Source organism: Variovorax ginsengisoli (assembly GCF_030811835.1).
Lineage (GTDB): Bacteria > Pseudomonadota > Gammaproteobacteria > Burkholderiales > Burkholderiaceae_C > Variovorax > Variovorax ginsengisoli_C.
Genome location: NZ_JAUSRO010000012.1, coordinates 169432 through 216555, shown reverse-complemented (window position 1 = coordinate 216555; position 47124 = coordinate 169432). Strand labels below are relative to the sequence as shown.

At 66.3% G+C, this 47124-nt stretch carries 45 protein-coding genes (1 of these 45 only partly in view); 31 read left to right on the top strand and 14 right to left on the bottom strand.

Annotated features, from left to right (window positions below; translation table 11 throughout):
* The 12 genes from J2W36_RS19035 to J2W36_RS18980 form a co-directional block, all read left to right on the top strand.
* Positions 1–282, top strand: a 282-nt coding sequence (locus J2W36_RS19035) for an outer membrane protein assembly factor BamB family protein (protein WP_307691325.1), incomplete at its 5' end; no start/stop codon positions are given.
* A gap of 64 nt (positions 283–346) precedes the next feature.
* Positions 347–1693 carry a ribosome biogenesis GTPase Der gene (gene der, locus J2W36_RS19030; protein WP_307691324.1) on the top strand — a complete coding sequence of 449 codons (1347 nt, stop codon included), beginning with the start codon at positions 347–349 and terminating at the stop codon, positions 1691–1693.
* A gap of 192 nt (positions 1694–1885) precedes the next feature.
* Complete coding sequence (hfq, locus tag J2W36_RS19025) at positions 1886–2131, top strand: RNA chaperone Hfq (protein WP_307691323.1); 246 nt, start codon at positions 1886–1888, stop codon at positions 2129–2131.
* 54 nt (positions 2132–2185) lie between these two features.
* Positions 2186–3355: a GTPase HflX gene (gene hflX / locus J2W36_RS19020; protein ID WP_307691322.1), complete on the top strand. Its 1170-nt coding sequence runs from the start codon at positions 2186–2188 to the stop codon at positions 3353–3355.
* Between the two features lie 76 nt (positions 3356–3431).
* A complete protein-coding gene (gene hflK, locus J2W36_RS19015; protein WP_307691335.1) occupies positions 3432–4793 on the top strand; it encodes an FtsH protease activity modulator HflK in 1362 nt (453 codons plus the stop codon).
* A 13-nt stretch (positions 4794–4806) separates the two neighbouring features.
* On the top strand, positions 4807–5712 hold the full coding sequence (gene hflC / locus J2W36_RS19010; protein ID WP_307691321.1) for a protease modulator HflC: 906 nt from the start codon (positions 4807–4809) through the stop codon (positions 5710–5712).
* Between the two features lie 4 nt (positions 5713–5716).
* Entirely contained in the window at positions 5717–5905 is a 189-nt protein-coding gene (locus J2W36_RS19005) for a DUF2065 domain-containing protein (RefSeq protein WP_307691320.1), read from the top strand.
* A 116-nt stretch (positions 5906–6021) separates the two neighbouring features.
* Positions 6022–7179, top strand: coding sequence for an ATP phosphoribosyltransferase regulatory subunit (locus J2W36_RS19000; RefSeq protein ID WP_307691319.1), 1158 nt, complete (start codon positions 6022–6024; stop codon positions 7177–7179).
* A 20-nt stretch (positions 7180–7199) separates the two neighbouring features.
* On the top strand, positions 7200–8531 hold the full coding sequence (locus J2W36_RS18995) for an adenylosuccinate synthase (protein WP_307691318.1): 1332 nt from the start codon (positions 7200–7202) through the stop codon (positions 8529–8531).
* 14 nt (positions 8532–8545) lie between these two features.
* On the top strand, positions 8546–9070 hold the full coding sequence (locus J2W36_RS18990) for a phosphoribosyltransferase (RefSeq protein WP_307691317.1): 525 nt from the start codon (positions 8546–8548) through the stop codon (positions 9068–9070).
* Between the two features lie 58 nt (positions 9071–9128).
* Positions 9129–10358: a PLP-dependent transferase gene (locus J2W36_RS18985; protein WP_307691316.1), complete on the top strand. Its 1230-nt coding sequence runs from the start codon at positions 9129–9131 to the stop codon at positions 10356–10358.
* A gap of 70 nt (positions 10359–10428) precedes the next feature.
* On the top strand, positions 10429–10632 hold the full coding sequence (locus J2W36_RS18980; RefSeq protein WP_307691315.1) for a hypothetical protein: 204 nt from the start codon (positions 10429–10431) through the stop codon (positions 10630–10632).
* 74 nt (positions 10633–10706) lie between these two features.
* Here the strand turns inward: J2W36_RS18980 and J2W36_RS18975 are convergent, their stop codons facing one another.
* Positions 10707–11354, bottom strand: a complete 648-nt coding sequence (locus tag J2W36_RS18975) for an arylesterase (protein WP_307691314.1) — start codon at positions 11352–11354, stop codon at positions 10707–10709.
* Between the two features lie 16 nt (positions 11355–11370).
* Between J2W36_RS18975 and J2W36_RS18970 the strand changes: the two genes are divergently transcribed.
* Both J2W36_RS18970 and rlmB read left to right on the top strand, forming a co-directional pair.
* The gene (locus tag J2W36_RS18970; RefSeq protein WP_307691312.1) at positions 11371–12072 is read left to right on the top strand and encodes an ABC transporter ATP-binding protein; all 702 of its coding nucleotides are present in this window, start codon (positions 11371–11373) and stop codon (positions 12070–12072) included.
* A 43-nt stretch (positions 12073–12115) separates the two neighbouring features.
* Complete coding sequence (rlmB, locus tag J2W36_RS18965; protein WP_307691311.1) at positions 12116–12859, top strand: 23S rRNA (guanosine(2251)-2'-O)-methyltransferase RlmB; 744 nt, start codon at positions 12116–12118, stop codon at positions 12857–12859.
* Between the two features lie 39 nt (positions 12860–12898).
* Here the strand turns inward: rlmB and J2W36_RS18960 are convergent, their stop codons facing one another.
* From J2W36_RS18960 to J2W36_RS18925, 8 genes are all read right to left on the bottom strand, one after another.
* Positions 12899–13675: an MBL fold metallo-hydrolase gene (locus tag J2W36_RS18960; protein WP_307691310.1), complete on the bottom strand. Its 777-nt coding sequence runs from the start codon at positions 13673–13675 to the stop codon at positions 12899–12901.
* A 10-nt stretch (positions 13676–13685) separates the two neighbouring features.
* Positions 13686–14771 carry an NlpB/DapX family lipoprotein gene (bamC, locus tag J2W36_RS18955; RefSeq protein ID WP_307691309.1) on the bottom strand — a complete coding sequence of 362 codons (1086 nt, stop codon included), beginning with the start codon at positions 14769–14771 and terminating at the stop codon, positions 13686–13688.
* Positions 14772–14881: 110 nt separating this feature from the next.
* Positions 14882–15808, bottom strand: a complete 927-nt coding sequence (gene dapA / locus J2W36_RS18950) for a 4-hydroxy-tetrahydrodipicolinate synthase (protein WP_370869353.1) — start codon at positions 15806–15808, stop codon at positions 14882–14884.
* Position 15809: 1 nt separating this feature from the next.
* A complete protein-coding gene (locus J2W36_RS18945) occupies positions 15810–16394 on the bottom strand; it encodes a class I SAM-dependent methyltransferase (RefSeq protein WP_307691307.1) in 585 nt (194 codons plus the stop codon).
* Positions 16385–16537, bottom strand: coding sequence for a hypothetical protein (locus J2W36_RS18940; protein WP_307691336.1), 153 nt, complete (start codon positions 16535–16537; stop codon positions 16385–16387). The genes J2W36_RS18945 and J2W36_RS18940 overlap by 10 nt, the downstream gene beginning before the upstream one ends.
* Entirely contained in the window at positions 16534–17748 is a 1215-nt protein-coding gene (locus tag J2W36_RS18935; RefSeq protein WP_307691306.1) for an MFS transporter, read from the bottom strand. Before J2W36_RS18935 ends, J2W36_RS18940 begins: the two co-directional genes overlap by 4 nt.
* Before the next feature lie 53 nt (positions 17749–17801).
* Positions 17802–19019, bottom strand: coding sequence for an MFS transporter (locus J2W36_RS18930; RefSeq protein WP_307691305.1), 1218 nt, complete (start codon positions 19017–19019; stop codon positions 17802–17804).
* Positions 19016–20218, bottom strand: a complete 1203-nt coding sequence (locus J2W36_RS18925; protein WP_307691304.1) for a serine hydrolase domain-containing protein — start codon at positions 20216–20218, stop codon at positions 19016–19018. Before J2W36_RS18925 ends, J2W36_RS18930 begins: the two co-directional genes overlap by 4 nt.
* Before the next feature lie 146 nt (positions 20219–20364).
* Between J2W36_RS18925 and J2W36_RS18920 the strand changes: the two genes are divergently transcribed.
* The 7 genes from J2W36_RS18920 (at position 20365) to J2W36_RS18890 (ending at position 28087) form a co-directional block, all read left to right on the top strand.
* The gene (locus tag J2W36_RS18920) at positions 20365–21276 is read left to right on the top strand and encodes a LysR family transcriptional regulator (protein WP_307691303.1); all 912 of its coding nucleotides are present in this window, start codon (positions 20365–20367) and stop codon (positions 21274–21276) included.
* A 76-nt stretch (positions 21277–21352) separates the two neighbouring features.
* Positions 21353–23362, top strand: a complete 2010-nt coding sequence (locus tag J2W36_RS18915) for a DNA topoisomerase IV subunit B (RefSeq protein ID WP_307691302.1) — start codon at positions 21353–21355, stop codon at positions 23360–23362.
* A 40-nt stretch (positions 23363–23402) separates the two neighbouring features.
* Entirely contained in the window at positions 23403–24221 is an 819-nt protein-coding gene (locus J2W36_RS18910) for a lytic transglycosylase domain-containing protein (RefSeq protein ID WP_307691301.1), read from the top strand.
* A gap of 34 nt (positions 24222–24255) precedes the next feature.
* On the top strand, positions 24256–26637 hold the full coding sequence (gene parC, locus J2W36_RS18905; RefSeq protein WP_307691300.1) for a DNA topoisomerase IV subunit A: 2382 nt from the start codon (positions 24256–24258) through the stop codon (positions 26635–26637).
* A 2-nt stretch (positions 26638–26639) separates the two neighbouring features.
* Positions 26640–26828, top strand: coding sequence for a hypothetical protein (locus tag J2W36_RS18900; protein WP_307691299.1), 189 nt, complete (start codon positions 26640–26642; stop codon positions 26826–26828).
* Positions 26829–26945: 117 nt separating this feature from the next.
* Complete coding sequence (locus tag J2W36_RS18895) at positions 26946–27263, top strand: hypothetical protein (protein ID WP_307691298.1); 318 nt, start codon at positions 26946–26948, stop codon at positions 27261–27263.
* A 110-nt stretch (positions 27264–27373) separates the two neighbouring features.
* Positions 27374–28087, top strand: coding sequence for a YebC/PmpR family DNA-binding transcriptional regulator (locus J2W36_RS18890; RefSeq protein WP_307691297.1), 714 nt, complete (start codon positions 27374–27376; stop codon positions 28085–28087).
* A 24-nt stretch (positions 28088–28111) separates the two neighbouring features.
* Here J2W36_RS18890 and J2W36_RS18885 read toward each other — a convergent pair whose 3' ends face one another.
* Positions 28112–28594 carry a ribonuclease HI family protein gene (locus J2W36_RS18885; protein ID WP_307691296.1) on the bottom strand — a complete coding sequence of 161 codons (483 nt, stop codon included), beginning with the start codon at positions 28592–28594 and terminating at the stop codon, positions 28112–28114.
* 181 nt (positions 28595–28775) lie between these two features.
* On the opposite strand from J2W36_RS18885, the gene J2W36_RS18880 reads away from it, so the two are divergent.
* From J2W36_RS18880 to J2W36_RS18845, 8 genes are all read left to right on the top strand, one after another.
* A complete protein-coding gene (locus J2W36_RS18880) occupies positions 28776–29447 on the top strand; it encodes an amino acid ABC transporter permease (RefSeq protein WP_307691295.1) in 672 nt (223 codons plus the stop codon).
* 151 nt (positions 29448–29598) lie between these two features.
* Complete coding sequence (locus J2W36_RS18875) at positions 29599–30252, top strand: amino acid ABC transporter permease (protein WP_307691294.1); 654 nt, start codon at positions 29599–29601, stop codon at positions 30250–30252.
* 71 nt (positions 30253–30323) lie between these two features.
* On the top strand, positions 30324–31130 hold the full coding sequence (locus J2W36_RS18870; RefSeq protein WP_307691293.1) for a transporter substrate-binding domain-containing protein: 807 nt from the start codon (positions 30324–30326) through the stop codon (positions 31128–31130).
* A 138-nt stretch (positions 31131–31268) separates the two neighbouring features.
* Entirely contained in the window at positions 31269–32039 is a 771-nt protein-coding gene (locus J2W36_RS18865) for an amino acid ABC transporter ATP-binding protein (RefSeq protein WP_370869352.1), read from the top strand.
* 64 nt (positions 32040–32103) lie between these two features.
* The gene (locus J2W36_RS18860) at positions 32104–32844 is read left to right on the top strand and encodes a sugar phosphate isomerase/epimerase family protein (RefSeq protein WP_307691292.1); all 741 of its coding nucleotides are present in this window, start codon (positions 32104–32106) and stop codon (positions 32842–32844) included.
* The gene (locus J2W36_RS18855; protein ID WP_307691291.1) at positions 32844–33809 is read left to right on the top strand and encodes a sugar kinase; all 966 of its coding nucleotides are present in this window, start codon (positions 32844–32846) and stop codon (positions 33807–33809) included. The genes J2W36_RS18860 and J2W36_RS18855 overlap by 1 nt, the downstream gene beginning before the upstream one ends.
* Positions 33806–34795 (top strand): 2-hydroxyacid dehydrogenase, encoded by a 990-nt coding sequence (locus J2W36_RS18850; protein WP_307691289.1) that lies wholly within the window; start codon positions 33806–33808, stop codon positions 34793–34795. Before J2W36_RS18855 ends, J2W36_RS18850 begins: the two co-directional genes overlap by 4 nt.
* Positions 34792–35841, top strand: a complete 1050-nt coding sequence (locus J2W36_RS18845; RefSeq protein WP_307691288.1) for a LacI family DNA-binding transcriptional regulator — start codon at positions 34792–34794, stop codon at positions 35839–35841. Before J2W36_RS18850 ends, J2W36_RS18845 begins: the two co-directional genes overlap by 4 nt.
* 70 nt (positions 35842–35911) lie before the next feature.
* Here J2W36_RS18845 and J2W36_RS18840 read toward each other — a convergent pair whose 3' ends face one another.
* From J2W36_RS18840 to J2W36_RS18825, 4 genes are all read right to left on the bottom strand, one after another.
* On the bottom strand, positions 35912–36370 hold the full coding sequence (locus J2W36_RS18840; protein WP_307691287.1) for a RidA family protein: 459 nt from the start codon (positions 36368–36370) through the stop codon (positions 35912–35914).
* Positions 36371–36407: 37 nt separating this feature from the next.
* A complete protein-coding gene (locus J2W36_RS18835; RefSeq protein ID WP_307691286.1) occupies positions 36408–37439 on the bottom strand; it encodes a transglutaminase family protein in 1032 nt (343 codons plus the stop codon).
* A 2-nt stretch (positions 37440–37441) separates the two neighbouring features.
* Entirely contained in the window at positions 37442–40207 is a 2766-nt protein-coding gene (locus J2W36_RS18830) for a circularly permuted type 2 ATP-grasp protein (RefSeq protein WP_370869351.1), read from the bottom strand.
* Between the two features lie 94 nt (positions 40208–40301).
* Entirely contained in the window at positions 40302–43859 is a 3558-nt protein-coding gene (locus tag J2W36_RS18825; RefSeq protein ID WP_307691285.1) for a transglutaminase family protein, read from the bottom strand.
* A gap of 160 nt (positions 43860–44019) precedes the next feature.
* Here J2W36_RS18825 and J2W36_RS18820 point away from each other — a divergent pair, with 160 nt between their 5' ends.
* Together J2W36_RS18820 and J2W36_RS18815 are read left to right on the top strand one after the other, a co-directional pair.
* Positions 44020–46455 carry a DNA internalization-related competence protein ComEC/Rec2 gene (locus tag J2W36_RS18820; RefSeq protein ID WP_307691332.1) on the top strand — a complete coding sequence of 812 codons (2436 nt, stop codon included), beginning with the start codon at positions 44020–44022 and terminating at the stop codon, positions 46453–46455.
* A 73-nt stretch (positions 46456–46528) separates the two neighbouring features.
* Positions 46529–47124: the 5' portion of a circularly permuted type 2 ATP-grasp protein gene (locus J2W36_RS18815; protein ID WP_307691284.1), read on the top strand. Its footprint extends 919 nt past the window's final position; only the first 596 of its 1515 coding nucleotides appear in the window; its start codon is at positions 46529–46531; its stop codon lies off the right edge, out of view.

The following is a 47124-nucleotide window of genomic DNA, read 5'->3' as shown; positions in this document are numbered from 1 at the left end:
GCCAACGGCGACGTGGTGGCCTGGCGTCGCGAGGACGGCGAGCGTGCGTGGCTGTCGGAGCGGCTGAAGAACCGCACGCTGACCGCGCCGCTGGCCGTGGGCCGCACGCTGGTCATCGGCGAAGGCAACGGCACGCTGCACTTCGTCTCGCGCGAAGACGGCGCGCTGCTCAACCGGATCACCCCGGACGGCTCGGCCATTGCCGCGGCCCCGGTGCTGGTGGGCAACACGGTGGTGGTGGTGACCCGCAATGGCGGCGTCTTCGGCTACCGCCCCGAGTAATTGCAAACGACAACACAAGCGAAAGAAGCCCGACCATGACATCCGTGACCCTGAAAGGCCTGCTGTGAAGCCGGTCATCGCCCTGGTCGGGCGGCCCAACGTCGGCAAGTCGACGCTGTTCAACCGGCTCACCCAGACCCGTGACGCCATCGTCGCCGACTTTGCGGGCCTGACGCGCGATCGCCACTATGGCAACGGCCGGCAGGGCAAGCACGAGTTCATCGTGATCGACACCGGCGGCTTCGAGCCGGACGCGGGCAGCGGCATTTTCAAGGAAATGGCCAAGCAGACACGCCAGGCCGTGGCCGAGGCCGACGTCGTGGTGTTTGTGGTCGATGCCCGCGAAGGCCTGTCGGCCCAGGATCACGAGATCGCCAAGGAACTGCGCCGGCTGGGCAAACCGACCGTGCTCGTCGCCAACAAAGCCGAAGGCATGAAGGATGGCACCCGGCTGGTCGACTTCTACGAACTGGGGCTGGGCGATGTGCACGGCGTGTCGGCCGCGCACGGGCAGGGCATCCGCGACCTGGTGGAGCTCGCGCTCGAACCGCTGAACTTGCCCGACCCGGACGATGAGCTCGAAGACGACGACGTCAACAAGCCGATCAAGCTGGCCGTGGCCGGCCGACCCAACGTCGGCAAATCGACGCTGATCAACACCTGGCTGGGTGAAGAGCGCCTGGTGGCCTTCGACATGCCGGGCACGACGCGCGATGCGATCACCGTGCCTTTCGAGCGCAACGGCCAGCACTTCGAACTGATCGACACGGCCGGGTTGCGCCGCAAAGGCAAGGTGTTTGAGGCGATCGAGAAATTTTCGGTGGTCAAGACCCTGCAGGCCATCGAGTCGGCGAACGTGGTGCTGCTGCTGCTCGACGCCACCCAGGGCGTCACCGACCAGGATGCGCACATTGCCGGCTACATTCTCGAATCGGGTCGCGCCGTGGTGATCGCTGTCAACAAGTGGGATGCGGTCGACAGCTATCAGCGCGAACAGGTGCAGCGCCAGATCGAAACGCGGCTGCCGTTTCTCAAGTTCGCGGCGATGCATTTCATCTCTGCCATCAAGCGCCAGGGCCTGGGCCCGGTGTGGCAGGCCATCGCGCAGGCCCACAAGTCCGCCACCCGCAAGATGTCCACGCCGGTGCTCACGCGTCTGCTGCTGGAGGCGGTGCAATTCCAGTCGCCGCAACGGGCAGGTATGTTCCGCCCGAAGATGCGTTATGCCCACCAGGGCGGCATGAATCCACCGGTGATCGTGATTCACGGCAATTCCCTTGAGCACGTGACCGACTCTTACAAGCGTTTTCTCGAAGGCCGATTTCGCAAGGAATTCGATCTGGTAGGGACACCGATGCGCATCGAATTCAAGACGTCGACCAATCCTTACGCCGACAAGGACAAGCATTGAGGCGTGGCGCGCCAAGTGCAAACGCGGGCTTCTGGCGGCAAGTTGCAGGTGGCTCCGAGCCGCGTCAGCGAACAAAGTTCCGTCATTGAAACGCCGTTATTTTCGGGAGGACTTTCTCATTGTTGCTGCAGCGCGGAAACGGTGTGTTAAGGTTCCCGGTCCAACAACTCTTCCTTGAACACGGAGAATATCGTGAGCAACAAAGGGCAACTTTTGCAAGACCCGTTCCTGAACACTTTGCGTCGGGAGCATGTGCCGGTTTCCATTTATTTGGTCAACGGCATCAAGCTTCAGGGTCAGATCGAATCCTTCGATCAATATGTCGTGCTGCTGCGTAACACTGTCACGCAGATGGTCTACAAGCATGCCATTTCCACCATCGTGCCTGGTCGCGCGGTCAACTTCTCGGCCTCCGAGAACGAAGACGCGTCGGCCTGACCTGCACGCGGCGCGACGGGGCGACCCGTCGCGCTTTTTTATTTCTTACCCCGTTTGTCCGAATCGATTCCCCGCCAGGAGGGCGCCGCTGTTCTTGTCGGCGTTGACTTCGGGTTACCCCATTTTGACAGCGAGCTCGAAGAGCTCGGTCTGCTCGCCCAAACCGCAGGTCTGACACCGGTTGCCCGCATCGTCTGCAAACGCAAGGCGCCCGACGCAGCCATGTTCGTGGGTACCGGCAAGGCCGACGAGATCCGTGAACTTGCCGAACTGCACCGCGCGAGCGAGGTCATCTTCGATCAGTCGATCAGCCCCGCGCAGCAACGCAACCTGGAGCGCCAGCTCGGTATTGCGGCCTACGATCGCACCTTTCTGATCCTTGAGATCTTTGCGCAGCGTGCCCGCTCTCACGAGGGCAAGCTGCAGGTCGAGCTCGCGCGTCTGCAATACCTCAGCACGCGTCTTGTGCGCCGATGGTCCCATCTGGAACGCCAGACGGGTGGTGCCGGTGTACGTGGTGGTCCCGGTGAGAAGCAGATCGAACTCGACCGCCGGATGATTGGCGAATCGATCAAGCGCACGCGCGAGCGATTGGCCAAGGTGCAGAAGCAGCGCGGCACGCAGCGCCGCCAGCGCGAGCGACGCGAGACGTTCAATATTTCGCTGGTCGGCTACACCAACGCCGGCAAGTCGTCGATCTTCAACGCCATGGTCAAGGCGCGCGCCTATGCCGCCGACCAGTTGTTCGCCACCCTGGACACCACGACCCGGCATCTGTATCTGGGCGATGCGCGTCGGCAGGTGTCGATTTCAGATACCGTCGGGTTCATCCGCGACTTGCCGCACGGGCTTGTCGATGCCTTCAAGGCGACGCTGCAGGAAGCAGTCGATGCGGACCTGCTTTTGCATGTGGTGGACGCCTCCAACCCGAATTTCCCTGAGCAGATGGCGGAAGTCCAGCGTGTGCTGGCCGACATCGGTGCAGGCGACGTGCCGCAATTGCTTGTGTTCAACAAGCTCGATGCCCTTGAATCTGGACAGTATCCGCTGCATCTGCAAGACGAGATGGAAGTCGATGGCGTTCAGGTCCCGCGCTTTTTCCTGAGCGCGAAGAGCGGCGAAGGCCTGCCAGCGCTGCGCACCGAGTTGGCGCGGCGATCGGGCTCCCTCACAGAAACCATGCCCTTCGATAGCGGGGCTGAATTGCACGATGATGCCCCCTGATTGGGCACAATCGCCCCACTGACGAGAGAAGCAAAACAGAATGAATGCAAAGCCAGTGTGGAGTCGCCTTCAGGGCATGTTCAACTTGAACGACGGACGTTGGGGGCGTGGCGACGAGCCGGCGTCCGGCAACGATCGTCCCACAGCGAACCGTCCCGACGCCGATTCACCCCCCCCTCCGCCGCCACCGCCTCCCCGCGACAACCGCCCCCGCGGCCAAGGCCCGAACCAGGGGCCGCCGGACCTCGACGAACTCTGGCGTGATTTCAACCGCAAGCTGGGCGGCCTGTTCGGCGGTGGACGCGGCGGCAACAACAATGGCCATCGTCCGCCCCCCACTGGCGGCAATGGAGGTGGTTTCCGACCCGACATGAAGAACGCCGGCTATGGCCTGGGCGTGGTGGCGCTGGTGGCCGTGCTGATCTGGCTGGGCACCGGTTTCTTCATCGTGAACGAAGGCCAGCAGGCCGTGATCACGCAGTTCGGCCGCTACAAGTCGACGGTGGGCGCAGGCTTCAATTGGCGTCTGCCGTATCCGATCCAGCGTCACGAGATGGTGGTGGTCACGCAGATACGATCGACGGACGTGGGCCGCGACAGCATCGTGCGCTCGACGGGTCTGCGCGAGTCGGCCATGCTGACCGAAGACGAGAACATTGTCGAAATCAAGTTCGCCGTGCAGTACCGCCTGAGCGATGCGCGAGCCTATCTTTTCGAGAGCAAGGCGCCTGCCGATACCGTCGTGCAGGTGGCTGAGACGGCTGTGCGTGAAGTCGTCGGCAAGATGAAGATGGATGCCGCGCTCGCCGAGGAGCGCGATCAGATCGCGCCGCGTGTGCGTGCGCTGATGCAGACCATCCTCGATCGCTACAAGGTGGGCGTGGAAATCGTGAACATCAACCTGCAGCAGGGTGGCGTGCGTCCGCCCGAGCAGGTGCAGGCGGCTTTCGACGACGTGCTCAAGGCAGGCCAGGAGCGCGAACGTGCCAAGAACGAGGCGCAGGCCTATGCCAACGACGTGGTGCCTCGTGCGACGGGTACCGCATCGCGCCTCAAGGAAGAGTCCGAAGCCTACAAGGCACGCATCGTGGCGCAGGCCCAGGGTGATGCCGGGCGTTTCGCTGCCGTGCTCACTGAATACCAGAAGGCGCCGCAAGTCACGCGTGACCGCATGTACACCGACGCGATGCAGCAGATTTACGCCAATACCACCAAGGTGCTGATCGATTCCCGCCAGGGCTCGAACCTGCTCTATCTGCCGCTCGACAAGATCATGCAGATGTCTGGTCAGGCCGCCGCCACGCCGACGCCAACGGATGCAGCCAGCCCGAATGTGGCGGGCACTGCACCCGCGCAATCGTCGGTGATCCCGGTAGCGCCTACCAGCAACGACGTGCGAGCCCGCGACGGCCGCTCGCGTGACCGCGACGCGCGTTGAGAAAGTCAGAACAATGAACAGAATCGGATTCATCGCATCCACGGTCCTGGTGGCGCTCGCGCTGCTGAGTTCCATGCTTTTCGTGGTCGATCAGCGCCAGTTCGGCGTTGTGTACGCACTGGGGCAGATCAAGCAGGTCATTACCGAGCCGGGTCTCAACTTCAAGTTGCCGCCACCGTTCCAGAACGTGTCGTACATCGACAAGCGCCTGCTGACGCTGTCCAGCCTGGAAACCGAGCCGATGCTCACGGCTGAAAAGCAGCGCGTGGTGATCGACTGGTACGTGCGCTGGCGCGTGACGAACCCGTCGGAGTACATCCGCAACGTGGGCCTCGATGAGAACGCAGGCGCCATGCAGCTCAACCGCGTGGTCCGCAACGCCTTCCAGGAAAACATCAACAAGCGCACCGTGCGTGACCTGATCTCGCTGCGTCGCCAGGATGTGATGGACGACGTCAAGCGCGAAGTGCTGACGGTGGTGCAGGGCGCCAAGCCCTGGGGCGTGGACATCGTCGACGTACGCATCACGCGTGTCGACTACGTCGAGGCCATCACTGAGTCGGTCTACCGCCGGATGGAGGCTGAGCGCAAGCGCGTGGCCAACGAACTGCGTTCGACCGGCTTTGCCGAAGGCGAGAAGATTCGCGCCGATGCCGATCGTCAGCGTGAAGTGACCGTGGCCAACGCGTACCGCGATGCCCAGAAGGTCAAGGGCGAGGGCGACGCGCAGGCTGCTGCGGCGTACAGCGAATCCTTTGGGCGTGACGCCCAGTTCGCCCAGTTCTATCGCAGCCTGGACGCCTACAAGCAGAGCTTCAACAAGAAGAGTGACGTGCTGGTGGTCGACCCGTCGTCTTCCGACTTCTTCCAGGCCCTGCGCGGCTCGGGAACCGGCACTGCCGCGGCACCTCGCCGCTGAGTGCGTGAGCGCCGAAGCCTTCTGGAGCGCGATTGCGCTCGTGCTGGTGATCGAGGGGATCCTTCCCTTCGTATCGCCTGGCGGATGGCGGCGCGGTTTCGGCCAGTTGATGCAACTGCGTGACGGTCAGCTGCGTTTCTTTGGCCTCTGCAGCATCCTGATCGGTTTGTTCGTGCTCTGGCTGGCGAGCTGAAAAGCCCGCTGCCACCGCTTCGGCGGACGACTTGCCGGACCTACGCCTGACAAGGCCAAATCCGCGCGGGCTCCGCGTCCCGGTAGAATTCCGGTTTAACCCCACCCCCGATCTCCATGTCCGCCTGGGTCCTTCCGGATCACATTGCCGATGTGCTGCCTTCCGAGGCACGCCACATCGAAGAACTCCGACGTCAATTGCTCGACACCGCCCGTGGCTATGGCTACGAGCTGGTGATGCCGCCGCTGCTCGAACACCTCGAGTCGCTGCTGTCGGGCACCGGCGAAGCCCTTGACCTGCAGACCTTCAAGCTGGTGGACCAGCTGTCGGGCCGCATGATGGGGCTGCGTGCCGATACGACGCCCCAGGTGGCGCGCATCGACGCGCACCTGCTCAACCGGGAGGGCGTGACGCGCCTGTGCTACTGCGGCCCCGTGCTGCACACACGCCCGGACCGGCCGCACGCCACACGCGAACCCTTGCAGTTCGGCTCCGAAATCTACGGCCACGCGGGCCTGGAAGCCGACACTGAAACGCTGTTGCTCGCGCTTGATTGCCTGCGCGCATCGGGCATCGCCGATGGCGCGATCGTCGATCTGGCAGACGCACGCATCGTGCGCGCGCTGTTCGACGGCGCACCGGGCGATGCGGCTGCGCTCGGACGGGTGCATGCGGCGCTGACGGCCAAGGATGCGAGCGAGTTGCGCGCGCTGACCCGCGACTTCCCGACCGCTTCGCGCGAAGGGCTGCTCGCGCTGGTCGGCTTGTACGGCGATGCATCGGTCCTGACCGAGGCGCAGCGCGCGCTGAAGGCCTGCGCAACGCCTGTCGTGGAGCAGGCGTTGGCTGAGCTGGCGCTGCTGGCTTCGCGCCTGGAGGGTGCCAAGGTGAGTTTTGATCTGGCCGACCTGCGCGGCTACGCGTATTACAGCGGCATGCGTTTCGGCATCTATGTCGAAGGCGCCGCAGACGCATTGGTGCGCGGCGGCCGCTATGACGAAGTCGGCGCCGTGTTCGGCCGCAACCGGCCGGCCGTGGGCTTCAGCCTCGACCTGCGCGAGTTGGTCGGTGTCTTGCCGGCCCGGCCCCAACGCACGGCCATCCGTGCACCCTGGAGCGATGCCACCGGCTTGCGTGCGGCCATTGCCGCGCTGCGCGCCAGCGGTAAAACCGTGGTCTGCGTGCTGCCGGGCCACGACAGTGAAATCGACGAGTTCAACTGCGACCGGGAGCTCGTCGAGCTTGCCGGCCAGTGGAATGTCCGAGCCATCTGAATCTTGAGAAGCGAAACATCATGAGCGTTACCACCGGAAGAAACGTGGTCGTCGTCGGTACCCAATGGGGCGACGAGGGCAAGGGCAAGCTGGTCGATTGGCTGACGGAAAGTGCGCAAGGCGTGGTCCGTTTCCAGGGCGGCCACAACGCGGGCCACACGCTGGTCATCAATGGCGTCAAGACTGCGCTGCACCTGATCCCGAGCGGCATCATGCGGCCCGGCGTCAAGTGCTACATCGGCAACGGCGTGGTGCTGTCGGCAGCCAAGCTCTTCGAGGAGATCGAAGGGCTGGAGAAGGCCGGCGTCGAAGTGCGCTCGCGCCTGCGCATCAGCGAGGCCTGCCCGCTGATCCTGCCGTTCCATGCCGCATTGGACATCGCGCGCGAGGCCTACCGCGAAAAGGGCGGCGTCGAGAAGATCGGTACCACGGGTCGCGGCATCGGACCGGCCTATGAAGACAAGATCGCGCGCCGCGCATTGCGCGTGCAGGATCTGAAGCACCCGGAGCGCTTCGGCGCCAAGCTCAAGGTGCTGCTCGACCTGCACAACCACGTGCTCACCCAGGTGCTCAACGCCCCGGCCGTCGACTATGACGAGGTCTTCAACGAAGCGATGAAGCACGCCGAGCTGCTCAAGCCCATGATGGCCGATGTGTCTCGGGAGCTCAACGATGCACACCGCAACGGCGCCAACCTGCTGTTCGAAGGCGCGCAGGGCACGCTGCTCGACGTGGACCACGGCACCTATCCGTACGTGACCTCCAGCAACTGCGTGGCTGGCAATGCGGCCGCCGGTTCGGGCGTGGGCCCGGGCATGCTGCATTACATCCTGGGCATCACCAAGGCCTACTGCACGCGCGTGGGTGGTGGTCCGTTCCCCACCGAACTCGAATGGGAAACGCCGGGCACGCCGGGCTATCACATGAGCACCGTGGGCGCCGAGAAGGGCGTGACGACCGGCCGCAGCCGTCGTTGCGGCTGGTTCGATGCCGCGCTGCTCAAGCGCTCGGCGCAGGTCAACGGCCTGTCGGGCCTGTGCATCACCAAGCTCGACGTGCTCGATGGCCTGGAAACGCTGGAGCTGTGCACCGGCTATGAGCTCGATGGCGAAGTGACGGACATCCTGCCGATGGGTGCCGACGAGATCGAGCGCTGCACGCCGATCTACGAAACCCTCGAAGGCTGGAGCGACAGCACCGTCGGCGTGACGCAATACGACAAGCTGCCCGTCAACGCGCGGCTGTACCTGCAGCGCATCGAGCAGGTCACCGGCGTGCCGATCCACATGGTGTCGACCAGCCCTGATCGCGATCACACGATCATGATGCGACACCCGTACCTCGCAGACTGAACAGGAACTTCATCATGTTGACCGAAGACGGCAAGCATCTCTACGTCAGCTACGACGAGTACCACAACCTGATCGAGAAACTCGCGATCAAGGTGTACCAGTCGGGCTGGCAGTTCGACACCATCCTGTGCCTCGCGCGGGGCGGCATGCGCCCGGGCGACGTGCTCTCGCGCATTTTCGAGAAGCCGCTCGCGATCATGTCGACGAGCTCCTACCGCGCCGACGCGGGCAAGGTGCAGGGGCACCTGGACATCGCGCGCTACATCACCACGCCCAAGGGCGAGATCGCCGGCCGCGTGCTGCTGGTCGACGATCTGGCCGATTCAGGCCATACCTTGCATGCGGTGATGGACATGCTGCGCAACAACTACGCGCCGATCACCGAACTGCGCAGCGCGGTGCTCTGGACCAAGGCGCTCTCGACCTTCACGCCCGACTATTCGGTCGAGTACCTGGCGACCAATCCGTGGATCCACCAGCCCTTCGAAGGCTACGACAACATGGGCGCCGAGAAACTCCTGCAGAAGTGGTCCGTCTGACTGCCTGAGCGCGGTGACCGCGGGCAGCATGGCCTGGTGATGCACTAGGATCGGTGACATGCGAAAGCCCATCACCGATCTCATTCACCATCCCTACCAGCCGCCGGCGCATTTCGCCGCACCGCAACCCGGAGTCCACCGGGCTTCCACGGTGTTCTTCGCCGACGTCGCCGCCATGCGCGGGCGCGACTGGAAGACCAAGGCCGGCTACACCTACGGCCTGCACGGCACGCCGACCACCTTCACGCTCGAAGAGCGCCTGGCCACACTCGAAGGCGGCACGGCCTGCTTGCTGGTGCCCAGCGGACTCACCGCGCTTGCACTGGTGGCCTTCGCCTTGCTGAAGACGGGCGACGAGGTGCTGATTCCGAACAACGCCTATGGGCCGAACAAGGCATTGGCCGCGGGCGAATTGGCGAACTTCGGCATCACGCACCGGCTCTACGATCCCATGGAGCCGGACGACCTGGTGGCCAAGCTGAACGCGCGCACCCGCCTGGTGTGGCTGGAAGCCGCAGGTTCGGTCACCATGGAGTTCCCCGACCTCCCCGCACTGACTGCGATCTGCCGCGCACATGGCGTGGTCAGCGCGCTCGACAACACCTGGGGGGCCGGCCTGGCCTTCAACCCCTTTGACTTCGATGGCAGTGGGCAGGGCGTCGACATTTCGGCCCATGCACTCACCAAGTACCCCAGTGGCGGGGGCGACGTGTTGATGGGCAGCGTGACCACGCGTGACGACCGGCTGCACAACGCACTCAAGCTCACCCACATGCGCATGGGCTTCGGTGTGGGTGCCAATGATGCCGAACTGCTGCTGCGCTCGCTGCCGAGCATTGCGCTGCGCTATGCGGCCCACGATCGCAGTGCGCGCACGCTGGCGCGTTGGTTCGCATCGCGCGACGAGATCGCGCAGGTGCTGCATCCGGCCATCGAGGGCTCCCCCGGCCACGCGCACTGGCGTCGGCTGTGCGCTGCGCCGTCCAGCGCCGCCGCGGGCGGCGAGGCCGGTGAGCAGGGGCTGGCCGCCGGCTTGTTCTCGGTGGTCTTCGACGAGCGCTTCAGTGCCGACGATGTCGACCGCTTCTGCGACAGCCTGAAACTGTTCCGGCTGGGCTATTCGTGGGGCGGTCCGGTCAGCCTGGTCGTGCCTTACGACGTTGGCCTGATGCGCGATGCCGCGGTGTCGCGCTGGCCGCATCGCGGTACGCTGGTTCGCTTCTCTGTAGGCCTGGAGGCGGTGGAAGACCTGCAGGACGACCTCGAACAGGCGCTCTCGGGGCTCTGAACGGCCCCCGTTATCGCTTACAGTCAGAGCACGCACAGTCATTCGGACTGTCCCGCACCAAGGAGAAGCAGTGGCAGCACCCAACTACGGCTATGAGAAGCGCCAGAAAGAATTGGCCAAGAAGAAAAAGAAGGAAGAGAAGCTGCGGGACAAAGCCCAACGCAAGCTCAGCCCGAGCAGCGATGGTCTCGCGCCGGGCGACCCGGAAACCGACGTGGCTTCGCTGGAAAACGAACCCCCGACCGTGCCTTCGCTGCCGACCAAGAACGGCTGAGTCTTCTGGACGATCACTTCAAACCGCTGCCTGTCATGCACAGGCAGCGGTTTTCTTTTTGCAGGTCCGCCAGCTCAGCGCAGCAGTTTTCGCAATTCGGGCCAGACGTTGTCCAGCATGCGTGGCTGCGCTGCGGCCACGGGATGGATGCGATCCGCCTGGAACAGCGTGGCGGCGTCGGGGCCGTCGGCCACGCCCCGGAGCAGGAAGGGCACCACTGCGGCCTGCGTGGCCTGCGCCACGTCGATGAACACCTTCTCGAAGCGTCGCAGGTAGTCGCTGCCGTAGTTGGGCGGTACCTGGATGCCGATGATCAATACCTTGGCACCGGCGGCCTGCGCGGCCCGCGTCATTTGGGTGAGGTTGTCCTGCGTGTTCTGGATCGGCAGGCCGCGCAGCGCGTCGTTCGCGCCGAGTTCGATCAGCACGTGCGAGGGTTTGTGCTGGGCCAGCAGGGCACCCAGGCGCGCGCGGCCGCCCGAACTGGTGTCGCCGCTGATGCTGGCATTGACGACCTTGGCATCCATCTTCTGCTGGACCAGGCGCTTTTCGAGCAGCGGTACCCAGCCGTCGCCGCGCTTGAGTCCGTATTCAGCCGACAGCGAGTCACCCACCACCAGAATCACCGGGCGCGGCGTGCTCGCCGGCTGTGCCCCGGCGGTGCCCGATACCCATGCGCCGCCGAACAGGCTTGCCGCCGCGATAAAGTGACGCCGATTCATCATTCAAAACCTTTCAATGTCGCAAACCCCATCCGCAGCCATTGTTGCCGTCGAGCATGTTTTCAAATCCGTGACGGACTCGGCCGGTACGCTGGACATTCTGCAGGACATCGATTTCACCCTGGGCGCGCGGGAGACTGCCGCCATCGTGGGGGCGTCGGGCTCAGGCAAGAGCACGCTGCTGTCGATCATTGCCGGCCTGGACACGCCCACGCGCGGTACAGTCAAGCTCGCCGGCCATGACCTCTTTGCCATCGACGAGGACGACCGCGCTGCCCTGCGTGCGCAAAAAGTCGGCTTTGTGTTTCAGAGCTTTCAGTTGTTGGCCAATCTGAGCGCACTCGAAAACGTGATGCTTCCGCTCGAGCTGGCCGATCGCAAGGATGCGCGCAAGGCCGCCACCGAAATGCTGGGCCGCGTGGGCCTGGGCCAGCGGCTGGGGCACTACCCCAAGGTGCTGTCGGGCGGCGAGCAGCAGCGCGTGGCCCTCGCCCGTGCCTTTGTCGTGCAGCCTGCGCTGCTTCTGGCCGATGAACCCACGGGCAGCCTCGACTTCGCGACCGGCGAGCAGGTCATGAAGCTGATGTTCGAGCTCAATCGCGAACTGGGTACGACGCTCGTGCTCGTCACGCACGATCGTGGCATTGCAGCGCAGTGCGAGCGGCGCATCACGATCGAGGCGGGGCGCGTGGGCCGCGACGAGCAAAGCGGTCGCTGAGCGGATCGCTGCCGGCGCCACGCCGGGGCTCGATAATGGCGCCATGTCTTCCCCCAAAGTAATTTTCGGCTTCCATGCCGTGGGCGTGCGCATCAAGACCGCGCCCCAATCGGTGATCGAGGTCATGTTCGACGCCAGCCGGCGCGATGCGCGCATGAAGCAATTCATGGCGCGCGCCCAGGACGCCGGCGTGCGGCTGGTCGAAGCCGATGGCGCGCGGCTGTCCAAGCTCAGTGGCAGCCACGGCCACCAGGGCGTGGCTGCGCGTGTCGAGCCCATCTCCCAGACCCACTCGCTCGACGAGCTCCTGGAGGGCCTGGAGGCCACGGACACCATGCCGCTGCTGCTGGTGCTCGACGGCGTGACCGATCCGCACAACCTGGGCGCCTGCCTGCGCGTGGCCGATGGTGCCGGCGCCCATGCGGTAATCGCGCCCAAGGACCATGCGGCCGGCATCAACGCCACCGTCGCCAAGGTCGCCAGCGGTGCGGCCGAGACCGTGCCGTATTTCATGGTGACCAACCTGGCGCGCACGCTCGGCGAGCTCAAGGAACGCGATATCTGGTGCGTGGGTACCAGCGACGATGCACCCGCGACGCTCTACCAGACCGACCTGAAGCGGCCGCTGGCGCTCGTGCTGGGGGCCGAAGGCGCCGGCATGCGACAGCTCACACGCAAGAGCTGTGATGAGCTGATCAGCATCCCGATGATGGGCGCAGTCGAGAGCCTCAACGTCTCGGTGGCCAGTGGCGTGTGTCTCTACGAGGCGATGCGCCAGCGCAGCTGAAATCAACGACCTGAATCGGTCGGCAGGGTGCCCGTCGTCTCAGGCGTCCAGCCAGGGTGAGCCTTCGCTGGCAGTGGCTGCCAGCATCTCGTCTTCCTTGGCGCCCAGCGCTTCGGCCAGCGCGCGGCGTACCAGTTCCGGCTGGTTGTTCTGTTCACTCAGGTGTGCCGCCACCACGTGGCGCAGGCCATCGTGCAGCACAGCGCGCGCGATGTCTGCGGCTGCAGCATTGGAGAGGTGGCCATAGTTGCCGGCCACGCGGTGCTTGAGAAAGGCCGGATAGGCCGAAGCAGCAAGCATGTCGCTGTCGTGGTTGAACTCCAGCAGCATGGCGTCGACGCCCGCCAGACGGGCCAGCACATGCGGCGTGGCATGGCCCAGGTCGGTCAGCACACCCAGGCTTCGGACCCCGTCCGTGCAGCGCAGCTGCAGTGGTTCCTTGGCATCGTGCGGCACGGTGAAAGGCTGGACCAGCAGGTCACCGACCGTGATGTCCAGGCCGTCGCGCGCCAGGTGCAGATGGCCTTCGAAATCCTTGCCACCGGTGGCCAGCCAGGTGCCCTCGCTCATCCATACCGGCACCCGATTGCGGCGTGCCAGCGAGTGGGCACATCCGATGTGGTCGCCGTGCTCGTGCGTGACGAAGACCGCGTCGAGGTCGCTGGCCGCGAGGCCGACGCGGGCAAGCCGCGCATCGAGCTGGCGAAGCGCGAAGCCGCAATCGATCAGTAGCCGCGAGGTGCGGCCGCCGCTCGACGCTTCGACCAGCGTGCCGTTGCCTGTGCTGCCGCTGCCCAGACTGCGAAAACGCAGCATCTGGCGCCGTTTACTTCAGATCGTCCGCAATGACCTTGACGATGCGCTGGGCGTTCTCGCCCACCACTGGCGCGCCTGCTTCGTTGAGCACCGACACCGTGCTCGTCTCGCCCTGGCTCTTGACCTGGATGCGGTATTTCAGCGGCGCATCATCGGTTTTCTTGCCAAAGTTCAGCAGCTTGGAGAACAGGCCCGGCTCCTTCTTGTCCGGATTGGGCGTCACATAGCGCACGAAGTAGACCCCCGCGCTGCGATCGCGGTCTTCCACCGTGAAGCCGGTGCGGTCCAGCGCCAGCCCCACACGGCGCCAGGCGCGCTCGAAGCCCTCGTTCATCTGCACGACCGGCTGACCATCGACGGTGCCGATGCGCGCGCTCTGCGTCGGTGTGGCCGTCGCGAGCAGTGCCTTGGACTGTTCCTGCGAGACGCCCAACTTGACCATCATGCGGCGCAGGAACTCGGCCTCGAGTTCCGGATCGCTCGGGCGTGGCTGCCAGACCGTCTGGTCCTTGGTGCTGTTGCTGTAGACCTCGGCCATGCCGCGGTGGCTCACGTAGATTTCGGTGGCACCGTTGGGCGCGCGCTCCAGGCGCGTGCGAAAACGGTCGAGCTCGCCGGTGGAGTAGATCGAGTCGACCAGCTTGCCCAGCGTGCTGCGGATGATGTCCTGCGGCAGCTTGGCGCGGTTCTCGGCCCAATCGGTTTCCATGATGCCCAGGTTGCGCTGGTCGGTGGTCAGCAGAAAGCCGTTCTCCTGCCAGAAGTCGCGCACCGGGTCCCAGAGCTGGTCGGCCGGGCGATTGACCACCAGCCAGCGTTGCGAGCCCGAGCGCTCCATGCGCACGTCGCCCATGCCGGAGACGGCTGTGGGCGCGTTGGGCGCACTGGTCAGGCCGGCCTGGTAGCCGTTGGCCGAGACCACGCTGCCAGGAATGGCGTAGCGGTTGTCCCGCGACAGCTGGGTCAGATCGGGGGGAACTTCGAGCGTCGGGGCCTTGCCGGCGCTCTTGTAGTCGACCTTGTCGCCTTCGAGCACCGAACATGCAGCCAGGCTGGCAACCAGGGCCAGCAGTGCGAATCGCGAATAATTCTTCAACGTCTCTTCCTTGGTGGAATGAATTCTGTGGGCGCCGTCGCCCGCTGTGTCGGAGCAGGCGCGCGACAAAAGGTTGCCGGAATTTAAGCGGTGAGAGATAAAAGTTCTACTCAGGCGCTCAGGAGGCCGGCGTCGCGCAGCGCGGTTTCGACCATCGGCTGAACGCCTTCGGACAATGTCGTCAATGGCAGGCGCAGCGCGCCGCCGCATCGACCCAGGCGGGCCAAGGCCCACTTGACCGGAATCGGGTTCGGTTCGACGAACAGGTGGCGGTGCAGCGGCATCAGTTCGAACTGGATGCGCATGGCAGTGGCCACGTCGCCCGCCAGCGCCGCGACGCACAGCTCGTGCATCTTGCGCGGCGCAACGTTGGCCGTCACGCTGATGTTGCCTTTGCCACCGCACAGCATGAGTGCGACAGCAGTCGGGTCGTCGCCCGAGTAAACGGCAAACTCAGGCGGCAGCTCGCGGATCAGCCACTGGGCGCGTTCGATGTTGCCCGTCGCTTCCTTGATGCCGATGATGCCGGGCACCTGTGCCAGGCGCAGCACGGTGTCGTGTGCCATGTCTGCGACCGTGCGCCCGGGCACGTTGTACAGCACGACCGGCAGGTCGCCGACCGCTTCTGCGATCGCCTTGAAGTGCTGGTACTGACCTTCCTGGGTCGGCTTGTTGTAGTAGGGCACCACCTGCAGCTGCGAATTGGCGCCCACGCCGCGGGCGTATTTGGCGAGCTCGATCGCTTCCTTGGTGGAATTGGCGCCGCAGCCAGCCATCACCGGCACCCGGCCCCGGGCCTGTTCGACGGCCACGCGGATGATCTCGCAATGCTCTTCGACGTCGACCGTGGGTGATTCGCCGGTCGTGCCGACCACGCCCAGGCAATCGGTGCCCTCGTCGATATGCCAGTCGATCAGCCGGCGCAGGGCCGGATAGTCGACGCTGCCGTCGTCGTGCATCGGGGTCACGAGCGCAACAATGCTGCCTGTCAGTTGCTCCAAGGGGAATCTCTTTGTCGGTTGGCCGAAAGCAGGCATTCTACTGACTGGACGGCGGTCTCAGAAGTGGGCGGTGCCCGGGTGGGTTTTCGGAACGCGCCGGCGGGCGGACCGCGGCGATGCGCTGCACGAAGCGCGCGGGCGCGTCGAGGTAGCCATCCTCGTAGGCCACCACGCGCAGGCCGGCGCTCGCGGCGAGCAGTTCGCCCGGCTGCAACAGGAAATCCGCACGCGATGGCTTGCCCACCGTCTCGTTGCCCGCGGCAAAGGTCTCGTAGAGCAGCACGCCACCGGGCGCCACGGCCGCGACGATGCCGGGCAGGCGCGCACGCCACAGGTAATTGGTGACCACGACCGCATCGAAATGCTGGCCTTCGAAAGGCCAGGGACCTTCCTCGATATCGGCCTGCAGCGTGCCGCCGAACGTGCGGGCCGCGCCCAGTGCCTCGTCCGAGCGGTCGACGCCCGTCACGCGATGGCCCTGCTCGGCGAACCAGCGCATGTGGCGGCCCGAGCCGCAGGCGACGTCGAGCACCGCACTCCCGGCAGGCACCAGATGCGACCAGCGCACGATCCAGTCGGACGGCGCCATCCCGGCGTGATGGGCAGCGGGCTTCAAAAGCATGACCAGACCTGGTCGACCAGCATCACGAGAAACCCCGGGCGGGTATAGAGCATGAAAACGCCCGCCAGCACGAGCGCGGCGAGCACCAGGCTGCCGGCCTGCAGCCACTGTGGGCGGGTGATCTTCGTCCACACGGTAGTCACGCCGGCTGCGGCACGGTGCGCACGATGGCGCGCTCCTTGACCGGGAGGTTGATGAGCGCCGCGCCCACGCCCAGCGCGATCGCGATGTACCAGACGATGTCGTAGCTGCCGTTGCGGTCGTACAGGTAGCCGCCGAGCCAGACCCCCAGGAACGATCCGACCTGATGCCCGAGGAAGATGAAGCCGCTGAGCATCGACAGGTGCGCCACGCCGAAGATCTGTGCCACGAGCGCATTGGTCACCGGCACCGTCGACAGCCACAGGAAGCCGATCACCGCCGCGAAAACGTAGACCGACAGTGGCGACAGCGGCACCAGCAGGAACAACGATATGGCCACCGCGCGCCCCAGGTAGATGGCCGCGAGGATCTTGCGCTTGGCCAGGCGCTGCCCGAGCGCGCCCGCGGTGTAGGTGCCGAACACATTGAACAGCCCGATCAGTGCAAGCGCATAGCTGGCGACTTCGGGCGACAGGCCCTTGTCGCGCAGGTAGCTCGGCATGTGCACGCCGATGAACACCACCTGGAAGCCACACACGAAATAGCCTGCCATCAGCAGGCCGAAGCTCGGGTATTTGAAGGCCTCGCCCAGCGCCTGCAGGATGGTCTGCTCGCGCCGCGCGCCCGCCGAGGCCTGACGCGGTTCCCGCAGGCCGAAGGCGAGCGGCACGATCAGCAGCACCAGCGCGGCCAGCGCCAGCAGCGCGGTGTGCCAGCCGAAGCGGGCAATCAGTTGTCCCTCGACCGGCACCATCAGGAACTGGCCGAAGGAGCCGGCGGCGGCCGCCACGCCCATGGCCCAGGAGCGCCGTTCGGCCGGAATCTGCCTGCCGATCACGCCGTAGACCACGGCATAGGTGGTGCCCGCCTGCGCCGCGCCGATCAGCACGCCGGCGGTCATGGCGAACATCAGCGGCGTGGGCGACAGCGCCATGCCGGCGAGCCCGGCCGCGTACAGTGCCGCGCCGATCAGCAGCACGCGGAACGCACCCAGCCGGTCGGCCAGCATGCCGGCGAACACGCCCATCACGCCCCACGACAGGTTCTGGATGGCAATGGCGAAGGAAAAGGTCTGCCGCGTCCACCCTTGTTCCTGCGTGATGGGCTGCAGCCAGAGGCCGAAGCCGTGGCGGATGCCCATGGAGAGCGTCACGATCAGCGCGCCGCAGAGCAGCACTTGCTTGATGGACAGTGAAGGGGCGGGGGAAGTCATCCTCCGACTGTAGCCAAAGCGCAAGGGATCTGTTGTCCGGACTGTCCCGCGCATCAGGTGCGCCGTGCAAAGCCATGCTGGTGGCCGCGCCAGGCGCCCCAGCCTGCGAATGCGAGCAACAGACATGGCGCCCACGGCAGGCTCTGCGCGCCGAAATCCGCCAGCAGCCAGCCACCGGCCAGGCCGCCCAGCGCCATCGCCAGGTTCCACGCCGTGACCAGCAACGACTGCGCCACGTCGGCCGAATCGGCGGGCCCGCCGTCCGCCGCGTTCGCCGCCGCAGTCTGGAAGAGGGTGGCGGTTCCGCCGAACGCCACGCCCCAGACGGCCATGCCAGCGATGATCGTCGGCGGGTGGTCGCTCGCCAGCGCGAGGACCAGCGCGGCGGCACCGAAGGCGCCGATGCCGGCCAGCGCCAGCGCGCGCAGCCAGCGGTCGATCAACAGCGCGGTGAGCCAGATGCCGACCAGCGACGCGCAGCCGAACACGAGCAGCAAGACGTCGATGCGCGCCGCCATGCCCGCCTGCGCGAGGAACGGCGCGATGTAGGTGTAGAGCAGGTTGTGCGCGAGCACGAACGCCAGCAGCACCCCCAGCACCGTGCACAGCCCGGGCAGGGCGAGCACCTGGCGCAGGCCGGTCTGTCGAGCGGCCGAGGCGCCCGGGAAATCGGGCACCGTTGCGCGCACCCAGCCGAGCAGCAGCACGCTGAGCACCGACAGGGCGCCGAAGGTGGCTTGCCAGCCCAGCCAACCACCCAGCCAGGTGCCCGCTGGAATGCCCAGCGACAGCGCAACCGGCGCTCCCAGCATGGCCACGGCGATGGCGCGTCCGCGCAACGCAGGCGCCACCATGCGGCTCGCCTGGCCGGCCAGCAACGCCCAGAGCAGGCCCGCGAACATGCCCGCAAGGAAACGGGCGGCCAGCGTCAGACCGTATTGCGTCGACAGTGCGGTGACAGTATTCACGAGCGCAAAGCCGCCGACGGCAGCCAGCAGCAAGGGCCGTCGCCGCCAGCCGCGCGTGGCCGCGACCAGCGGGATCGCAGCAAGCAGCGATCCCAGCGCGTAGACCGTCACCAACTGCCCAACCAGCGCTTGCGACACGTCCAGGCTCGCTGCCATCGAGGGCAGCAGGCCGGCGGGCAGTGCTTCGGTCAAGATGGTGAGGAAACCTGCGGCCGCCAGCGCCAGCAGGCCGCCCAAGGGCAGACTCGCGCGTTCCTGCGGAGCGACGGACTCGGGCATCGACGGGCACAGCGCTTCCTTCATGGCGTGCCTCCCATGCGACCCAGGCTGGCATACACCGCGTCGCGCAGCGCGTGCACGAAGTCGCCCGACATGCCTTCGTAGAGCGTGTTGGTGAACGCGACCACGCTGAGACGGCGTGGCGGGTCGACGAACCAGGAGTGCCCGTAGGCGCCGCCCCAGCGCCAGGTGCCCGGCGATTCGGGGGACGCCGCTGCCTGCGGGTCGTGCAAGACGGAAAAACCCAACCCGAAGCCTGTGCCGGGGGCGTCGGGCGGCCCCTTGTCGCCTGTCTGGTTGCGGCCCATCTCAGCCACCAGTGCGGGCGGAAATAGCGGACCACCGCCGGTGCGCAGCGTCTCGAGCAGCCGCAGGAAATCGCCGGCGCTGCCGACCATCCCCGCGCCGCCGGACGCAAAGGCAGTCGGGTCGAGCGCGCGCGCCGGGTCGAACTCGATGCCGACGGCACCTTCGAACGGCGTTACCGTTTCTCCCGACCGCAGCCGGTGCGGTGCCGGATCGTCGTTCACGTAGGCGGTGGCCAGCCGCTGCGCATCGCTGGTGTGGAAACCGGTGTCGTGCAGGCCGAGCGGCTGTGTCACGAGTGCCCGCACCGCGTTGGGCAGCGCCTGGCCGGTGACGCTCTCGATCACGCCGCCCAGCACGTCGATGGCCAGCGAGTAGCCCCAGGCCGTGCCTGGCGCGTAGAGCAACGGTACGCCGGCAATGCGGCGAAGGTTCTCGGCCAGCGTGAGGCGGGCGCCGTCCAGGCCGTCCGATACGCCGGCACGTGCAAGGGGTCCCGTGCGGTCGGTTTCGAGAAAGCGGTAGCCGAGTCCGGCCGTGTGCGTGAGCAACTGCCGCACCGTCAGCCGCGCGGGCGTCTGGCCGGGCAGGGCAGGCCGAAACTGAGGCAACCAGCGGTCGACCGGATCGTCGAGGTCCAACCTGCCCTGGCCGACCAGCACCAGCGCGGCAGCCGAGACGATGGGTTTGGAGACCGAAGCGAGGCGAAACAACGTGTCTTCGGTCATCGGCCGGCCGGCTTCACGATCGGCCAGCCCGGCAGCGCGCCGATAGACAGTCTGGCCGTTGCAGGCGACCAGAAGCATGGCACCGACCAGGCGCTGGCGCTGCAGTGCGCGGTCGACCACTGCGTCGATGGCGGAGGTGGCGACGGGTGGCGGAGTGGCCGAAGCGGCCGGTGAGATCGAGATGTGCATCGGAGTTCCTGAAAAGGGATGAAGGCGATCCAGAAACGATAGGGATGCCAAGACTCTGGAAAAAGAGGGATAGAGTTCCGTTGTCTGCGGACATTTATGTCCGCAATCGGGCAACTGGCACTCTTTCCAACTCGCACTCCTTCTCCATGGACAGCCTGACCGGCTTCATCGTTTTCGTTCAGGTGGCTGAGACCCGCAGCTTCGTGGCTGCGGGTCGGTTGCTCGGCGTGTCCGCATCGGCAGTGGGCAAGCGTGTCGCGCGGCTCGAAGAGCGGCTGGGCGTGCGCCTGTTCCACCGCAGCACACGCAGCATCACGCTCACTGCGGAGGGCAGCCTGTTTCTCGAACGCAGCCGGCGCGTTCTGGCCGAGATCGAGGCGGCAGAGATGGAGCTTTGCAGCGCGACCGACGTGCCACGTGGCCGGCTGCGGGTGAGCCTGCCGCAGATCAGCGCGCTCATGTTGCCGCTGCTTGGGGCTTTCATGCGGGCCCACCCGGCCATCGAACTGGACCTCGACTTCACGGATCGCATGGTCGACGTGATCGACGAAGGCTTCGACGCCGTGGTGCGCACCGGCGAACCGGTCGATTCCCGCCTGTCCGCACGACGGCTCGGGTCCTTTGCGTCGGTGCTGGTGGCATCGCCCGACTACCTCGCCCGTTGCGGCGAGCCACAGCGGGCGGCCGATCTGGCGCAGCACGCCTGCCTGCACTACCGCTATCCGAATACCGGCAAGCTGGAGGTCTGGCCGTTGCAGCCCGATGCCGAAGGTGCCGATCTGCGGCTGCCGACTTCCATGGTCTGCAACAACATCGAGACGCGGCTGTGCTTTGCCTTGCGCGGTCTGGGCATCGCCTACCTGCCTGAATTCGCCGCGCGCGACGACCTGGCGACGGGGCGCCTGCGCAGCGTGCTGGCGGCGCAACTGCGCCCGCGGATGGTCGACTTCCAGGTGCTGTGGCCGTCCGGGCGCCACCTGACGCCAAGGCTGCGTGTATTCATCGATTTCCTCACGGCACGCACCTCCGGCTTACCAGGTTCCCCCATGACGGACTGAACTTCACAGCGGGTTTTGCTGCTACGAACTGTATGAGCATCCAGTTCTTCCTTCCGGCCTCACTACAATCCGCCCCATGGCGACTCCTCCCAAGATTCCTTCCGCTCTCCCCGCGTATTCCGAAGGCTCCATCCGCGTGCTCAAGGGCCTCGAGCCCGTCAAGCAGCGTCCGGGCATGTACACGCGCACCGACAACCCGCTGCACATCATCCAGGAGGTGCTGGACAACGCGGCCGACGAGGCGCTGGCTGGCTACGGCAAGAAGATCAAGGTCGTGCTGCACGCCGACGGTTCGGTGAGCGTGGAAGACGACGGCCGCGGTATTCCCTTCGGCTTGCATCCCGAAGAAAAAGCCCCGGTGGTCGAGCTGGTGTTCACGCGCCTTCACGCGGGTGGCAAGTTCGACAAGGGCTCGGGCGGCGCCTACAGCTTTTCAGGTGGCCTGCATGGCGTGGGCGTGAGCGTGACCAACGCACTGTCCACGCGCCTCGAAGTCACGTCCTACCGAGAGAACGCCGTGGCACAGCTGGCGTTTTCCGCCGGCGACGTGATCGAGCCGTTGAAGATCCGTCCGCAGGAAAGCGCCGCGAACAGCGCCGACGGCACGCGCGACCGCAAGCAAGGCACCACGGTGCGCGCCTGGCCCGACCCGAAGTACTTCGAGTCGGCCGCGCTGCCGATCCACGAACTGACGCATCTGCTGCGCAGCAAGGCCGTGCTGATGCCCGGCGTCACAGTGACGCTGGTCAACGAGAAAACCAAGGACACGCAGCAGTGGCTTTACAAGGGTGGCCTGCGCGACTACCTGATGCAGACGCTCCATGGCGAGCCGGTCATCCCCCTGTTCGAAGGCGCCGGCCATGCCGACCGGAACGCCGACAACTTCGCCGAAGGCGAGGGCGCCGACTGGTGCGTGGCCTTCACCGAAGACGGCCAGCCGGTGCGTGAGAGCTACGTCAACCTGATTCCGACCAGCGCCGGCGGCACGCATGAGAGCGGCCTGCGCGACGGCCTGTTCACCGCGGTCAAGAGCTTCATCGAGTTGCATTCGCTGCTGCCCAAGGGCGTGAAACTGCTGCCGGAGGACGTGTTCGCGCGCGCTTCGTACGTGCTGAGCGCCAAGGTGCTCGACCCGCAGTTTCAGGGCCAGATCAAGGAACGCCTCAACTCCCGCGATGCGGTGCGGCTGGTGTCGAGCTTCGTGCGCCCGGCGCTGGAGCTCTGGCTCAACCAGCACGTCGACTACGGCAGGAAGCTGGCTGAGTTGGCCATCAAGGCGGCGCAGACGCGTCAGAAGGCCGGCCAGAAGGTCGAAAAACGCAAGGGCTCCGGCGTGGCCGTGCTGCCGGGCAAGCTGACCGATTGCGAGAGCCGTGACATCAGCCACAACGAGGTCTTCCTGGTCGAGGGCGACTCGGCTGGCGGCAGCGCCAAGATGGGCCGCGACAAGGAGTCGCAGGCGGTGCTGCCGCTGCGTGGCAAGGTGCTCAACACCTGGGAGGTCGAGCGCGACCGGCTCTTCGCCAACACCGAAATCCATGACATCTCGGTGGCGATCGGCGTCGATCCGCACGGCCCCAACGACACGCCCGACATGAGCGGCCTGCGCTACGGCAAAGTCTGCATCCTGTCGGATGCCGACGTCGACGGCTCACACATCCAGGTGCTGCTGCTCACGCTGTTCTTCCGTCATTTTCCGAAGCTCATCGAGACCGGGCACGTCTACGTGGCCAAGCCGCCGCTGTACCGGGTCGATGCGCCCGCACGGGGCAAGAAGCCGGCATCGAAGGTGTATGCCCTCGACGAGGGCGAACTGGTCGCCACGCTCGACAAGCTGCGCAAGGATGGCGTGAAAGAAGGCGCCTGGAGCATCAGCCGCTTCAAGGGCCTGGGGGAAATGAACGCGGAACAATTGTGGGAAACCACGCTCAATCCGGATACGCGTCGCCTGATGCAGGTCGGCCTCGGCCGGTTGGCCTTCGGCGCGACCGAAGTCGAGATCACCAAGCTCATGGGCAAGGGCGAGGCCGCTGCGCGCCGTGAGCTGATGGAGATCCGGGCCGACGACATCGAGATCGACGTCTGACGGCGCTCATCGACCCATCCACCTAACGAACGAACCCTTGATGTCCGCGTCACGCTTTCGAACCCTGCTGGCGAGCCTCCTGCTGATCGCCGTGCCGGTGTTCGCGCGTGCCGCCGACATCTACGGCTACGTCGATGCGCAAGGCGTAGCGCACTTCGCCGCCGAAAAGCTCGACGAGCGCTATCAGCTCTTCTTCAAGGGCGGGCAGCAGTTCGACACGGCCGACGGCATCGCCCCATTGGGCATCACGCGCGGGGCGAAGGGCGCTGGCGATGGCAGCGTGCCACCGGCCGCGCAGACGCTGCTGGCGCTGTTCGAGGCCTCGCCCAACTACAAGACGGCCAAGGCCGCATTGCATGACGCCGCGCGCACGCATTCGATCGATTACGAACTGCTGCAGGCGCTGGTCGCCACCGAGTCGGGCTTCGATGCCCAGGCCGTGTCGCCCAAGGGGGCGCTCGGCCTGATGCAGCTGATGCCCGACACGGCCGAACGCTATGGCGTGCGCGGCGACAAGCGTCGGACACAGCAGAACAAGCTGTTCGATCCGCGCATCAACATCACGGCCGGTGCCCGCTACCTGGATGACCTGATCGACCTGTTCGAAGGCCAGGTCGAGCTGGCGCTGGCCGCCTACAACGCCGGCGAGGGCGCCGTGCAGCGTGCCGGCAACAAGATCCCGAACTACCGCGAGACGCAGAACTATGTGAAGACCGTGCTGCAGCTCTACGCCTACCTCAAGCCCGGCACGACCACCGGCCGCGGCAAGGCGCCGGGCCGGGTGCGCATGGAAATTGCCGGGCCGCGTGCCGCCGCTGCCGAGCGTGGCGCCGACACGGCCCCGCAGGCCACCGAATAGAACCGACAGACAGAGTCAGAAAAGCAAGCAAGACATGGACGACCAACCCACGCTCGACCTCCCGAGCCCCGAAGACCCCAACGCGCTGACGCTGGCCGACTACGCACAGACCGCCTACCTCGAATACGCGCTCAGCGTGGTCAAGGGCCGCGCACTGCCCGACGTGAGCGACGGCCAGAAGCCGGTGCAGCGCCGCATCCTGTATTCGATGTCCCGCATGGGCCTGGGCTTCGGCGGCACCAACGGCACGGTCGGCGCCAAGCCGGTGAAGAGCGCGCGCGTCGTCGGCGACGTGCTCGGCCGCTTCCATCCGCACAGCGACCAGGCGGCCTACGACGCGCTCGTGCGCATGGCACAGGACTTTTCGCAGCGCTACCCGCTGGTCGACGGCCAGGGCAACTTCGGCAGCCGCGACGGCGACGGCGCAGCGGCCATGCGCTACACCGAGGCGCGGCTTGCGCGCATCACCAGCCTGCTGCTCGACGAGATCGACGAAGGCACGGTCGATTTCATTCCCAACTACGACGGCAGCACCGAGGAGCCGCGCCTGCTGCCCGCGCGCCTGCCCTTCGTGCTGCTCAATGGCGCCAGTGGCATTGCCGTCGGCCTGGCCACCGAGATCCCGAGCCACAACCTGCGCGAAATCGCCGATGCCTGCGTGGCGCTCATCAAGTCGAACGGCAAGCTGAGCGAGGAAGAACTGCTGCAGATCGTGCCCGGCCCGGACTACCCCGGTGGCGCCCAGATCATCAGCAGCGCCAGTGACATCGCAGACGCGTACCGTACCGGCCGCGGCTCGCTCAAGGTGCGCGCGCGCTGGAAGATCGAGGAACTGGCGCGTGGCCAGTGGCAATTGGTCGTCAACGAGCTGCCGCCGGGCGTCAGCACGCAGAAGGTGCTCGAGGAGATCGAGGAGATCACCAACCCGAAGATCAAGACGGGCAAGAAAGCGCTGTCGACCGAGCAGACCAACATGAAGGCCGCGCTGCTGTCGGTGCTGGACGCGGTGCGCGACGAGTCGAGCAAGGACGCGGCGGTGCGTCTGGTGTTCGAACCCAAGACCTCGCGCATCAGCCAGGAGGAGTTCATCACCACGCTGCTCGCGCAGACCTCACTGGAGAGCTCGTCGTCGATCAACATGACGATGGTGGGCATCGACGGCAAGCCGGTGCAGAAGTCGCTGCGGCAGATGCTCAACGAGTGGATCGCCTTCCGCGAGATCACCGTGGAGAAGCGCTCCAAGCACCGCCTGGGCAAGGTGCTGGACCGCATCCACATCCTCGAAGGCCGTCAGCTGGTGCTGCTGAACATCGACGAGGTGATTGCGATCATCCGCGCCGCGGACGACCCGAAGGCCGCGCTCATCGCACGCTTCCACCTGAGCGAACGCCAGGCCGAGGACATCCTCGAGATCCGGCTGCGCCAACTGGCGCGGCTGGAAGCCATCAAGATCGAGCAGGAACTCAAGGGCCTGCGCGAAGAGCAGAAGAAGCTTGAGGACATCCTGGGCAACCCCGCTGCGCTGCGCCGCCTGCTCGTCAAGGAAATCGAAGCGGACGCCAAGACCTTCGAAGACCCACGCCGCACCCTGATCCAGGCCGAAAAGCGCGCCGTGGCCGAGGTTCGGGTGGTAGACGAGCCGGTCACTGTGATCGTCTCGCAGAAGGGCTGGGTCCGCACCCAGAAAGGCTGGGTCAGCGAGCGCGCGAACGGCGCGGCGCCTGAATACAGCTTCAAGTCGGGCGATGCGCTCTATGCGGCGTTCGAGTGCCGTTCGGTCGACACGCTGCTCGTCTTCGGCACGGCCAAGGACAAGGGGGTGCGCATCTACACCGTGGCCGTGGCCGCGCTGCCGGGCGGACGTGGGGATGGACAGCCCGTCACCACGCTGATCGACCTCGACAGTGGCACGCAGGTGGCGCACTATTTCGCCGGTCCGGCCCAGGCCAGGCTGTTGATCGCCAGCAGCGGCGGGTACGGCTTCATTGCCTCGGTCGAAAACATGATGTCGCGCCAGCGGGGCGGCAAGGCCTTCATCGACGTGGGCGAGGGCGAGCAGCTCTGCCGGCCCTCGCTGGTGGGCGGCGCTGGCGGCGCCGAGCCGATGCCAGCGGCCACGCATGTGGCCTGCGCCTCGATGGATGGCCGCATCCTGACCTTCGAGATCGCGGAGCTCAAGGTATTGCCCAAGGGCGGTCGAGGACTCACGCTGATGGACCTGGAACCCAAGGACACGCTTGCCGGCGCTGCGGCGTACACGCGCAGCGTGCGTATCGAAGGCATCGGCCGCGGGGGCAAGGAACGCGATGAGACCCTGGAGATCCGCACGCTCAACAACGCGCGTGGCACACGCGCACGCAAGGGTTCGGACGGCAAGTTCGGGTTCAAGCTGACCGGCGTTTCACGGGTGCAATGAACATGGGCGGACTCGACCTCAGCGCCATTGGCATCGTTCTGGCCGGCCTCACTGGCATCGGCAGCTACTTCCTGGGCCGCTACCTGCGGCAGCGTCGCGTCGCCAAGCGCCAGGCCCAGCTTCAGGCCGTGGCGCAAGCCGCGCAAAGCCGTCAGGTGCGCCGGGCACGCGAGCGCGGCGCACGCAAGTGAGTAATTCTGCCCAGTCTGCCGATAAGTCTTGCAGCCTTGAATTTAGGGCAATGATCTGACGCAGTCATGCCACAGCGCGTGGCGATAATTGCGAAAAACAGCAGCCCAGGAGCAATGATGGAATCCGAAGACAACAAGCTCGATGCCGCGACCAAGCTGGCGCTCGACGTGAATCTTGCGCTGTACCTTGACCTCGTGGCCGTGCTCGAGAACGCCGGCGTGGTGACCTACCGGCAGATGGCCGCGCGGGTGCTGAACATCAGCATGGACGCGCATGACGATGGCGACACGGCGTTGTCGCAGGCCCTCGAGGGCGTGGCCAAGGGTTTTTCGGGCCAGGGCGACGGTTTGTCGATCGGCCTGTTGAAAGCCGCACGCGACCTGCGCCACGACGAAGCCATGGGCGACGTGCCTGGCAATCCCGACCACCGCTGAACCACGGACTCGCTGGCTGCGCGGGGCACCTCGGTTCAACGTCGACAATCGCTGCCTGGCGATGAAAATCGCTGCATCGCGCAACGCGACAACATCAAGGACTACCCAGCATGGGCGCACAGTGGAAAGCAAAACACAAGGACCTCGCGGCGAATGCCAAGGGGCGGCTTTTTGGCAAGTTGGCCAAGGAAATCATGGTCGCTGCGCGCGGGGGCGCCGACCCCGCGTCGAATGCCCGGTTGCGCCTGGTCGTCGAACAGGCCCGCAAGGTGTCGATGCCCAAGGAAACGCTGGACCGTGCCATCAAGAAGGGCGCTGGGCTCACCGGAGAATCCGTTCACTTCGAGCATGTGATCTATGAAGGCTTTGCGCCGCACCGCGTGCCGTTGATGGTCGAATGCCTGACCGACAACGTGAATCGCACGGCACCGGAGATGCGGGTGCTCTTCCGCAAGGGCCAATTGGGCACGTCCGGTTCGGTGGCCTGGGACTTCGACCACCTGGGCATGATCGAGGCCGAACCCACCGCCGCAGGCGCCGACCCTGAACTGGCGGCCATCGAAGCGGGTGCGCAGGACTTCGAGCCCGGTGAGGGCGAGGGCGTGACGATGTTCCTGACCGAACCGGCCGACCTCGACCTGGTCAGCCGCGCGTTGCCTGCGCAGGGGTTCACGGTACTCTCGGCCAAGCTCGGCTACAAGGCCAGGAATCCGGTCGATCCGGCCAGCCTGAGCGCCGAAGCGCTGGAAGAGGTCGAAACCTTCCTGGCCGCCATCGATGCCAACGACGACGTGCAGAACGTGTTCGTGGGCCTGTCCGGCTGAGTCGGGCGCTTGTGCTTTTGCGCTTCAGCTCCGCCGCTGTTTCCTGTGCGGCTTGACCGTACGGGGCTGCGTGAGACCCAGGGCCGCCCGCGCGAGCGCGTCCGCTTCCTGGTTGCGATGCTGTGGAATCCACAGAACGCAAGCGCGCTCGAAACCGGCCAGCAGCCCGCGTGCCTCGTCAAACAGCGCGGCCAGGCGTGCGATGGGCGGCGCTGACGCAGCTCCGAGCTGCGTGACGACCACGCTGCTGTCGCAGCACACCCGCACGGCCTGAACGCCCCTGGCTTTGAGCGCCTGCAGCGCGGCCATCAGTGCGCGCACCTCCGCCTCGTTGTTGCAGCCGGTGCCGTGCGCGGCCTCCGACAGGGTGTGACGCGTGCCGTCTGGCGCCACCAGCACAGCGCCCAGGCCCATCCGACCCGGATTGGGCATCGCGCTGCCGTCGCTGTGCACCGACCATTCGTCCGCACGGCATGGGAGGGATGGGGCGTTGGAGGGCGAGGCCATGGGCTCCGAGCTTACCGCGCGCGATGGTTGTCGAAAAATGCCTCGAATTGGTGCATTCAGCATTTCTTCATTGCAGCGCAAGCAGTTCACGTGATCAGGGAAATCCCTGATGCAGGTATGAAACCGGTTTCATACACTTCCCTCCATTGCATCGATGCCCCGCTTTGGGTGGGCCCAACCCGTGAACTACCAATTTCAGTTCGACGCCGTTTTTGCCGCTTGGCCGCTGCTGCTCAAGGGCACCTGGATCACCATCCAGTTGTCGTTGATCGCCACCGTGCTCGGGCTGGTGGTGGCCATCGTGTGCGCCTGGGGCAAGACCTCGGGGCCGTGGTGGGTGCGCTTTCTCGTGAACGCGTACATCGAGGTCATCCGCAATACGCCCTTTCTGGTCCAGCTGTTCTTCTTTTTCTTCGCGCTGCCGGCCATTGGCGTGCGCTGGTCGCCGTACACGGCTGCACTCACGGCCATGGTGGTGAACCTGGGCGCGTATGCAGCCGAAATCGTTCGCGCAGGCATCGAGTCGATTCCCAAGGGACAGATCGAGGCGGGCAGGGCACTCAACCTGAAGCCGTGGGAAATCTTCCGCTTCGTGATCATCAAGCCCGCGCTCAAGGCCATTTACCCGGCGCTCACCAGCCAGTTCATCCTGCTCATGCTGAGCTCGGCCGTGGTGTCGGTGATCTCGGCGGACGACCTGACCTCGGTGGCGGCCAACCTGCAGTCGCAGACCTTCCGCAGCTTCGAGATCTACATCGTGGTCGCTGCGATCTACCTGGCGCTGGCGCTCGCGTTTTCGGGGCTCTTCAAGCTCATCTACAAGCGCGCGCTCAATTACCCGGATCGGCGCTGAATGATGGCTTTTCCCCAGTCTTCGCGCACTTCGTGTCGCTTCGCCAAGCCCCTTGCGGGGGCAACACCTGCGGCCCGGCAAAGCCGGTTCCGCGGTGTTCTCGATCAAGCCTGTGTCGGATTGCCGTTCAAGGCCGAAAGCTGAGACCATCATGCGTACCTTCGGTTTCCCCGAATTCCTCTTCATCCTCGAGGCCGCCCAGTGGACGCTGGCGCTGTCGGCCATCGCCTTCGTCGGCGGTGCCATCCTTGGGCTCGTCATCGCGCTGGCGCGCACTTCCGAGAGCACGGCGGCTCGCGGTGCAGCCATTGCTTTCATCCAGGTGTTCCAGGGCACGCCGCTGCTGCTGCAGCTGTTCCTGATCTTCTTCGGCGCGCCCGTGCTCGGGCTGGACATCAATCCTTGGATCGCTGCGGGCGTGGCGTTGATCCTCAACAGCGCAGCCTTTCTCGGAGAGATCTGGCGCGGTTGCATCGAAGCGATCCCACGCGGTCAGGTCGAGGCCGCGCAGGCGCTCAACCTCAAGTACGGCGCCCGCATGCGCGACGTGATCCTGCCGCAGGCCTTCAAGATCGCGCTGCCGCCCACGGTGGGTTACGTGGTGCAGATCATCAAGGGCACCTCGCTGGCTGCGATCATCGGTTTCACCGAAATCACGCGCGCCGGCCAGATCATCAACAACGCGACCTTCCAGCCGCTGGAAGTATTCAGCACGGTCGCGGTGCTCTATTTCGTCATCTGCTGGCCGCTGTCGCTGCTGGCCGCGCACATGGAGCGCAAGCGCGCCCGTGCGCTCGCGCGCTGACCACGCCGGCCGTGCGTTCCTGTTTCCCCTTTCTTTCAATCCGTTCCCGTTCCCAAACCAGGAGACTTCGAATGATTCGTTCCACCACCCGCCGCACCGCCACCGCCGCACTGGCCGTCCTCGGCCTCGGCGCTGCGCTGACCGCCTTCACCCCCTTCGCATCGGCACAGTCGGTGGCTGACATCAAGAAGAAGGGCGAGATCACCATCGGCATGCTGGTCGACTTTCCGCCCTACGGCACGACCAACGTGAAGAACGAGCCCGATGGCTATGACGCCGACGTCGCCAAGCTGCTGGCCAAGGACCTGGGCGTGAAGGCCAACATCGTGCCGGTCACCGGCCCGAACCGCATCCCGTTCCTGCTGACCAACAAGGTCGACGTGCTGGTCGCCTCGCTGGCCATCACGCCCGAGCGTGCCAAGCAGGTGAGCTTCTCGCAGCCCTACGCGGCCGCGACCATCGTGCTGTATGGCAAGACCGCGAGCAACATCAAGGCACCCGCCGACATGAAGGGCCTGCGCATCGGCGTGGCACGTGCGTCGACGCAGGACGTCGCCGTGACCAAGGCGGCACCGGAAGGCACCGAGATCCGTCGCTTCGACGACGACGCCTCGGCCATGCAGGCGCTGATCTCCGGCCAGGTCGACGCGATCGGCTGCTCGGTCACCGTCGCTGCGCAGATCGCCAAGCGCGTGCCGGCCAACACCTTCGAGAACAAGTTCAACCTGGTGCAGCAGGCCATGGGCATCGCCCTGCGTCCGGGTACCGACGAGCTGACCAAGACGGTCAACGACTTCGTGGCGAAGAACACGGCCAATGGCGAGCTGAACAAGCTGTATCAGAAGTGGCTGGGCGCCGACCTCCCCAAACTGAACTGACCCCCAGGATTCGCGCACTTCGTGTCGCTACTCCCACCCCTGTCAGGGGACAACACCAGCGGCCCGGCAGAGCCGGTTCCGCGGTGTTCCACGAAAAGTGCTTGTGCGTTCGATGACGAACCTTTGGAACAGAAAAGTATGACCGACGCAGTGACGACCGACGGCGCCCAACCCATCATCCGCATGGAAGCGGTGAACAAGTGGTACGGCGAATTCCAGGTGCTGACCGGCATCGACCTGAGCGTGCGCACGGGTGAGCGCATCGTGATCTGCGGCCCGTCGGGTTCGGGCAAGTCGACGCTCATCCGTTGCATCAACCGGCTGGAGACGGTGCAGCAGGGCCGTATCGTGGTCGATGGCATCGACCTGACCGCGGGCGGCAAGAACGTCGATGCGGTACGCGCCGAGGTCGGCATGGTGTTCCAGCAGTTCAACCTGTTTCCGCACCTGACCATCCTGGAGAACTGCACGCTGGCGCCGATGCGTTCGCGTGGCATGAACCAGGCGCAGGCCGAAGAGGTGGCCATGAAGTACCTCACGCGCGTGCGCATCCCCGAACAGGCAAAAAAGTATCCGAGCCAGCTGTCCGGCGGCCAGCAGCAGCGCGTGGCCATTGCGCGTGCGTTGTGCATGACGCCCAAGATCATGTTGTTCGATGAGCCGACTTCGGCGCTCGACCCCGAGATGGTCAAGGAAGTGCTCGACACCATGATCGGCCTGGCCGAGGACGGGATGACCATGCTGTGTGTGACGCACGAGATGGGCTTTGCCCGCCAGGTGGCCGACCGCGTGATCTTCATGGCCGAGGGCAAGATCGTCGAGCAGGCGCCGCCAGCCGAATTCTTCGGCAACCCGCAGAACGACAAGACCCGCCAGTTCCTGGGTCAGATCCTGTCTTCGAACCATTAGCATCGGCCTCCCGCCCGCCGGTTGGTCACGAAGCTCGGCACGGCATTTCCGGCATTGAAGACCCATGAACGTTCTGATTTCCCTTTCCTCCTTCGGCGCGGCCGAGATCGGCCGCCACGGCCAGCTGTGGTGCGCGCAGTTGGCACGCGCGGCGGGTGCCGATTCGGTCGAGGTGCGCGGCGAGCTGCTGCGCGACCCAGCCGCGGAACTGCCTGCGCTCGCCGGGCAGGCTGCCGTCTACTCCAGTCCCGAAGGTCTGTGGGCCGAGGGCGGCTGGCTCGACAGCGCAGCACTCGCGCGCGGCATTGCCGCGGCGACCACGCTGGGCGCCAAGCGTCTGAAGATGTCGATCGGCGGGTTTTCTGCAGCCTCGCACGGTTCGCTCTGGGGCCTGAAGGTGCAGTTGTCCGAAACGCGCATCGAGCTGCTCATCGAGAACGACCAGACCGTGCGCGCCGGCACGCTGCCCGCGCTCGTGGCCTTCTTCGAAGCCGCCGACCGGGCCGGCGTGTCGCTGGGCATGACCTTCGACATGGGCAACTGGCATTGGGTGGGTGAATGCCCGCTCGAAGCTGCCAAGGTGCTCGGCCATCGGGTGCGCTACGTGCATTGCAAGGGCGCGCAGCGCCTGCCGGCCAAGTGGGTGGCGGTGCCGCTCCATGAATCGGTCGCGCCCTGGCGTGCCGTGCTGCGCGCATTGCCGGCCGACGTGCCGCACGCCATCGAATACCCGCTCGTTGGCGACGACCTGCTGGGCGTCACGCGCGATCAGGTCGCCTTGATCCGCGCTTCACGGGCCGTCTGATGACATCCACTGCCATCCCTGCCACCACCTTCGATGTCGCCCTGTTCGGCGAAGCCATGCTGCTGCTGGTGGCCGATCGGCCGGGGCCGATCGAAGACGCGCAGTCCTTCCACAAGCGCACGGCGGGCGCAGAGACCAACGTGGCCATTGGCTTGGCCCGGCTGGGCCTGAAGGTCGGCTGGGCCAGCCGGCTTGGCACGGATTCGATGGGCCGCTACCTGATTGCCGCAATGAAGGCCGAGGGCATCGACTGCTCGCACGTCATCTGCGACGCCACGCAGAAGACCGGCTTCCAGTTCAAGGGCCGTGTCACCGACGGCAGCGATCCACCGGTCGAATACCACCGCAAGGGCTCGGCCGCGAGCCAGATGACCGCTGACGACATCGACGTCGACTGGCTCATTTCGGCGCGCCACCTGCATGCGACCGGCGTGTTTGCCGCGATCTCGGAAACCACCTTGCCCGCCGCCCGCAAGTCGATGGACGCCATGCGTGCGGCAGGCCGCACCATCTCCTTCGACCCCAACCTGCGCCCCACGCTGTGGCCTTCGACCGAGGCGATGCGCAGCGCGATCAACGACTTGGCCTCGCGTGCCGACTGGGTGCTGCCGGGCATGGAAGAGGGCTTGGTCCTCACTGGCCATGACACGCCCGAGGCGGTGGCCGCGTTCTACCGTGCGCGCGGTGCGAAGCTGGTCGTGGTCAAGCTGGGTGCCGAGGGCGCTTACTACGACAGCGACGTGGCCGGGACAGGCCACGTGGCGGGCTTCCCCGTGGCAGAAGTGATCGACACCGTGGGGGCGGGCGATGGCTTTGCGGCCGGCGTCGTCAGCGCGTTGCTCGAAGGCCGCACGGTGCCCGACGCCGTACGCCGCGGTGCCTGGATCGGCGCGCGCGCCGTGCAGGTGCTCGGCGACACCGAAGGACTGCCCACCCGGGCCCAGTTGGAAGAAGCCGCACCATGACCGCACGCAAGAAGGTTCTCGTTTTTCGCGAGCTGCCGGACGACCAACTCGCCCGGCTCGAAGCCGCGCACGACGTGAAGGTCGCCAACCCCAAGCTGCCGACGCAGCGCGATGCTTTTCATGCCGCGCTGGCCGAAGTGCAGGGAATGATCGGTTCGAGCTACCCCGTCGATGCCGCGCTGCTGGTGGCGGCGCCGAAGCTGGAGGTCATCTCCAGCGTGTCGGTGGGCGTCGACAACTACGCGCTCGACGCATTGCAGGCGCGCGGCATCATGCTGTGCCACACACCCGGCGTGCTCGACGAGACGGTGGCCGATACCGTTTTCGCGCTGCTGATGGCCACCAGCCGCCGCGTGGTCGAACTGGCCAACCTCGTGCGGGAAGGTCGCTGGGACAAGAACATCGGCGAAGACCTGTTCGGCTTCGACGTGCATGGCAAGACGCTCGGCCTGCTGGGTTTCGGCCGCATCGGCCAGGCCATCGCGCGCCGCGCGGCGCTCGGCTTCGGCATGCCGGTGCGCTACCACGCGCGCAGACCGGTCGATCTCGCCACACAGGCGCCCGAACTGCAGGGCAAGGCGCTGCACACAGCGCTCGACGCCATGCTCGCCGAGTCCGACTTCGTCGTGGCGATGCTGCCGCTGTCGGCCAGCACGCGAGGCATGATCGACGCCGACCTGTTTGCGCAGATGAAGCCGGGCGCGATCTTCATCAACGGCGGCCGCGGCGCGACCGTCAATGAAGACGATCTGCTGGCGGCGCTCGACAGCGGCCAGTTGCTGGCGGCCGGCCTCGACGTGTTCGCCAAGGAGCCGTTGCCGATGGCCTCGGCCTTGCGCACGCACCCGCGCGTCACGCCGCTGCCGCACATCGGTTCGGCCACCCACGAGACGCGCCATGCGATGGCTGAATTGGCGACCACCAACCTGCTGCGGGCGCTGGCGGGTGAAAGGCCTGCCGCCGTTTACGACACGGCGGCCGTGTGAACGCCCGCGCGCCGCGCCAGAAGCCCGCCAGCCAGCGGGCGACCATCGCCGACGTGGCGGCGGCTGCGGGTGTGTCGAAGGCCACGGTGTCGCGTTTCTTCAACCACCGCGAGCGCCTGCTGAGCCCCGACATCGCCGCCCGTGTGGAGGCCGCCATCGCAACGCTCGGCTACTCGCCCAGCCCGATGGCACAGGCCTTGAGCCGCGGCAAGTCGCGGCTCATCGGCCTGATCGTGGCCGACATCACCAACCCTTATTCGGTGGCCGTGCTGCGCGGCGCCGAGAAGGCCTGCCAGGACGCTGGTTACCTGGTGATGCTGTTCAACCTGGGCAACGATTTCGAGCGCGGTCGTGAGGCCATCGATGCCTTGGCCGGCTACCAGGTCGACGGCTTCATCCTCAATACGCTGGGCCGCGGCGCTGGCGTTGTGGACGCCGTGGCGCGGCATGGCAAGCCGGTGGTGCTCGTCGATCGCCGGCATGACGGCATGGAGGCCGACTTCGTCTCGCTGGACAATGCGGGCGCCATGGCGCTGGCCTGCGAACACCTGCGCGATGGCGGCGCGCGCGAATTCCTCTACCTCACCGAACCGCAGCACGACGTGAGCACGCGCCACGAGCGTGCGGCCGCCTTCGGCGACTGCATGAAGGTCCATGCAGGCGTGTTGCACGGGAGGGTGGTCGAGAGCAGGGAGGATGCCAACGACGCGCTGGATCAGGCCCTGTGCGCACTGGTGGGGCGTGCGTCGCCAGGACATCGGCCGGCGGTCATTGCCGGCAATGCCGTCGTGACATTGCGCATCGCGACGGCAATGACGCGTCTGGGTTGGCGTTTTGGCGATGCGTTGAGCTTCGTGGGTTTCGACGACACCGAATGGGCGCCGTTGGTCGGCCCGGGTCTGAGCACCATCGCGCAGCCGACGGACGCCATTGGGCGTACGGCGGCGACCTGTCTGATCGAACGCTTGGGCGGACTCGAAGGCCCTGCGCGCCAGCTGTTGTTGCCTGGGCAACTGGTGCTGCGCGGGTCGTCGCTGAGCCCCTAAGGCCTGCGGGCATCGGCGCCATCGCGTGCGTGCGACGGTGCCCGTGGCCGTTGCAACTGTGGCCTGGCGATCAGCCGATTTCAGCGATCAGCTCGATTTCAACGCAGCAACCCATCGGGATCTGCGCCACGCCAAAGGCACTGCGTGCATGCGCGCCTTTTTCCGGGCCGAAGACTTCGGCGAACAGTTCGCTCGCTCCATTGGTCACCAGATGCTGTTCGGTGAAGGTCGAGGTCGAATTGACGAGGCTCATGACCTTGACGATGCGGGTGATCTTGTTCAGGTCGCCCGTGGCGGCGTGCAACGTGCCGAGCAGATCGATGGCGATGGCGCGAGCGGCCTGCTTGCCTTCGTCGGTGGCGATGCTGGCGCCGAGTTGGCCGACCCAGGGCTTGCCGTCCTTCTTGGCCACGTGGCCGGACAGGAAGACCAGGTTGCCGGTCTTCACGAACGGCACGTAGGCGGCCGCAGGCACGGCGACGGGCGGCAGCGAGATACCGAGCTGGGTGAGTTTGTCGTAAACGCTCATGGAAAAAGGTCCTGTTTGAAAGATGAAGCGCACCCGCTCAGTACTGGTACGGAGGCTGGGGTGCGAATTGGGATTGCGACTGCATTTGTGACTGCGACTGTGACTGCGAGGACGCCGGCGGCGCAGGCTGCACCGGCGACGGCGCGCCTTGCGGCAATTCCGTCGCGCAGCCTGTCAGCGCATCGAGGGGCTGCACGGTGACGCCCACGTCCAGCGTGTGGCGTGCGCCACCATGCAGCACGCCGCGCATCGGCGACACGTCGGAGTAGTCGCGCCCGATGGCCAGCGTCACGTAATCCTCGCCGGGCTGACGACCATTGGTTGGATCGAAGTCCACCCAGTCGCCGGGGCCGTCGGCACCCGGCAGGTACACCGAGACCCAGGCATGCGACGCATCGGCCCCCACCAGCCGTGGCTGACCCGGTGGTGGTTGCGTGAGAAGGTAGCCGCTGACATACCGGGCCGGAAGCCCGAGTGTGCGCAGGCAGGCGATCATGATGTGCGCGAAGTCCTGGCACACGCCCTTGCGCTGGGCCAGCGCGTCCACCGCAGGGGTGTTGATCTCCGTGCTGTTGGCGTCGTACTCGAAGTCGCGGTAGATGCGCAAGGTGAGGTCCATGGCGGCGTCGAACGTCGGGCGAGCCGCCACGAAGCTGGCACGCGCATATGCCGCAAAATTGTCATGCCGTGGCACGTAAGGCGATGGAAAAACGAAGTCCGACGCCGGATCGAAGCGCGAGCCCTTGCTGAAGCGAAAGCGCTCGCGGACCTCCTCCCAGGGCATGGCGCGTGCAATGCTTGGCGACATGACCGGTACTGAGGTCTCGACCACGCTCTGCGCGGTGACCACGAGTTCTTCGTGCGTCGATTCGAGCGCGAAGAAGGCACGGGCATTGCCGTACAAATCGGCCGCTTCGCTGTGCTGGGCGGGTGTCGGGGTGATCGTCAACGCATGGCTCACCAGGCGCTGCGACGCGGTGGTACGCGGCTTGAGGTGGGCCAGATGCTGCGCTGTCTCGACCGGAGGCGTGTAGTCGTAGCGTGTTTCGTGGGTGACTTGGAGCAGCATGGCTAGGCACCGACCGAGCGCAGGGACTCGGAGGTCAGCGTGAAGTAGCGTGTGCCGATGGCATCGGACACATGGTAGGCCGCCGTTTCGCTGGTGGCAAACAGGGCGATGAGGGCCGGATAGTTGCCTTCGGGGCCCGGATCGCACAGGTTCTCGAGCGTCCAGCTTGCCGGGTCGGGAAGTTCATAGGACAGCGCCGTCAGCTTGCCGGGTGCACTGCCGGCGAGCTTCGCAATGCGCCCGCGCAGGGTTTGCGTCACCCAGGCCAGTGAACGCGGGTTGTCGCCGTCGAGCACCAGCAGGTCGACCAGCGTGGCCACGTCGCGTCGCTGCTGGTAGCGGGCATGGAAGGTGATGGTGCTGTCGAACAGGCCGACCACCGCCTCGAAGCCGCTCACCTCGTGCACGGCACCGGTCCTGAAGCCGGCCGCCAGGGCGCTCGACAGGAAGGCCAGCCGTTCGATATGCCGGCCGATCGACAGCAGGCGCCACGCGTCGTCGCGGGTCATGCGGTCCGTCTGGGCGCCGGTCATGGCCGCGAGGGCGGCGCTGGCGGCTTCGAGCGAGCGCAGCGCGGCACTTGCGGCGTAGCTGCCTTCGTGGGTCTCGCCGACCTGTTCGGCGGTTCGGCGGAGGAATTCGGCCTCTGCGCGAACGATCTGGTTCCAGTGGTCCTGCGAGAGCCGCTCACGCACGGCGGCGGCGGCGTGCCGCACGCTGCTGAGGTTGTATCCCACGCTGCCGCCACTTTTCACGTTGCCCAGTTCGGCGATCAGCGCCCGCTCGAACACGCGGCGCGACTTGGTGCCCACGGGCACGGCCGGCGGAATCAGCGCGTTGCGCTGCGCCTCGTGGTGCAGCCAGGTCAGGAGCGCGCGCGAGGACTGGTCTTCCCCGCCCAGCAGGTCCAGGGTCAGTCGTGCCAGACGCACGGCGTTCTCTGCGCGCTCGGTATAGCGGCCCAGCCAGAACATGTTCTCGGCGGCGCGGCTGGTCACCGGCGCACGGTGGCGCGCCAGCGACGCGGGCGTGGCGTGCGGCTGCAGCAGCGTCGTGCGGTCGACTTCGCCGTGTGTCTGCACCCAGACGTCCGCGCTGCTGCCACCGCGCTGCATCGACGCGATCTGTGCATTGGAGCCAGCCAGCCGCGCGAGGCCGCCGGGCAGCACGCGCCAGGACTGCGCACCGTCGCTCACCGCGAACACCCGCAGCAGCATCGCGCGTGGCGCGATCCGCCCGGTGCCCTGCGCGTCCTGTGCCCAGGTGGGCATCTGCGAGAGCGGCAGGTAGCTCTGCAGCGTGTGTTCGTCGCCTTGCCGCACGATGCGCCCGGCCCATTCGTCGAGTTCGCGCCGGCCCATCTGGCTGCCCAGCACGGCCTCGAAGCTCGCACGGGCGTCGTAGCCGGGGTAGGTCGGCTTGATCGCGGCCTCGCTCAGTTGTGGCAGGGCCGATTCGAGCGCGGCCCTTTCGCCGCACCACCAGGTGGGCAGGGCGGGCAACTGCAATTTTTCGCCGATGAGGCGCCGCGCCAGCGCCGGCAGGAAGCCGAGCAGCGCGGGCGATTCGAGAAAAGCCGAACCCGGCATGTTGGCCACCAGCACGTTGCCGGCGCGAATGGCCTGCAGCAGGCCGGGCACGCCCAGCGTGGAGTCGGGACGCAGTTCCAGCGGATCGAGGTACTGGTCGTCCAGCCGCTTGATGAGCCCGTGGACAGGGCGCAGGCCTTGCAGGGTCTTCAGGTACAGGCGCTGGTCGCGCACCGTGAGATCGCTGCCCTCGACCAGGGTGACGCCCAGGTAGCGCGCCAGGTAGGCATGCTCGAAGTAGGTTTCGTTGTACGGCCCGGGGGTGAGCAGGGCGATGTGCGGTGGCTGTCCGGCCGGACACATGCGCTGCAGGCCTTCCATCATCGCGCTGTAGGTGGCAGCCAGGCGCTGCACCTGCAGTTCTTCGAAGGCCTGCGGGAACTGGCGCGAGATCGCCAGCCGGTTCTCCAGCAGGTAGCCCAGGCCGGACGGCGCCTGCGTGCGCTGCGAGACCACCCACCAGTTGCCGTCGGGCCCGCGGGCCAGGTCGAAGGCCGTGATGTGCAGCCAGGTATCGCCCGGCGGTTTGACGCCATGCAGGGGGCGCAGGTAACCCGGATGTCCGCGGACCAGTGCGGGAGGAAGAAGGCCCTCGGCAAGCAATTGCTGCGGACCATAGACGTCCGCCATCACGCGGTCGAGGACCCGCACGCGCTGAAGCACGCCGGCTTCGATCTGCTTCCAGCTTTCGGGCGAGATGATCAGCGGGAACAGGTCGAGCGACCAGGGTCGCTGCGGCCCGTCGGCGTCGGCGTAAACGTTGTAGGTGACACCGTTGTCGCGGATCTGTCGTTCCAGGCTGAGTGCGCGGCGCGGCAGGTCGCTGAAGCCGCCCGCGCCCAGGTGCTCGAAAAAGCGTGACCAGGAAGGCGTCAGCGGTGGCTTGTCGGTGGACGTCGGCGCTGGGGACGCCTGGTTTGCAGGCGGTGATGCGCCGGTGCCGGCAGTGGCGTCAGGCGGCGGCGCAGCGGGCGGCAGCGCGGCATCGTGCAGCAGCGCACCAGTGGCCGTGCCCATGCTCGGCGCAGGGGCCGTCGGGCGCGTTGCGGGCACCGCGCGGGCGGCACCGCGCAATTCGTCGAAGTGCCCCGGTTGCGCGGCGGGCGCGAGCGCTGACGCCAGCGAGGCTGGAGTTTCCATCGCCTGCGAGCCAAAGAGAGAGTCGTTCAACGGTTCCACAGTGGGGGCATTTTTACATCGCCCGCCACTCAGCCATGCCATCCATCCGGAAATGGTTGGCAATGGCGGAAAAAGTCGTTGAAAACAGGCTCACTCACCGCCGCAGGTCGAGGGTGAACGGGAATTCGCGGCTGCCCGCCAACTCGATCGTGGCCGGCGGCGTGCGCATGAGGCCCGGGGTGTGCCCCATGCGGGTGAAGCGCGACATGCGACGGCTCTCGGCTTCGTAGGCGTTGACCGGGAAGGTCTCGTAGTTGCGACCGCCCGGGTGCGCGACGAAGTACTGGCAGCCGCCGAGGGAGCGTTTCATCCAGGTGTCGACCAGATCGAAGGTCAGCGGCGCGTGTGCGCCGATGCTCGGGTGCAGTGCCGACGGTGGGTTCCAGGCCTTGTAGCGTACGCCAGCGACGAATTCGCCCGTGGTACCGGTGGGCTGCAGCGGCAGCACGGCACCATTGACGGTCACGACGTGGCGGCTCTCGTTGAGTCCTGTCACGCGCACTTCGATGCGTTCGAGCGAAGAGTCGACGTAGCGCACGGTGCCGCCGGCCGAGCCTTCTTCGCCCATCACGTGCCAGGGCTCAAGCGCGTTGCGCAGCGACAGCTCCACGCCCATCGCCTGCACCTGACCGACCAGCGGGAAGCGGAATTCCAGGTGCGGTGCGAACCAGTTGGCATCGAAAGCGAAGCCAGCCTGGCGCATTTCGGTGATGACGTCGTCGAAGTCCATCTTGACGAAGGTCGGAAGCAGGAAGCGGTCGTGCAGCTCGGTGCCCCAGCGGGTAGCGGGCGCCTGGTAGGGCTCGTCCCAGAAGCGTGCCACCAAGGCCCGGATGAGCAACTGCTGCACGATGCTCATGCGTGCGTGCGGCGGCATTTCGAAGGCGCGCAACTCGAGCAGGCCCAGCCGGCCCATGGACGAGTCGGGCGAGTACAGCTTGTCGATGCAGAACTCGCTGCGGTGCGTGTTGCCCGTCACGTCCACCAGGATGTTGCGCAGCGTGCGGTCGACCAGCCATGCCGGCATGTTCGCGCCGTAGATTTCGCGGTTCTTGGCGATTTCCTTGAGGGCGATTTCCAGCTCGTAGACCTGGTCGTTGCGGGCCTCGTCGACGCGCGGCGCCTGGCTGGTCGGGCCGATGAACATGCCCGAGAACAGGTAGCTCAGTGACGGGTGGTTGTGCCAGTACAGCAACAGGCTGGCCAGCAGTTCGGGCCGGCGCAGGAAGGGACTGTCGGCCGGCGTGGCGCCGCCCATGACGAAGTGGTTGCCGCCGCCGGTGCCGGTGTGGCGGCCATCGGTCATGAACTTTTCTGCCGACAGGCGCGTCTCGAATGCGGCGTTGTAGAGGAACTCCGTGTGGGCGACCAGTTCCTTCCAGTTGCTGGCCGGATGGATGTTGACTTCGATCACGCCCGGATCGGGCGTGACGGCCAGCATCTTCAGGCGCGGATCGCGCGGGGGCGGGTAGCCTTCCATCACGATCTTCAGGCCCAGCTGCTCGGACGTGGCTTCGACGGCCGCGACGAGGTCGAGATAGTCTTCCAGGCGCGCGAGCGGGGGCATGAACACATAGAGCACCCCCGAGGCGCTGCCGACCTTCTCAGCGGCCGGGCCGTTGGCGCGGCGCGGGTCGCGCACTTCCACGCACAGCGCGGTGCGCGTCACCCAATGGGCCGACTCGCCACGGCGTGGAAAGCGTGTGTTCGCGGCACTGGTGGCGCTGTTGGCTTCATCATCGGCCGGCCCGGTGCCGGTACCGGCGGCGGGCGTTGCGCCCGCACCGGCACCCGGCGTGTAGCTGGTGGAGGCGCCTGCCGCTTGCATGCGCAGGCTGGCGGTCGAGGTGGTTGGCAGGCCGAAGGCATAGGGCACGCCGGCCGTGCCGGTGGCCTGGGACCCTGGCGCCGAGACGTAGCGTGCCCGGTAGTCGGCGGCGCTGGGCAGGGCGTCGCGCGGAGCCGTCGGGTCGCGGTCGATCATGTACGGATAGTCGCCCTTGCTCGCCCAAGGTTGGGAGTCGAGCGGCAGGCGATACCCCATCGGCGAGTCGCCGGGGATCAGGAACAGGCGGTCGTCGCGCAGGAACCACGGGCCAGTGGTCCAGCCCGGGCCTTCGAGCGCGGGGGCATCGCGGTCGGCGCTGGTCGGCTCGATAGGCAGCATGTAGCCGATGACGGCGTCGAGCTTCTGCGTGAAGACGCGGCGCAGGCGCACGCGCTCCATCTCGTCGTCGAGCTTCGAGTCGAAGGGATCGACGTTGACCGGCAGGCGGCGTTCGCGCCAGAGGTAGTAGTAGGTGTCTTCGTAGCCCGGCTGGATGTAGCGCTCGGTCAGGCCGAGGCGGTGCGCCAGCACGGTGGTGAAGCGGCGCGCGTCTTCGCTCGTGTAGTGCGTCGGCACCCGCTCGTCGGCGAAGAGTTCCGGGTTGTGCCAGATCGTCTGGCCGTCGGCGCGCCAGAAGATCGACAGCGCCCAGCGCGGCAGTTGCTCGCCGGGATACCACTTGCCCTGGCCGAAGTGCAGGAAGCCGCCGTCGCCGTATTCGGCACGCAGCTTCTGCACGAGTTCGGTTGCGTAGCCGCGCTTGGTCGGGCCGAGCGCGTCGGTGTTCCATTCGGCGGCGTCACGGTCGCTGGTGGCCACGTAGGTCGGTTCGCCACCCATGGTCAGGCGAACGTCGCCGGCCTCCAGGCGCGTGTCCACCTTGGCACCCAGCGCCAGCACCTCGGCCCATTGTTCCTCGGTGTAGGGCTTGGTCACGCGTGGTGATTCGTACACGCGCGTGACCACCATGTCGTGGCCGAATTCGACCTCGGCGTCGTCCACCACGCCTTCGATCGGCGCAGCGCTCGATGGTGTCGGCGTGCAGGCGAGCGGAATGTGACCTTCGCCAGCGAGCAGGCCGGAGGTGGCGTCCAGGCCGATCCAGCCGGCGCCGGGCAGGAACACTTCGCACCACGCGTGCAGGTCGGTGAAGTCGACGGTGGTCCCGCTCGGGCCATCGAGCGCCTTGACGTCGGGTGTGAGCTGGATCAGGTAACCCGAGACGAAGCGCGCGGCCAGGCCGCAATGGCGCAGCAGTTGCACCAGCAGCCAGCCCGAGTCCCGGCAGGAGCCGCTGCCGTTGGCCAGCGTTTCTTCAGGCGTCTGCACGCCAGGCTCCATGCGGATCAGGTAGTTGACGTCCTGCTGCACCTGCTGGTTGATACCCACCAGGAAGTCGATGGTGCGCTGTTCCTTGCGCTCGATCTTGTCGAGGTAGGCCTGCAGCAGCGGCGTGGGCGTCTCGGTGACCAGATAGGGCGCGAGCTCTTCGGCCTGGGACGCCGTGTACTTGAACGGAAAGTTCTCAGCCTGCGGCTCCAGGAAGAAGTCGAAGGGGTTGTAGACCGCCATCTCGACCACGAGATCGACCGTGACCTTGAATTCGGTTGTCTTCTCAGGAAACACCAGCCGCGCCTGGTAGTTGGCGAACGGGTCCTGCATCCAATTGACGAAATGCTGCTCGGGCTCGATGCGCAGGGAGTAGGAAATGACGTTGCTGCGGCAGTGCGGCGCCGGACGCAGGCGGACGACCTGCGGTCCCAATTGCACCGGACGGTCGTACTTGTAATGGGTGACGTGATGGAGCGCGGCGTGAATGGACATGTTATTTCTATGCTTCGAGGTGCCTCGGAGGAGAACGCATACTAGCCCACTGGCATAGCAATTAGCGCGCCACAGAGCGTGTTTTTGAAGGGGGTATGACCATGAGAGTCCATTCGTGACGACGGGCCGCGAAGCGCGGGCGTTATTGCCATTTACCGCCATGGCGGGGTCGGTGTTGGGCGTGGCGCTGCAATTGCAGCAGGCCATGCTTTGGAATTGGCGATGCTACGCGGCCATCGTGACAGGAGGATGCATCCTGGCGGGGCTGTCGGCTTGGGGTGTGCGCCGACGGGTGCGCGTGGCCGGTGTGTGGGGCTTGTCTGTGAGCGTCGCGCTGCTGGTGGGCGCATGCCTGGGCGTCGGCTTGACCGGCCTGCGTGCCGTGGCCTATGCGGGCCAGACGCTCGACTCGCGCGTCGAAGGCCGCGATGTGGAGGTGACCGGTGTGATCGCCCAGATGCCGCAGCACGGCGAAGGCGGCGTTCGTTTCCGGCTGAATGTGCAGTCGGCCCGCGAGGTCGCGCCAGCGGGCCGCGGCGCGCCGGTGGCACTGCCTTCCACGCTGGCGCTCGCCTGGTATGCGACCCGAAGCGGTGGGTGGGGCCGCGCGGGTGAGGCCGCCGCGCAAATCGACCCGATGGACGATGCGCCCGCGACCCTGCACGCGGGCGAACGCTGGCGCTTCACGGTGCGCCTGAAGGCGCCGCACGGCGCGCTCAATCCGCATGGTTTCGACCATGAGCTCTCGATGTGGGAGCAGGGCGTCCAGGCCATGGGATCGGTGCGCACCGGCGCGCGCGATGCGCCACCCGAGCGGCTGGGGGCCACGTGGCGCCATCCCGTCGAGCGCGTGCGCGAAACGGTCCGCGACGCGGTGTTCGCGCAGGTGGCCGACCGCCGGATGGCGGGCGTGATCGCCGCGCTCGTGACCGGCGATCAGGGTGCCATCGAACGCAACGACTGGGACGTCTTCCGCGCGACCGGCGTTGCCCATCTGATGTCGATCTCCGGGTTGCATGTGACCATGTTTGCCTGGCTCGCCAGCGCCGTGGTGGGCATGCTGTGGCGACGCAGTTCACGGCTGATGCTGGCCTGGCCGGCGCCCCATGCCGCCGTTGTCGGCGGTGTGTTGTTGGCCGCGCTCTATGCGCTTTTCAGTGGCTGGGGTATTCCGTCGCAGCGCACGGTGTGGATGCTGCTGGTGGTCGGCCTGCTGCGGCTTTCGGGCCGGCGCTGGCCCTGGCCTTTCGTGTGGCTGGCGGCCTGCTGGACCGTGGTGGTGGCTGACCCCTGGGCGCTGATGCAGCCGGGCTTCTGGCTGAGTTTCGTTGCCGTCGGCGCACTGTTCGCCACCGATGCGGGTGCTGCGCCCATCGGGGGCGGCACCGCGGCGTCGCGCGCGCGGCACATGTTGCGCGAACAGTGGGTCGTGACGCTGGCGCTCACGCCGCTGACCTTGTTGCTGTTCCAGCAGATATCGGCTGTCGGCTTGCTCGCCAATGCGGTGGCCATTCCCTGGATCACGCTGGTGGTGACGCCGCTGGCCATGCTCGGCGCGGTCGTTCCAGCCCTTTGGACCCTGGCGGGCTGGGCGGTTCAGGCCCTGAGCCTGGTGCTTGGCTGGCTCGCCAGTTGGCCTTTCGCTACCCTCTCGATGCCCGCGCCGCCGCTTTGGGCTGCGGTGGCCGGTATCGCGGGCGGCGTGTGGATGACCATGCGGCTGCCGGCCGCGCTGCGCCTGCTCGGGTTGCCGCTGTTGCTGCCCGTGTTGCTCTGGCAGGTGCCCCGGCCTGCCGAAGGCAGCTTCGACCTGCTGGCCGCAGACGTGGGGCAGGGCAATGCCGTGCTGGTGCGGACGGCACACCACAGCCTGCTGTATGACGCGGGCCCGCGCTACGGTCTGGAGAGCGACGCGGGCAACCGCGTGCTCGTGCCGCTGCTCGCCGCGCTCGGAGAGCGCCTGGACATGCTCGTCCTCAGCCATCGCGACGTCGACCACATCGGCGGCGCCGAGGCCGTGCTGGCGACCCAGCCACAGGCGGCGCTGCTCAGTTCGATCGAAGCCTCGCATCCGCTGCAGGCCCTGCGCCCGGCCCAGCCCTGTGTCGCCGGGCAGCAATGGCGGTGGGACGGGGTCACCTTCGAAGTGCTCCATCCCCGTGCCGACGACATCGCGTTTCTGAGCAAGCCCAATACGCTGTCCTGCGTGCTGCGCATCCACGCCGGCACGAACGCGGTGCTGCTGGCAGGCGACATCGAGCGTCTCCAGGAACTGGCGCTGGTGACGCGCACATCCGCTCTGGGCGCCGATCTGCTGCTGGTGCCTCATCACGGCAGCAAGACGTCGTCTAGCGATGCGCTGCTTGATGCGGTCGCACCGCGCATCGCGCTGGTTCAGGCGGGCTACCGCAACCGCTTCGGGCACCCCGCGCCCGAGGTGGTCGATCGCTATCGCCTGCGCGACATCGCGCTGGTCGAATCGACCCGCTGTGGCGCAGCATTCTGGACAAGCATGCGGCCCGGCGACCTGCAATGTCATCGCCAGCAGGCCCGGCGCTACTGGCATCACGCCGTGCCGCCCATGGACGCGGACTGAATTATTTGCGTCAAAGGGAACACAGATATGGCCTCGAACTTGCTAAGCTATGCCGAAGGAGATCGGTCGTTCCATGCACAAATTTGACGAAATGTACGAGCAGCTGCCTTACAGCGATGCTGCGATCCGGAGCCATTACAAGCGCTACGACCAATGGCTGTCACGACAGCCCGGTGAGCTGATGCGATCGAGGCGCGAAGAGGCCGAGATGATCTTCCGCCGTGTCGGCATCACCTTCGCGGTCTACGGCGCCAAGGACGAGGACGGCTCCGGCACCGAACGCCTGATTCCGTTCGATCTGTTGCCGCGCATCATTCCTTCCCACGAATGGGAAAGCATGGAAAAAGGACTGGTGCAGCGCGTCACTGCGCTCAACCGTTTTCTCCACGACGTCTACCATGACCAGGAAATCATCAAGGCCGGCATCATTCCGGCCGAGCAGATCCTGAACAACGCGCAGTTCCGCCCCGAGATGATGGGCGTGACGGTGCCCAACAACGTCTACTCCAACATCTCGGGCATCGACATCGTCCGTGCGCCCGACGCCGACGGCAATGGCGAGTACTACGTGCTCGAGGACAACCTGCGCGTGCCCAGCGGGGTGAGCTACATGCTCGAGAACCGCAAGATGATGATGCGGCTGTTCCCCGACCTGTTCAGCCAGAATCG

Bases quoted from the DNA above. Each gene is read 5' to 3' on its own strand.
- hflK (WP_307691335.1), top strand. From the start codon at position 3,432: ATGTTCAACTTGAACGACGGACGTTGGGGGCGTGGCGACGAGCCGGCG.
- hflC (WP_307691321.1), top strand. From the start codon at position 4,807: ATGAACAGAATCGGATTCATCGCATCCACGGTCCTGGTGGCGCTCGCG.
- J2W36_RS19000 (WP_307691319.1), top strand. From the start codon at position 6,022: ATGTCCGCCTGGGTCCTTCCGGATCACATTGCCGATGTGCTGCCTTCC.
- J2W36_RS18995 (WP_307691318.1), top strand. From the start codon at position 7,200: ATGAGCGTTACCACCGGAAGAAACGTGGTCGTCGTCGGTACCCAATGG.
- J2W36_RS18990 (WP_307691317.1), top strand. From the start codon at position 8,546: ATGTTGACCGAAGACGGCAAGCATCTCTACGTCAGCTACGACGAGTAC.
- J2W36_RS18985 (WP_307691316.1), top strand. From the start codon at position 9,129: ATGCGAAAGCCCATCACCGATCTCATTCACCATCCCTACCAGCCGCCG.
- J2W36_RS18975 (WP_307691314.1), bottom strand. From the start codon at position 11,354: ATGAATCGGCGTCACTTTATCGCGGCGGCAAGCCTGTTCGGCGGCGCA.
- J2W36_RS18970 (WP_307691312.1), top strand. From the start codon at position 11,371: ATGTCGCAAACCCCATCCGCAGCCATTGTTGCCGTCGAGCATGTTTTC.
- rlmB (WP_307691311.1), top strand. From the start codon at position 12,116: ATGTCTTCCCCCAAAGTAATTTTCGGCTTCCATGCCGTGGGCGTGCGC.
- J2W36_RS18960 (WP_307691310.1), bottom strand. From the start codon at position 13,675: ATGCTGCGTTTTCGCAGTCTGGGCAGCGGCAGCACAGGCAACGGCACG.
- dapA (WP_370869353.1), bottom strand. From the start codon at position 15,808: ATGCCTGCTTTCGGCCAACCGACAAAGAGATTCCCCTTGGAGCAACTG.
- J2W36_RS18945 (WP_307691307.1), bottom strand. From the start codon at position 16,394: ATGCTTTTGAAGCCCGCTGCCCATCACGCCGGGATGGCGCCGTCCGAC.
- J2W36_RS18935 (WP_307691306.1), bottom strand. From the start codon at position 17,748: ATGACTTCCCCCGCCCCTTCACTGTCCATCAAGCAAGTGCTGCTCTGC.
- J2W36_RS18930 (WP_307691305.1), bottom strand. From the start codon at position 19,019: ATGAAGGAAGCGCTGTGCCCGTCGATGCCCGAGTCCGTCGCTCCGCAG.
- J2W36_RS18925 (WP_307691304.1), bottom strand. From the start codon at position 20,218: ATGCACATCTCGATCTCACCGGCCGCTTCGGCCACTCCGCCACCCGTC.
- J2W36_RS18920 (WP_307691303.1), top strand. From the start codon at position 20,365: ATGGACAGCCTGACCGGCTTCATCGTTTTCGTTCAGGTGGCTGAGACC.
- J2W36_RS18915 (WP_307691302.1), top strand. From the start codon at position 21,353: ATGGCGACTCCTCCCAAGATTCCTTCCGCTCTCCCCGCGTATTCCGAA.
- J2W36_RS18910 (WP_307691301.1), top strand. From the start codon at position 23,403: ATGTCCGCGTCACGCTTTCGAACCCTGCTGGCGAGCCTCCTGCTGATC.
- parC (WP_307691300.1), top strand. From the start codon at position 24,256: ATGGACGACCAACCCACGCTCGACCTCCCGAGCCCCGAAGACCCCAAC.
- J2W36_RS18900 (WP_307691299.1), top strand. From the start codon at position 26,640: ATGGGCGGACTCGACCTCAGCGCCATTGGCATCGTTCTGGCCGGCCTC.
- J2W36_RS18895 (WP_307691298.1), top strand. From the start codon at position 26,946: ATGGAATCCGAAGACAACAAGCTCGATGCCGCGACCAAGCTGGCGCTC.
- J2W36_RS18890 (WP_307691297.1), top strand. From the start codon at position 27,374: ATGGGCGCACAGTGGAAAGCAAAACACAAGGACCTCGCGGCGAATGCC.
- J2W36_RS18885 (WP_307691296.1), bottom strand. From the start codon at position 28,594: ATGGCCTCGCCCTCCAACGCCCCATCCCTCCCATGCCGTGCGGACGAA.
- J2W36_RS18875 (WP_307691294.1), top strand. From the start codon at position 29,599: ATGCGTACCTTCGGTTTCCCCGAATTCCTCTTCATCCTCGAGGCCGCC.
- J2W36_RS18870 (WP_307691293.1), top strand. From the start codon at position 30,324: ATGATTCGTTCCACCACCCGCCGCACCGCCACCGCCGCACTGGCCGTC.
- J2W36_RS18865 (WP_370869352.1), top strand. From the start codon at position 31,269: ATGACCGACGCAGTGACGACCGACGGCGCCCAACCCATCATCCGCATG.
- J2W36_RS18860 (WP_307691292.1), top strand. From the start codon at position 32,104: ATGAACGTTCTGATTTCCCTTTCCTCCTTCGGCGCGGCCGAGATCGGC.
- J2W36_RS18855 (WP_307691291.1), top strand. From the start codon at position 32,844: ATGACATCCACTGCCATCCCTGCCACCACCTTCGATGTCGCCCTGTTC.
- J2W36_RS18850 (WP_307691289.1), top strand. From the start codon at position 33,806: ATGACCGCACGCAAGAAGGTTCTCGTTTTTCGCGAGCTGCCGGACGAC.
- J2W36_RS18840 (WP_307691287.1), bottom strand. From the start codon at position 36,370: ATGAGCGTTTACGACAAACTCACCCAGCTCGGTATCTCGCTGCCGCCC.
- J2W36_RS18835 (WP_307691286.1), bottom strand. From the start codon at position 37,439: ATGCTGCTCCAAGTCACCCACGAAACACGCTACGACTACACGCCTCCG.
- J2W36_RS18825 (WP_307691285.1), bottom strand. From the start codon at position 43,859: ATGTCCATTCACGCCGCGCTCCATCACGTCACCCATTACAAGTACGAC.
- J2W36_RS18820 (WP_307691332.1), top strand. From the start codon at position 44,020: ATGGCGGGGTCGGTGTTGGGCGTGGCGCTGCAATTGCAGCAGGCCATG.